This is a genomic window from Pantoea dispersa (genome assembly GCF_035783935.1).
Taxonomy (GTDB): Bacteria; Pseudomonadota; Gammaproteobacteria; order Enterobacterales; family Enterobacteriaceae; genus Pantoea; species Pantoea dispersa_C.
Genome location: NZ_JALKOV010000001.1, coordinates 741089 through 798759, shown reverse-complemented (window position 1 = coordinate 798759; position 57671 = coordinate 741089). Strand labels below are relative to the sequence as shown.

Here is a 57671-nt window from a genome sequence, read left to right as displayed (position 1 = left end):
CGCCGAGTTGATGGCATCAAATTTTTTCGCCTGCAGCGCCGGAATCAGCGCATCAAAGCTGCTCTCAACCCATTTGCAGTCAAAATGACCCACCTGACAGATAGCTTTACCCAGCTCGATGTCGAAGCCTTCCAGCTCGCCCTGCGCGTTGCGGCTTTCAAACGGCGGATATTGTGATTCCAGGCCGTAGCGCAGGCTTTCCTGTGCCAGCGCCTGCACGGAAGTGATCATGCCCAGTGCGATAAACAGTGCGTTCAGTTTTTTCATTATTGTCCCCTAAATTACCCTTTAACCCGGCACAGCGCCTGCGCGCCGGCTTCGAGCGTTGCGTCGTCTTTAGCAAAAGAAAGGCGGATTAATTTATTGTCAGTGCCATCCATATAAAACGCCGACAGCGGAATGGTGGCCACACCGTGATCGACGATGAGACGTTTTACCATTTCACTGTCGCTTTCGTCACTGAAATGTCCGTAGCTGGCCAACATAAAGAATGAACCGGCGCTCGGTAACAGTCTGAACGGCGAATCCTGCAGCAGCGTCTGCAGCCGATCGCGCTTGGCCTGATAAAACGACGACAGCTGCAGATAGTTTTGCGGGTCCTGCAAATACTGCGCGAAGCCAACCTGCATCGGCGTATCGGCGGCGTACATCATAAACTGATGCACTTTGACGATCTCCGCCATCAGCGCGGCAGGCGCCAGCGCATAGCCGACGCGCCAGCCGGTGACGTGGAAGGTTTTACCAAAGGAGGACACCACCACGCTGCGCTGCGCCAGCTCGGGGTGCGTGGCCATGCCGCAGTGCGTCTGGCCGTCAAACACGATGTGTTCGTAGACTTCATCGGACAGCACCACGATGTCGGTATTCCGCGTCAGGGCGGCCAGCCGATCGAGATCGGCAGCATTCAGCACCTGTCCGCTCGGGTTGTGTGGCGTATTGATGATGATCATGCGCGTACGCGGCGTGATCGCGGCACGCAGTTCGTCCCAGTCAATGGCAAAATCCGGCACCTGCAGCTTGAGGCCGATCGGCGTCGCGCCCTGTAACCGTACCACCGGCGCGTAGCTGTCAAAGGCCGGTTCAAAGAAGATCACTTCATCACCCGGATGCACCAGCGCCGAGATCGCCATGTAGATGCCCTGACTGGCACTGCCGGTAATCAATACTTCGCTGGCGGCATCGTAGTGCTGGCCATACAGACGGTGCACTTTTTCCGCCAGCGCTTCACGCAGCGCCGGTAAACCGGTCATCGCGGCGTACTGATTATGGCCGTCGCGCATCGCCTGGCTGACCAGCGCCACCAGCTGCGGATCGCACGGGAAATTGGGCGCACCCTGAGACAGGTTGATGGCCTGGTGCTGGGCAGACAGCTGGCCGATCACGCTAAAAATGGTGGTGCCGACGTCCGGCTGTTTGGAGGAGAGCTTCACGCTGCTGTTCAGGGTCATCATTGCTCCACAGGTTGCATAACCACGTATCGTAAATAGATTTCTATTCAACGGCTCGGCGCTTGAGTCGACAAGCGAATTGTTGTCATAATAGCCATGATAAAAAATCATAGCTCGAGGCCGTTATGTCCCGCTCTGCTCTGCCGCTCAACGCCATTCATGCCTTTCTGGTTACTGCCCGTCATCTCAACCTGACGCGCGCCGCCAGTGAACTGTGCATCACTCAGGGCGCGGTGAGCCGCAAAATCGCGGCGCTGGAGAGCTGGCTGGGATTCGCCCTGTTTGAACGCCACGCACGCGGTCTGCGCCTTACCGAACAGGGCGCGGCGCTGCTGCCAGAGCTGCAGCAGGGGTTCAATCTGCTGGTCAATGCCACTGAGAAAGCCAGCCGTAGCAACGCCTCGATTCGGCTGAAAGCCCCAACCTGCGCCATGCGCTGGCTGGTGCCGCGTCTGGTGGCGCTGGAGCAGCAGCGGCCAGACATTCACGTGGCGCTGACCACCACGCTCGATCACGCGTCGCAGCTGGAAAACTTTGATGCTGCAATCGTGTTCGGCACGCCGCCCGCCGGTGCCATTCCGTTGTTTGCCGAGCGCCTGACTCCGGTGCTGGCTAGCAGCGTGACGGCACCGCGCGATGTCAGCGAACTGGCCAAATTCACCTTTCTGCATCCGACTGGCGATACGCGCGACTGGCAGCTGTGGCTGTCCGGCCAGGCGGTGCAGCTGCCGATGGCGCGCAATCAGCACTTCGCCACCATGGATTTGGCGATCAGCGCAGCGATTCAGGGTTTTGGCGTGACGGTGGCGGATATTACGCTGGTGGAGAATGATTTGGCGAATGGGCGATTAATCGCCCCGTTTGCCGCGAGTGTGGCAACCGGGGCGAGCTACAGCCTGTTACAGCGGGCGGAAAAAGATGCGCCACCGTTTTTGCCGCAGCTGGTGGCGTGGCTGTGTCAGCCTCAGAATGAAACCCACTCTTCACTGCTGGCCGGTTTACCCTGAGCGCCTGCGGCGCCAGATAACACCGGACGACGCAGCGCCGGGGCGGCAGCGGATGCCACGGTCTGGACGCGCGGCGCGCTGTCGGACAGACGGAACTTCGCCACCGACGCCTGCAGCTCTTCAGTCTGACGCTCCAGCGCGCTGGCCGCCGCTGACACCTGTTCCACCAGCGAGGCGTTCTGCTGCGTGACGCTATCCATTTCGGTCACGGCAGTGCCGACCTGCGAAATGCCCTTACTCTGCTCTTCCGACGCGGCAGCGATGTGTTTCATGATCTCGTTCACATCCTGCACCGACTTCAGAATGTCATGCATGGTGCTGCCGGCGCTGCTGACCAGCTCCGAGCCCTTCTCAACGCGTGACACCGAATCTTCAATCAGCGTGGCGATCTCTTTCGCGGCACCGGCGCTGCGCTGTGAGAGGTTACGCACTTCACTGGCCACCACGGCAAAACCGCGTCCCTGTTCACCGGCGCGCGCCGCTTCGACCGCCGCGTTGAGCGCCAGAATGTTGGTCTGGAACGCGATGCTGTTGATCACGCTGGTGATCTCGGCGATTTTTTTCGAACTGCCGGAGATGCCCTGCATGGTGGTGACCACTTCGCCCACCAGACGGCCGCCCTGCTGTGCGGTACCGGTGGCGGTCTCCGCCAGCGCGCTGGCCTGACGTGCGTTGTCGGCGTTGAATTTCACCGTGGCGGTCAGCTGCTCCATGCTGGCCGCGGTTTGCTCCAGCGCGGCGGCCTGCTCTTCGGTGCGCGATGAAAGGTCGTTGTTGCCGGCAGAAATTTCTGCCGCGCCGCGATAGATGTTTTCGGTACCGCTGCGGATGGCGCTGACCGCTTCACGCAGGCTGTCCTGCATCGCCCGCAGCAGCGGCACCAGTTTGCCGACGCAGTTGCGGCCAAATTCTTCCACCGGCTGGCTGAGATCGCCCTGCGCAATCACGGCGAAATGGCTGCGGATACGCTCCAGCGGCCTGACCAGCATCGCCACCAGGTAACGATCGGTGAACAGCAGAATCAGTAAGCCAAACACCACTGCCGACAGAATGATCACTTTGGTCATGCTGGTGAGTGTGTCCACGGTCACTCGGGTCTCATCCAGCTTGCTGCCTGCGGCCTGATTAAACGCCTCTGCGCTGGCACCAAACGCCCGGCTCAGCGGCGGCGTGACGTTATTGGCCTGCGCGCGCCACGCATCCAGCGAGCCCTGCTGCGCCAGCGCCACCTGCGGCGCGATACCGTCATCCAGCAGTTTCTGCCAGCTGGCGATGACATTGTTCACCGTCTCGCTGTCCATCGGACCTGGCGCCATGGCTTTGAACTGGGTTAACTGCTGTTTCATGTTATCCAGCGCCTGCTGCACCGGCGCGAACGCTTCCGCCGTCGGCGCGTTGCCGGCGGTGCGCCCTTCCATCACCCGCGACAGACGCGTGACCACGCGGAAATATTGATCGTTGCCTTTGCTGAGCACCGTCATCTGGTTAACCAGCTGACGATCGATTTCGTTGCCCTCGCCGAGCGCGTTCAGCGAGTGCACGCTGAAAAGCCCTACGCCGCACCATAACAGGCAGAAAAGCCCAAGAATGGACAGCATAACGGCGCGAATCGTGAAGTTTTTAAACATACCCATACATAATCCCCTGGTGTGAACGCTGGCAGCCCCGATAAAACAGGGCTCAGGGTATATATCGGCAGCGAGCCGGGAAAAGATAAATGTTTTGTAAGCTAATTAATTGCTGGATAGGCGAGACAGTGGAGCCTCTGACCGATCGTAAAATCAGTCAGATAGCGGTGAATTTGCCTTAAAAAAGCATTGATGCTTTTACATGATTAGCAGGCTCATTAAAGTTTAACGTGGCTGCGCATCATCAGGCGGAACAGACGCAGCCGTCCGCGCATGAAGCGCGCTTTCAGCACCGATTCTGCTTTACCCTCGTGGCCGAACGACAGCGTCAAATCCTCAGCCGGCCGCCATACCGGCCAGTCGGGTTCTCCGTCGAGCCGCAGCTGGTGGCGGAACTCGCTGGCATCACGGGCAAAGGTCACCCACCAGGCGCTGACGCGACCGGCAAAAGCGATATCGCGGGCGCTGTAGTGCCAGTCGCCCGGCGGCTGCAGTGTACTCAGCGTATTGAACACGTAAGGAATTTCGTTACCGTGCCAGGTGCCGTGCGGATAGAGATGACGCGCGTTCTCTGACACGTAGTCAAACCAGTAACGCCACGCGGGCATGCCGATACTGTGCTGCGACTGTGCCACCAGCAGCGGCATCACGGTAAACGCCATGTCGCGCGCTACCGCGCGGCCCAGCAGGCTGTCATCATGGATGTCGTACAGCCACTTCAGCAGACGATAGCTGAGGCGGCTTTTGCTGCGCAGCTGCTGTAACACGCTGCGGGCATCCACGCCGAAGTAGTCCAGCACGCTGGCTTCATCGCTGTTGCTGCCGATCATCAACGGTACACGATGCTGTTTGCCTGCCAGAAAGGTATCCAGCATCGGTTTGGGCAGCACCGCGTCGCCGCTGATGGCGACCGGGCCCAGCGCCAGCGGCCGTTCCAGCGGCCAGAAGCCGTCAGCGGGCAGCGCGCGTAACTGTTCCGCACTGGCATCCGCGGCCAGATCGAAATGCGCCGCCACCTGCAGGCCAGTCTGCTGCGCCTGCTTGTGGGGGACATCCGGCAGACTGTAGGCACTTTGTACAATGCCCTTATGAAACAGCCCTTCGGCCAGCGGCGAGCAGCACAGCGACAGCACGCTGCGCGCGCCGGAGGATTCACCAAACAGCGTAACGTTGTGGCGATCGCCACCGAAGGCCGGAATGTTGCGCTGAATCCACTGCAGCGCGGCGATCTGATCCAGCAGCGCAAAATTATTGACCACTTTACCGGGCGGATACTGAGCGTCGAGCGCCGGATGGGAGAAGAAGCCGAAATGGCCGAGGCGATAGTTGAGTGTCACCACTACCACGCCCTGCGCCGCCAGCGCTTTGCCCCGATAGGGATCGAGGCTGCCAGCGCCAATGCTGAAGCCGCCGCCGTGCAGCCACACCATCACCGGCAGCGGCGTGCTGGGTTCGACATCGGGCGTCCAGACATTCAGATACAGACAATCTTCGCTGAAGCGGCCCGGATCGCCGCCACCAGCCGCCACGCAGTAGTCCCGATTTTGCCAGCTGGCATCGCCCCATGTGGTGGCGTCGCGCAGCGTTTGCCACGGCACGACCGGCTGCGGCGGACGCCAGCGCAAAGCGCCAACCGGCGGCGCTGCATAGGGTATCCCCTTAAAGGTAAACAGTTCATCATCCATCAGGCCTCTGAGTTCACCTTCTGCCGTCATGATCCTCAGACGTCGTTCATTTTTCATTGCGGGTTCCTGGTAAAGCCTGATTCCATTATTTGCAGGCCTCAGTGGAATGTCTATGTTCTGCAAGCATTTGCAGATTAAGCCGAATAAGCGACCGATTCTTTGAACAACTTCATCAAATTTTTTGGTTAACTGCAGCGGCACATTCTGTTCTATGGTTGCAAGTTAACCTGGCGTGACGGAGAGACGCGATGTTTGCTGGCATCAATCAGCTGTTCACCCGGATGAGCGATCACCCGGATTTCGGTAAGTTGCTGTTACGCTTAACCTTCGGCGGGCTGTTGCTGTTTCACGGTGAGTTTAAGGCCATTCACGGCGTCGGCTGGATCGCCCATCTGCTCAGCGTCAAAGGCATGCCAGGTTTCATCGCTTACGGTGCTTACATCGGGGAAATTGTGGCACCCATCATGGTCATCGTCGGCCTGCTTACCCGCCCGGCGGCCTTTATCATTGCCGTCAATATGGTGGTCGCAACGCTACTGGTGAAAATGGGCGCGCTGTGGCATCGCACAGATGTCGGCGCCTGGTCGCTGGAAACGGAGGCGCTTTACCTGCTGGGTGCGCTGGCCATCCTGTTTTTGGGTGCCGGAAAATATACGCTGGTGCGCGACGCCCGCCTGCAATAATCATAAAAAAGAAAAACAGCCGGCCTGTAAAAGTGATCCTGTCACTTCTCAGGCCGGTTTTTTTACCCTTTATTCCTTCACGCCGCAGCGCGCCAGACTGCGCTGTTGCGTCTGCTGATACAGCGCCATCTCATCCTGCACGGCGGCGCCGAGCGCGGCTTCAAAATCAGCACGGCTGGCGTTGCCGGCGCTGCGCGCCTGGGTTTGATTGCCGAGATTGGACTGAAAAATACCGGCGGCGCTCACCGGCAGAAAATCTTCATAGACAATCGGTTCCGCCTGTAAACGTCCGGCGGCCAGCAGCTGCGCCACCGTTTCCCCGGCGCGCGGCGGCTGATGCTCGCCCTGCGGCGTCAGACGGTAGCGGAACCACGCCAGCCCCTGCTCGCGCAGCGTTTGCTCATCATCGGGAAAATCACGAAACACCGCGCTGAGGTGCTGCTGGTGCTGCTGGTTATCACTGCCGGTGCCGGCCTGGGCCAGCAGCCGGTCGTACAGCGCGCGGCCTTTGGGCGTAAGCGCCGCGCCGCGCTGCTCGATTTCACCGAAGCGCGCAGTATGGGTGCCAGGCGTGCCGTCATTAAAATGCACCGCTTCTTCCAGCGCTTTGAAACTGGTCTGGCGCAGCAGAATCGGCACCGCGCGCGGTGGCGGCCCTTCAATCAGCGTTTTCGGTTCAATTCCGCGCGATGGCATCAGCGCCTGCACGCGGTCGATGTCCAGCGTGCGCGGCGTCAGGTGATTGATATGGCAGCCGCGGAAGCACACCACGTCGGCGATCAGGCGATGCTGCTGGCTCAGCGCGCGGTAAGTGGCGCTGTCCACCGTGGTATGTGCATGCCAGCGAAAGGTTTCCAGCGCCTCTTTAACGAAGCGCGCGGCTTCGGCGGCGTTGAGACCGCCCTGCTGCTGATGCTGCGCAATCAGTGCCCGGCAGCCTGGGGTGAAGATGTCGCGCGCGGCGAGAATAGCCGCCGCCTTGTCGCGTAGCGCGGCATCATCAATCAGTTCCAGCCGCAGCAGCGAGGTAAACACGCGGAAGGGATTGCGCCGCAGCGCGCTGTCGCTCACCGGGCGAAAGGCGGTGGAGTGCACCGGAACGCCCGCCTGCGACAGATCGTAATAGCCCACCGGCTCCATTCCCATGACGGCAAACATTTGCCGCAGTGTACTCAGCTCAGCGGCCGTGCCAACGCGGATGGCGCCGTGGCGTTCCACGCCGAGCCGGCTCAGCTCATCGGCGGCGGCCAGACGGTTTTTCAGCGCCGGCTGGGCTTCTAAAGTACGTTCATTCACGGCGGTCACCAGCTGCGTCAGAGTGCCGTACTGCGGCACTTCCTGCTGGTACATGGCCGACATGGCCTGAGAGAACAGCGTGCGGATGGCATCGCGGGTGAGAAAGTTATCCATGGTCATCACCTTGGGCTAAAGGGTTGCTGCTACTGTAGATCAACCCTTTAGCGCCGGGTAACAATTTCGCGGAACTGTGATCGCCCTGTCACTCGCTGGCGCGCGGCTGGTCACCAAAGCGGCACTTCAGTACCAGCATGAGCGTGGTCAGCACCGCCGGTAACGCCAGCAGCAGGAAGATCTGGCTAAACGACCAGCCAAGCGATAGCAGCTCAGCGCCGACAAAGGCACTGATAATCGCGCCGATGCGGCCAACGCCGTGCATCCAGCTGGAGCCGGTGGCGCGGGCATGGGTGGGATAATAACTGGCGGACAGCGCGTTCATGCCGGTGTTGGCACCGTTAAAACAGAAGCCGCTGCAGAAGGCAATGGCGCTCATCAATCCCACCTGTGCCGGAGAAAATCCGAGCGCCACGATGGCGATGCCGCCGCAAAAATAGATAATCGCCAGCGCCAGGTTGGCGTTGATGCGGTCCATCAGCCAGCCGGCAAACAGGGAGCCGACGGTGCCGCCCGCCTGATACATGGCGGTGACAATGGCTGCTTCGGTAACTGACATGCCCAGGGTGTTGATCAGCGAGGGCAGCCAGCTGCCAATCAGATACACCAGAAACAGCCCCATAAAGTAGCCGCCCCACAGCATCAGACTGCCAAACAGGTAGCGCGGTGATACCACGGTGGCCACCGCGCCGTGACGCGCGACCGGCGGTTCGCTGCTCTGATAATGGCTGTCTGGCCGCACGCTGCCCGGCAGCATACGCTCCATAATGGCGTGAATGCGCGCGGCGGGCGCGCGCCGGCTGATGAGAAAGCGCACCGACTCCGGCAAACCGCGCAGCAGAAACGGCAGCACCAGCAGCGGCAGCACGCCGCCCATCAGCATCACCGAATGCCAGTCATAGCGCGGCAGCAGCCACGAGGCAGCAAAACCGCCCGAGGCAGCGCCGAAGGTGAAGCCGCAGAACACCACGGTGATGATAAAGGAGCGACGCCGTTCGGGCGCGTATTCGGCCACCAGCGTGCCGACGTTAGGCATCGCGGCGCCCAGCCCCAGCCCGGTGAGGAAGCGGAACAGCATCATCTGTTCGATGTTTTGCGCCATGGCGGTGGCCAGCGTCCAGATACCAAAAAACAGCACGCTGAGCAGGATCATCACGCGGCGGCCGTAGCGATCGGCCAGCGGCCCTGCCACCATCGCCCCGAGCGCCAGCCCGATTAGCGCCGCGCTGATGACCATTCCCAACTGATGATTGGTCACGCCCCAGCTGGCTTTCAGCGTTGGCGCAATGAAACCCATCAGCGCGATATCCATGCCATCCAGCGCGACCACCACAAAGCACAGCGCAATTAAGCGCTTCTGCCAGCTGCTTAGCGCGCTCTGATTGATGAGCTGGCGGACGTCAATGGCTTCAGCGCTGGTCACGGTACCACTCCTGCAGGATTATCACGATGGGGTCATCAGTTTTGGTAAAAAAAGCGGCGCTTATGATAGCGCATCGTTAACATTAACGGGCAGCATTTTTAAGTGAAATTGAGAATTATTCAACATTTAACCTGCTAACTTATTGATCGTATTCGTGAGTAAAAAGTGGTCTGCCGGTTTTTTTTTTATAAAACCAGGGAATACAGCCAGTTACTTATCACTGGCAGCGCAAGCGTTTTTGTTAATATAATTTTGCAGGTAAGTTAACAGATTCTTGACTGGCTACTTGCCGCAGGTCGCTCTTCCTCATTACGCTGGCGCTTATGGACAAAAATCATCTTTTTAATCAGCGCATTCGTCTGCGCCATTTACATACCTTTGTTGCGGTCGCGCAACAGGGCACGCTGGGTCGGGCAGCAGAAACCCTGAATCTTAGTCAGCCGGCCCTGTCAAAAACGCTGAACGAGCTGGAAGAACTGGCGGGAGCAAGGCTGTTTGAGCGTGGCCGACTCGGCGCGCAACTTACTACGCTGGGTGAACAGTTTCTGACGCACGCGGTAAAGGTGCTGGATGCACTCAATCATGCCGGACAAAGCTTTAATTCGCCGGTAACCGGGCGTCCGGTGGTGATTCGCCTCGGCGCGCTGACTACGGCCGCGATGGGCATGCTGCCGCAGATTCTCGATCGCTTCCATGAACAGCAGCCCAACACCACGGTCCAGGTAGCCACGCTGCACAATAATGTGCTGCTGGCGGGATTGCGTGCCGGGGAGTTTGACATTGGCATTGGCCGCATGGCGGACAGTGAGATGATGACCGGCCTGACCTATGAATTGCTGTTTCTGGAGTCGCTCAAACTGGTGGTGCGACCGGAACACCCGCTGCTGAGTGACAACGTCACTCTGTCCCGCGCCATGCAGTGGCCGGTGGTGATTTCGCCGGAAGGCACCGCACCGCGACGTATCGCTCAGCACATGCTGGATGAGCAAGGCTGCTCGCTGCCGGGCAACTGTGTCGAAACCTCTTCCACTTCGCTGGCCCGCCAGCTGGCGCTGCGTTATGACTATGTATGGTTTGTGCCATCCGGCGCGGTCAAAGAAGATTTGAGCCACAATGCTCTGAGCGCGCTGCCGATTGCATCGCCCGGACCTGGCGAACCGGTGGGCATTATCACCCGCAGCGGCCACCCGCTTTCACTCAGCGCGGAAGTGCTGATGGCCACCATCCGCAAATTTCACAGCTAACGGCTGCGTTTGGCGTGGCGTTCACGATTGTCGAGGCGCGCGCGATCGGTTTTGCGCAGGCCGACATATAACGCGCCTGCGCCGCCGTGCTGCGGTTGCGCGCTGCAAAAGGTCTGAACGTCGTCAAACTGGCGCAGCCAGCGCGCCACGTAGCTGCGCACAATATTGGCGTGCGCTTCATCATCCCGCCCTTTGCCGTGAATGATCAGCAGATTGCGCAGCCCCTGCTTGCGCGCCTCTAACATAAAGCTGAACAGCGATTGCCGGCAGGTCTCCACCGGCTGACGTAGCAGGTTGAGGCTGGCGTCCAGCGTATATTTACCCAGGCGCAGCTTGTCCAGCACGCCCTGCTGAATGCCGTCGGCTTTATATTCCAGCGGCGTATCGCGTGGGATGATCTCCAGAAAGCCGCGCGTCAGGAAGTTTTCCGGTGCGTCGTCACGCACGGCCGGGCGCGGCGCTTTGGTCGACGGCGCGCGCAGCCACTGGGTGTTGGCGCAATCTTTTAACGGCGTGACATCACCCATGGCATCGCGGAAAAGGTCGTCATCATCAAGGTTCATGGTGTTTTCCTCACGCCTGGTGGTGAAGCGGGCGCAACATGCCACCCGCAAGCACAAGAGTAGCAAAGGTTAACGGCTATCACACCCGGCACTTTTTGCGCTGCATCAGGTTGTGTCCGGATGTAAATATGGAAAGAAAACGTTCCAGATCAAAAACCAGCAGGTAATCGGCAGACATCAAAGCCGCGAATACCCAGCATTTGTGCGGTTTTGATCATTATTACTGCTCGGATGAGTTCACATGACAAAGAAAAATGTTAAAATTGACGACAGTCAATAATCATCGAGCGTACCTATATGATCCCGGAAAAACGCAGCATTCGACGAATTCAGTCTGGCGGTTGTGCCATCCACTGTCAGGATTGCAGTATTAGCCAGTTGTGTATTCCCTTCACGCTGAACGAACACGAACTGGATCAGCTGGACAATATTATTGAACGCAAAAAGCCGATTCAGAAAGGCCAGACGCTGTTCAAAGCCGGTGATGAACTGAAATCCCTTTATGCCATTCGTTCCGGCACCATCAAAAGCTACACCATTACCGAACAGGGCGATGAACAGATTACCGGTTTCCATCTGGCCGGCGATCTGGTGGGCTTCGACGCCATCGTCAGCGCGCATCATCCCAGCTTTGCGCAGGCGCTGGAAACGGCGATGGTGTGTGAAATCCCGTTTGAGACCCTCGACGACCTGTCCGGTAAAATGCCGGCGCTGCGGCAGCAGATGATGCGTCTGATGAGCGGCGAGATCAAAGGCGATCAGGACATGATCCTGCTGCTGTCGAAGAAAAACGCGGAAGAGCGTCTGGCGGCGTTTATCTGGAACCTGTCGCGTCGCTTCGGCCAGCGCGGTTTCTCGCAGCGTGAGTTCCGCCTGACCATGACGCGCGGCGACATCGGTAACTATCTGGGACTCACCGTCGAAACCATCAGTCGTCTGCTGGGCCGTTTTCAGAAAAGCGGGATGCTGGCGGTGAAAGGCAAATATATCACCATCGAAAACCACGCGCTGCTGGCTGAACTGGCCGGCCAGACCGATCAGGCAGCGTAATCGCCTGCCGGGTCAATAAAAGTTATTTTATTGATCCGGCAACAACTTTTCCGCTTCTGCCCTGCGCCATCTTAGGCTATCTTTAATCCAACTTTGCTTTGGTTTGAGGAGAGTGCCTTATGTCCCGGTATCAGCATATTCTGGTGGCGATTGATGCTCAGCAGGACGACCAGCCCGCGCTGCGGCGTGCGGTGTATCTCAATCAACGTATCGGCGGAAAAATCAAAGCCTTCCTGCCTATCTATGACTTCTCCTATGAAATGACCACCCTGCTGTCGCCCGACGAGCGCGCCAATATGCGCAAAGGGGTGATCAGCCAGCGCACCGAATGGATCCGCCAGCAGGCCCAGGCGTATCTGGAGGCCGGTGTAGAAATCGAGATCAAAGTGGTCTGGCACAACCGGCCGTATGAAGCCATCATCCAGGAAGTGCTGGCGCATAAGCACGATTTGGTCCTGAAGATGGCGCACCAGCACGACCGTCTGGAAGCCGTGATTTTTACCCCCACCGACTGGCACCTGTTGCGCAAATGCCCGTGCCCGGTGTGGATGGTGAAAGATCAGCCGTGGCCGGAAGGCGGCAAAGCGGTGGTGGCGGTAAACCTCGCCAGCGAGGAGCCGCATCATGATGAACTCAACCAGAAGCTGATCCGCGAAACCACGCAGCTGGCCGAAATGGTGAATCACACGGAGGTGCATCTGGTGGGCGCCTATCCGGTCACGCCCATCAACATTGCTATCGAACTGCCGGATTTTGATCCCAGCGTCTACAACGATGCCATTCGCGGCCAGCACCTCGTCGCGATGAAAGCGCTGCGCCAAAAATTTTCCATCGGTGAAGAGTTCACTCACGTGGCAAAAGGCCTGCCGGAAGAAGTCATCCCGGACATTGCTGCGCACCTCGACGCCGGGGTTGTGGTGCTCGGCACCATTGGTCGCACCGGTCTGTCAGCCGCGTTCCTTGGCAATACCGCTGAACAGGTGATCGACCACCTTCGCTGTGATTTGCTGGCGATTAAGCCGGATGATTTCAAATCGCCGATTGACCTCGACGATGAGGAAGATGACGAAGATTAAATTAAACGGGGCGGCCATGATGAGCCGCCCCGGTGGTTCAGGCTTGTCAGGGCGGTGATATCACCGCCCTTTTGTTTTATGACAGCGCGCGCAGAATGCCCTCAACGCTGGCTTTGGCATCGCCAAACAGCATCTGGGTGTTCTCTTTGAAGAACAGCGGGTTCTGCACCCCGGCGTAACCGGTGTTCATTGAGCGTTTGAACACGATAACGTTTTGCGCTTTCCAAACTTCCAGCACCGGCATGCCGGCAATCGGGCTGCGCGGATCGTCCTGCGCCGCCGGGTTCACGGTGTCGTTGGCACCGATAACCAGCACGGTGTCGGTATCGCTGAAATCGTCGTTGATCTCATCCATCTCCAGCACCACATCGTACGGCACTTTGGCTTCCGCCAGCAGCACGTTCATGTGTCCCGGCAGACGACCAGCGACCGGATGGATACCGAAACGCACCTTGATGCCGCGCGCGCGCAGCTTCTCGGTGATCTCCGCCACCGGATACTGCGCCTGGGCGACCGCCATACCGTAGCCCGGCGTGATGATCACTGAGTTCGAGTTTTTCAGCAGGTCTGCCGTCTCTTCCGCGCTGATTTCACGGTGTTCGCCCGTCTCTTCGCTCTCGCCGGCGCCGCTCACGTCGGTGCCGAAACCACCGGCAATCACGCTGATAAACGAACGGTTCATCGCTTTACACATGATGTACGACAGGATGGCACCGGAAGAACCCACCAGCGCACCGGTGACAATCAGCAGGTCGTTGCTCAGCATGAAACCCGCCGCCGCCGCCGCCCAGCCCGAATAGGAGTTGAGCATGGAGACCACGACCGGCATATCCGCGCCGCCAATCGACGCCACCAGATGCCAGCCGAACACCAGCGCAATCACCGTCATTAGCAACAGCGCAACAACCTGCGCACCGGTACTGTCGGTGCGCACAAACCACAGCATCAGCAGGAACGAGACCACCAGCGCCGCCAGGTTCATTTTATGACGATGCGGCAGCATCAGCGCTTTTGAGGAAATCTTGCCGCGCAGTTTGCCAAACGCCACCACCGAACCGGTGAAGGTCACCGCACCGATAAAGATGCCGAGGAACACTTCGGTCAGATGGATATTTTCCATCACCGCCGACAGCCCCGGTGCGTGGTCAAGGTAGCTGTTGAACCCGACCAGCACCGCCGCCAGACCGACAAAGCTGTGCAAAATCGCCACCAGCTCCGGCATTTCGGTCATTTCGACTTTCTTCGCCAGGCGCACGCCGATCGCACCGCCAATCACCATCGCCAGCAGAATCCACGCCACGTTACCGCTGTGCGGACCAAAAATGGTGGCGAGCAGCGCCAGCGCCATGCCGCTGATACCAAAGATATTGCCTTGCTTTGAGGTCTCATGCTTCGAGAGCCCCGCCAGGCTGAAAATAAACAGAATTGCGGCAACAATGTATGCTGCAGTCACTAATCCGCCAGACATGTTGTTACCCCTTAATTCTTACGAAACATTTTCAGCATGCGCTGGGTGACGGTGAAACCACCGAAGATATTGATGCTGGCAATCAGGACGGCGATAAACGCCAGAAAAGTGACCCAGCCGCCGTGGCCCATCTGCAACACCGCGCCCACCACAATGATGCCGGAGATGGCATTGGTGACGGACATTAATGGCGTATGCAGCGCGTGGCTGACGTTCCACACCACGTAATAGCCGACGACGCAGGCGAGCGCGAACACGGTAAAGTGCGACAGGAATTCCGCTGGCGCGACGTTGGCCAGGCAGCCGAACAGCACTACCGCCAGCGCCAGCAACAGATATTTGCGCCACGGCGCAGCCGGTTTTTCTGCGGCTTTTACCTGCGGCTGTGCGGCCGGTTTCGCTGCCTGCGGCGCGGCAGAGACCTGAATCGGCGGCGCTGGCCAGGTGACTTCGCCATCACGGATCACTGTGACGCCGCGCACCACCACATCATCGAAGTCAACGGTGATCTCGCCGTTTTTCTCTTTGCACAGCAGTTTCAGCAGATTCACCAGGTTGGTGCCATACAGCTGCGAGGACTGCGTTGGCAGCCGGCTCGGTAAATCGGTGTAACCGATAATCTTCACGCCGTTGTCGCTCAGCGTGACGCGATCGGCCACGGTCAGATCGCAGTTACCGCCGGTGGCTGCCGCCAGATCCACAATCACACTGCCTGGCTTCATGCTGGCGACCATCTCTGCGGTGATCAGCTTCGGTGCCGGCTTGCCCGGAATCAGTGCGGTGGTGACGATGATGTCCACTTCCTGCGCCTGCGCCGCAAACAGCGCCATCTCCGCCTTGATAAAGGCTTCGGACATCACTTTGGCGTAACCGTCGCCGCTGCCCGCTTCCTCTTCAAAGTCGAGTTCAAGGAACTCGGCGCCCATGCTCTGCACCTGCTCTTTCACTTCCGGACGGGTGTCGAAGGCGCGCACGATGGCGCCGAGACTGCCCGCCGCGCCAATCGCCGCCAGCCCGGCCACGCCGGCCCCGATGACCATCACTTTTGCCGGTGGCACTTTACCGGCGGCGGTGATCTGGCCGGTGAAGAAGCGGCCAAACTCATGGGCCGCTTCGACAATCGCACGGTAACCGGCAATGTTCGCCATCGAGCTGAGCGCATCCAGCGACTGCGCACGCGAAATACGCGGTACCGAATCCATCGCCATCACGGTAATGTTGCGCGCGGCCAGTTTCTCCAGCAGCGCCGGATTCTGCGCGGGCCAGATAAAGCTCACCAGCGTGCTGCCCGCGCGCATCAGCGCGATTTCGCTGTCGTCTGGCGCATTCACCTTCAGCACGATGTCAGACTGCCAGACATCCTGTGTGTTACTGATGCTGGCACCGGCGGCGATAAAACTTTCATCATCGAAGCTGGCGCGCAACCCGGCGCCCTGCTCAACGGTGACGCTGAATCCCAGCTTAATGAGCTGCTCAACGGTCTTCGGCGTCGCTGCGACGCGGGACTCGTTAGCTAACCGCTCTTTGGGTATCCCAATTAACATACTGTTTCCTTTCCATGATTAAAGGAGGAGGTCTGTAAGTGGCACATGCGCAAAAGCCGAAACGCTGTTTCAGCTTTTTATGAGCAAAATGCACAATGTAACAAAGTCTTTATAACCTACTGAAAATGCGCAGGACGATCTAGCGCCATAACGCACACTTATGACATTCACTCAGATATTCAGCTGTCAGGGATGAATACCGTGGTATGCGACCAGGTTTGCGGCGCCAGGGAAAATAATCTGCTGTGCCTAATCGTGTCATGCCGCATTTACTGTTTTTAAAAACCTTTATTTAACAATGCTTTAACTATTATAGTACTAAGCGTTACCCGTTAAAGCGGTAAGCAGAACAAAAAAAAGCCATAGCAGCGAAAGATGACAGGCCGATGAATAAAATGCTGGGATTGTCAATCTTATGCGCATAAATTGGCTGAGACAGGCCGATTATTACATGCAATAATCAGCGGCTAATCTGTTATACATCAAGAGTCCAGCACGTTTTCGTACTCAATTTGCGTAAGGCGAAGGATCATTTTTATGAAGCTGAAGAACACCATTCTGGCATCGACCCTGTTATCACTGCTGGCAGCCAATGCGTTTGCTGCCAAAGAGTTGACGCCAGAGCAAGCGGCCGCGTTAAAACCATTCGAACGTATTAATATTAGCGGCCGTTTCAATGCAATTGGCGATGCGACCGACGCGGTGTCCAAAGCCGCTGACGCCAAAGGCGCGGACTCCTTCTATGTGCAGGGCATCAACGACAGCAACGGTAACGGTGGCAACTGGCGCGTTACCGCCGATCTGTACAAAGCCAACGCGGCTAAAGTGGAGCAAAGCACGCAATACCGGATGTTCAACGGCGTGAAAGAGCTGCCAAAAGCCGAAGCTTATCGTCTGGAACCGTTTGATACCGTGTCCGTTAGCGGCTTCTTCTCCAGCCAGCCGGACGTGAACGAAGCCATCGCTAAAGCGGCGAAAAATAAAGGCGCGGCCTCCTTCTTTATTGTGCGTCAGGTGGATGCTAACAACGGTGGCAACCAGTACGTGACCGCTTACGTGTATAAAGCCGATGCCAAAGCGCGCGTGGTGCAGGATACGTCTGACTCCATTCCGGCTGACTCAGAAGCCGGTAAAGCAGCCCTGGCTGCGGGCGGCGCAGCGGCGAAGAAAGTGGCAATCCCTGGTGTTGCTTCCTCAGATACGCCAAGCACCAGCGTGGGTCGTTTCTTTGAAACCCAAAGCTCTACCGGTCAGCGTTATACTGTGACGCAGCCGGATGGTCGCAGCGTGCAGGAAGTTAATGCGATCACGGCCGCACAGATGCAGCCGTTTGACACCATCTCCTTCTCCGATCACTTCGGTACGCCAACCGAGATCTCAGAAGCCGTGGGCAAACGCGCCATCGCCAAAGGCGCGAAGTATTATCACATTACGCGCCAGTGGCAGAACCAGAGCGGCGGCAACCTGACCGTCACCGCTGACCTGTTTAAGTAATCCGCGCGCAGGGCGGCGTCCGTCGCCCTGCCGTTTGCATAATCCGTGTGCAAATCTGCATAGTCTTGCATTGCCTTCCCCGTGCGCTCTCCGTAAAATCTGCCGCCTGTTTTCAGGGTATTCCGTTTTAAAGTTGGCTGATTGCCACGTTACACTCTGTCGGAACAACCACTACCCAGCACACTCTGCTGCTCAGGAATGGCGTTTTGGATAAAAAATTAGGTCTTAGCGCGCTCACTGCGCTGGTGCTCAGCTCGATGCTCGGCGCGGGCGTCTTTAGCCTGCCACAAAATATGGCGGCGGTTGCCGGTCCGGCCGCGTTGCTGATCGGCTGGCTGATCACCGGCGTCGGTATCCTTTTTCTGTCGCTGGCGATGTTACTGCTGACGCGCCTGCGGCCGGAACTGGATGGCGGTATCTTCACCTACGCGCGCGCCGGCTTCGGCGAGCTGACCGGCTTCTGCTCGGCATGGGGTTACTGGCTGTGCGCGGTAATTGCCAACGTCTCGTATCTGGTGATTGTGTTCTCGGCGCTGAGCTTCTTTACCGATACGCCAGATCGCATCGTGTTTGGCGATGGCAACACCTGGCAGGCGATGCTCGGCGCTTCCGTGCTGCTGTGGCTGGTGCACTGGCTGGTGCTGCGCGGCGTCCAGACGGCCGCCAGCATCAACCTGCTGGCGACGCTCGGCAAGCTGGTGCCGCTGCTGCTGTTCGTGGTGCTGGCGCTGCTGGCATTTAATTACGATCGCTTCCGTTTTGATTTTGACGGTATCGCGCTCGGCCAGCCGCTGTGGCAGCAGGTTAAACAAACCATGCTGATCACGCTGTGGGTATTTATTGGTGTGGAAGGCGCGGTGGTGGTCTCCGCCCGCGCGCGGCACAAAAAAGATGTCGGGCGCGCGACGCTGCTGGCGGTGCTGGCCGCGCTGCTGGTCTATCTGCTGGTGACGCTGCTGTCGCTTGGCGTGGTGCCGCGTGCGGAACTGGCGCAGATGCGCAATCCATCAATGGCTGGCCTGATGGAGCGACTGATCGGCCACTGGGGCGATGCGGTGATTGCGGTCGGCCTGATTATCTCGGTATGCGGTGCCTACCTCAGCTGGACCATCATGGCGGCAGAAGTCCCGTTCCTCGCCGCACAGCAGGGCGCGTTTCCGCGCAGCATCGCCCGGCAGAACCGCCATAACGCGCCGGCGGCGTCGCTGTGGCTGACCAACGGTAGCGTGCAGGTGTGCCTGATTCTGATTGCGGTTACCGGCGCGGATTACAACACGCTGCTGACCATCGCCTCAGAAATGATCCTCGTGCCCTATTTGCTGGTCGGTCTGTTTCTGGTGAAAGTGGTGCGCGGTCAGCATAAACCGCTGGCCCTGCTGACGGGCCTCGGTGCCAGCGCCTACGGGCTGTGGCTGCTGTATGCTTCGGGGCCGCTGCATCTGCTGTTATCGGTGGTGCTTTACGCGCCGGGTCTGCTGCTGTTCCTGTATGCGCGACGTGGCGGGCGCGGCGATCAGCCGTTGCGGGCGCTGGAGCGCATCGCTATCGTGCTGCTGGTCGCTGCCTCGCTGCCCGCGCTGTGGCAGCTGACGCGCTAATCAGTGCGGTTGTAACGGAATAGAGACGCACAGCAGATCGTTCTGCTGTGTCAGATTGAGCGGCTTGCGGTATTCCAGATGGATAGCGTCAAGCTGCTCAGCGGACAGCGGATAAGGCAGCTGAATATCGAAGCGGCTGATGTGCTGCTGTTCGGCCAGGGTAATCAGTCGGGCGATGTTAATTTCGTCGCTGACCTGGGTTGAAATGATTTGTAATGCTAATTCTTTCAGATGGTCGTCGCTGGCCTGTAAACTGTGCCCGGACTTGCGCGTCACCATGCCAAAAATCGGCATCACGCCGTAAATGGCGTCGACGAAGCTCCAGCGTTTTTTGCAGGAAGCGGAAAGGAAGTCACTGTAGTTGAAGCAGATGCGGTCACTGTATCCGGCTGAAGCCAGCTCTTTATCAGACACCCTCGCACTCCTCCTGTTTTTCAGTACGATTCCGAACCTTGCGCCAGAACGCGCCGGTAATAATGGCACATTTCACGGTGTACATACCAGTAAGACAAGGATAATTCGTGCGGTAGCGTAGAGCTCAGGACCAGGAAAAGCTATGCTGCTGACATTCTCAGCCATGACAGAGCATTATGAACAAAATTGTCTATGTGGAAGATGAGCCGGAAGTCGGCGAACTGATTGCGGCTTATCTTGGCCGCCACGATATTGAAGTGCTGGTTGAGACGCGCGGCGACCGCGCCGAAGCGACCATTCTCGCCGCCGATCCGGATCTGGTGTTGCTGGATATCATGCTGCCCGGCAAAGATGGGATGACGCTGTGCCGCGACTTACGCGCCCACTGGCAGGGACCGATTGTGCTGCTGACCTCGCTCGACAGCGACATGAACCACATTCTGGCGCTGGAGATGGGCGCCAATGATTACATTCTGAAAACCACGCCGCCCGCGGTATTACTGGCACGCCTGCGCCTGCATCTGCGCCAGGCGCACGTGGCCAAACCGGAAGCCGCGCCCGCCGTGCAGAGCTCGCAAAAGGTACTGCGTTTTGGTTCACTGACCATTGATGCGCTCAACCGCCAGGTGATCCTGTTCGACGAACCCATCACTCTCTCCACCGCCGATTTTGACCTGCTGTGGGAGCTGGCTAATCACGCCGGACAGATTCTCGATCGTGACGCACTGCTGAAAACCCTGCGCGGGGTAAGCTATGACGGCATGGATCGCAGCATTGACGTCGCCATCTCGCGGCTGCGCAAGAAACTCTACGACAGCGCCACCGAGCCGTTCCGCATCAAAACCATCCGCAACAAAGGCTATCTGTTTGCGCCGCAGGCCTGGGATACCCGTTCCTGATGAGAAAGCTCTTTATTCAGTTCTATCTGCTGCTGTTCGTCTGCTTTCTGGTGATGACGCTGCTGGTTGGCCTGGTGTACAAATTCACCGCCGAGCGCGCCGGCCGGCAGTCGATGAACGATCTGATGGCCAGCTCGCTGTTTCTGATGCGCAGCGAGCTGCGTGAGATCCCACCGCGCGACTGGAATAAAACCATCCGCAACCTCGATCTCGATTTGTCTTTTGAACTGCACATCGAACCGATGAGCAAATATCAGCTGGGCGAAGCCGACATGAAGCGGCTGCGCGCCGGTGAGATCGTGGCGCTTGACGATCAGTACACCTTCCTGCAGCACATTCCACGCAGTCACTATGTGCTGTCGGTCGGGCCGATCCCGTACCTGTTTTATATGCACCAGATGCGTATTCTCGACATCGCGCTGATGGCATTTATTGGCATGTCGCTGGCCTTGCCGGTGTTTATCTGGCTGCGCCCGCACTGGCAGGAAATGCAGCGACTGGAGAAAGCGGCCCAGCGCTTCGGTCGCGGCGAGCTGGACGTACGTACCCATTTTGAAAACACCTCCAGCCTGCACAGCCTCGGCGTGGCGTTTAACCAGATGGCGGACAACATCAACACGCTGGTGGCGAGTAAAAAACAGCTGATTGACGGCATTGCGCACGAGCTGCGTACGCCGCTGGTGCGGCTGCGCTACCGGCTGGAGATGAGTGAGAACCTCAGCGCGGCAGAGTCGGCGGCGCTGAACCGGGATGTCGGCCAGCTTGAGAGCCTGATTGAGGAGCTGCTGACCTATGCGCGCCTCGACCGGCCGCGCGTTGACCTCAATCTGCAATCTTTCGATCTGGCTCAGTGGCTACGCGTGCATATTGCCGATGTGCAGACCATGAATCCGCAGACGCAGATTACGCTGGATATCCCGCAGCTGGAGAACATCGGCGCGGCGGATACGCGCCTGATGGAGCGCGTGCTGGATAACCTCGTCAACAACGCCCTGCGCTATGCGCAGCAGCGGCTGCGCGTCAGCCTGTGGTTTGACGGTGCCACCGGCAATCTGCAGGTTGAAGATGACGGTCCGGGCATCCCGCCGGACGAACGTCAGCGGGTTTTTGAGCCCTTTGTGCGGCTTGATCCCAGCCGCGATCGCGCTACCGGCGGCTGCGGCCTCGGCCTGGCGATTGTGCACTCTATTGCCCTGGCGCTGCAGGGACAGGTCTCGATTGAGAGCAGTCCCCTCGGCGGTGCCTGCGTGCGCTTCTGCTGGCCGGTTGATCTCCCCCTGCGCGACGTTACGCCGCGCTTACCTTCATAAGGAGCTTGTTACATGACTGCAGCTTATCAGGAACTTAGCCGCACTTTTCAGCGCCTGGCGCGCTTTGGCCATTTGGGCGCGATTGCCGGCGTGGATATGCAAACCACCATGCCGCCAGGCGGCAGCCAGGCACGCGGTGAAGCGATGGCGGAGCTGAGCGTCTTTATGCACGAGCAGCTGACCGACAAACGCCTCGGCGCCCTGTTCGATGCCGCCCATCAGGAGTCGCTGAATGATGTCGAACAGGCCAACCTGAGTGAAATGCAGCGCGCATGGCGCCAGGCAACGCTGCTGCCGGCCTCGCTGGTGGAAGCCAAATCGCTGGCCGGTTCGCGCTGTGAACACGCGTGGCGCAGTCAGCGTCCGGCCAATGACTGGCAGGGCTTCAGCGCTAACCTGAAAGAAGTGGTGAAGCTGAGCCGCGAAGAGGCACAGCTGCGCGCCGATGCGCTTGGTGTTTCCCGTTACGATGCGCTGCTGGATGTGTTTGAGCCAGGCATGACCAGCGCACAGCTCGACAGCACTTTTGGTGAGCTGAAAAGCTGGCTGCCGGATCTGTTGCAAAAAGCCGTGGCCCGCCAGCAGGCAACGCCAATTGCCCAGCCGGTCGGCCCCTTCGCCATCGAATCGCAGAAGCAGCTCGGCCTGAGCATCATGGCGACATTAGGGTTTGACTTTAATCACGGCCGGCTGGACGTCAGCGCGCACCCGTTCTGCGGCGGCGTGCCGGAAGATGTGCGCATCACCACGCGTTACAACGAAAACGATTTTCTCAGCGCGCTGATGGGCGTGATCCACGAAACCGGCCATGCGCGCTATGAGCAAAACCTGCCGCAGCAGTGGCGCGGACAGCCGGTGGCGCTGGCGCGCTCGACCGCGATGCATGAATCGCAGAGCCTGTTTATGGAGATGCAGCTGGGGCGCAGCCACGCGTTCCTGCAGCATATTCATCCCCAGGTAGTGGCGCTGATGGGCGACCAGCCGGCGCTGGAGCGCAACAATTTTATTCGTCTGACCCAGCGCGTGAAGCCGGGCTTCATTCGCGTCGATGCCGACGAGCTGAGCTATCCGGCCCACGTGATTTTACGCTACGAAATCGAGCGGGCGCTGATTGAAGGCGAGATTGAAGTCGAGGATATTCCGGCGCTGTGGGATGAAAAAATGCAGCAGTCGCTGGGTATCGATACGCGCGGTAATTACCGCGACGGCTGTATGCAGGATATTCACTGGACCGACGGTGCTTTCGGCTACTTCCCGACCTACACGCTGGGTGCGATGTACGCCGCTCAGCTGTTCCAGGCGGTAAAACGCGCCATTCCGCAGGTGGACCAACTGATACAGCAGGGTGAACTGCAACCGGTGTTTGACTGGCTGCAGCAGAACATCTGGCAGCACGGCAGCCGCTTCCCGACGCAACAGCTGTTAGTCAACGCCACTGGCGAAGCGCTCAACCCACACTATTTCCGTCAGCATCTGGAACAGCGTTATCTCTCTGCATAACCGTGCGGCGGCCGGGCTGGCCGCCGTTTTTTACCTGTACAGCCGCCCGCGATTGCAGCGCCCTCGCCCGGTTTTCCTGCTTTGTACAATCCGTTACACGCCGATACCATTCCCTCACTGAAGGCGCGAATTGTTTTTCATATAGTGCATTCACCGGCCCCGCAGTGGGCTACACATGAAAAAATAGTTCGAGGGTTTTGCAATGAAAAAATTATTTGCGCTGGTGATCGCCGCTGCTATGGGTCTGTCTTCTGTAGCCTTCGCTGCTGAGACAACAACTGCTGCTCCTGCTCCTGCTGCTGCTGCGACTACCGCTGCACCGGCTAAGCACAAAGCTGTTCACCACAAGAAAGCCGCTGCTCAGAAAGCGCAGGCTGCTAAAAAGCACAAGAAAGTAGAGAAGAAAGCACCAGCGGCTCAGAAAGCGCAGGCGGCTAAAAAGCACCACAAGAAAGCCACCAAGCCAGCAGCACAGAAAGCCCAGGCCGCTAAAAAGCACCACAAGAAAGCCACCAAGCCAGCGGCTCAGAAAGCCCAGGCTGCTAAAAAACACCACAAAGCCACCAAGCCAGCTGCACAGAAAGCTCAGGCGGCTAAAAAGCACCACAAAAAAGTAACCAAACCAGCTGCTCAGAAAGCTCAGGCTGCTAAAAAGCACCACAAAGCGAAAAAAGCTGCTAAATAAGGTTGCCTTGCGCGCCAACACCGCATTAATGATTGAAAACACCCGGTTCTGCCGGGTGTTTATTTACTGGAGTAGCGAAAAATGGTGCGTCGCTATCGCTTCGAAATTATCCTGATTGTCATGATTCTGTGCGGCATTATTGCGGCCAGCTTTTTTATCTAGTCGTTGTAGCGTGCTGATTACTCCAATATTTCTCCCTTTTTTACCGCTCACCGACTATAGTTATCGCTCAAGCGTGATGACCATAACCTCTATTTATTCTCGCCATTGAGAGAACTATGCGCCTGGCTATCCTGTTATTTGTAGGTCTTTTTAGCATTAACCTCACAGCACATGCCGATGATGAAGACGGCCCAAGCCCGGAAGAGATCAAAACGCTGTTCTTCGGCAAAGATCATCGTAAAGCCATTACCGACGTCAGTGCGGCGCCGTGGGATGCCATCGGTCAGTTAGAGACAGAAAGCGGCAATCTGTGCAGTGCCACGTTGATTTCGGCCCATCTGGCGCTGACGGCCGGACACTGCTTACTGACGCCACCGGGCAAATTTGATAAGCCGGTCGCGCTGCGCTTTATGGCGGGTGCCAAAGGCTGGCGTTACGAAATTCATGATATTGACGCGCGCGTAGAGCCTTCGCTGGCGCGGCGTCTGCAGGCAGATGGTGAGGGCTGGATCGTGCCGCCGGACGCCGCCCCTTACGATTACGGCCTGGTGATTCTGCACAATCCGCCGTCCGGCATCGTGCCGATTCCGCTGTTTGACGGTTCGCGCAGCGATTTAACCGCCGCGCTGAAAACCACCGACCGCAAAGTGACGCAGGCCGGTTATCCCGCTGATCATCTGGATACGCTTTACTCGCACAGTGATTGCCAGATCACCGGCTGGGCGCAGCGCGCCGTGCTGTCGCACCAGTGCGATACCCTGCCGGGCGACAGCGGTTCACCGCTGCTGCTGAAGCGTGACGGCGAGTGGCAGCTGATTGCGGTGCAGAGCTCGGCGCCGGCACCGGCCGATCGCTATCGTGCCGATAACCGCGCCATTGCCGTGACATCCTTCAAAGACAAGCTGGAAGCGCTGGCGCAATAACTCAGCCCAGCTGCTCCATCGCCTGCAGGATACGTTTGTCAGAGATCGGATACGGCGTGCCTAACTGCTGCGCAAAATAACTGATGCGCAGCTCTTCCAGCATCCAGCGGATCGCCTGTACCTCTTCATCGTCCTGACGCTGCGGCGGCAGTTTGTTACGCCAGCTTTGCCACGCCTGCTCCACCGCCTGCACTTTTAGCATCCGCGCCCGATCGCTGTGCGGATCAACCGGCAGCTTCTCCAGCCGGCGCTCAATACCGTGCAGATAGCGCAGCGTATCGCCCAGTCGCTGATAACCGTTGCCGGTGACAAAACCGCGATACACCAGCCCGCTCAGCTGCGCTTTGATATCCGCCAGCGCCAGTGCCAGCGTCATGTCCACCCGCCCCTTGAGGAACTTGTTGATGTTGAACACGCTGGTGAGAATCTGCTCGACCTGGCGGGCGATGGTTACCACCGTGTCGTTCAGTTCGGCACGCACTTTGTCGCGCAGCTGCTCAAAGTTTTCCTGCTGCCACGCCGGTCCGCCAGCGTCCGCCATCAGCTTATCCACGCCGCAGGCGATGCAGTCGTCAATCAGCTCCAGCACTTTACCGTACGGATTGAAATAGAGCCCGAGCTTGGCCTTGTTCGGCAGCTTCTCGTGCAGATACTTGATTGGCGAAGGAATGTTCAGCAGCAGTAACCGCCGCTGGCCGCGCCACATCATCTTCTGCTGCTCGCGTTCACTGTCAAACAGACGAATCGCGACGCTGTCTTTTTCATCCACCAGCGCCGGCCAGGCTTTGACCTGATAGTTGCCGCGCTTCTGCTCATAGCTTTGCGGCAGATCGCCGAAGCTCCACAGGTGTAATCCGCTCTGCTCCAGTCCGTCATCCGCCACCCTGGACAGCGTCTCCTGCACCTTGCCTTTCAGCATCTGCTTCAGCTGATGCAGGTCTTTACCTTCCTGCAGCTTGCGGTTGTGCTCATCCACCACGCGGAAGGTCATTTTCAGGTGATCGGGCACCTGATCCCACTGCCAGGCGTCGCGCTCAATGGTGACGCCGGACATGCGCCGGAATTCACGCTCCAGCGCATCCAGCAGCGGCTGTTCCAGCGCCGTCACGCGGCCGAGAAAGGCTTCGGCGTAGTTAGGTGCCGGCACAAAGTTGCGCCGCACCGGTTTCGGCAGCGATTTAATCAGCGCGATAATCAGCTCGCGGCGCACGCCGGGGATTTGCCACTCGAAACCGGCCTCGTCGACCTGGTTGAGCAGCGGCAGCGGGATATGCACCGTGACGCCATCCGCATCCGCGCCCGGTTCGAACTGGTAGCTTAGCTTCAGTTTCAGGTTGCCCTGATACCAGAAATTCGGGTAGTCCAGCTGGCTGACCTTCTCCGCGCCATCTTTGATCAGCATCTGCTTATCAAAACTCAGCAGATCCGGATTGTCCTTGCTGGCCTGTTTCCACCAGCTGTCAAAGTGGCGCGCCGACACTACCTCACTGCCAATACGGCGATCGTAAAACGCAAACAGCGTCTCGTCATCGACTAAAATGTCGCGCCGGCGCGATTTGTGCTCCAGATCCTCGATTTCACTGCGCAGTTTCAGGTTGTTGCGGAAGAAGGCGTGACGCGTCTGCCAGTCGCCCTCCACCAGCGCATGACGGATAAACAGTTCCCGGCTGAGCTGCGGATCGATGCGGCTGTAATTGACCTTACGCGCCTGCACAATCGGCAGACCGTACAGCGTGACCTTTTCCGTCGCCATCACCGCGCCCTGCGCTTTCTCCCAGTGCGGTTCACTGTAGCTGCGCTTCAGCAGATGCTGAGCCAGCGGTTCGATCCATTCCGGATCGATACGCGCCGCCACGCGGCCCCACAGGCGACTGGTCTCCACCAGTTCCGCCACTACGGTCCATTTTGGCGGCTTCTTAAACAGGCCGGAACCGGGGAAAATCGCGAATCGCGCGTTGCGTGCACCGGTAAACTCCTGCTTTTCCGCATCTTTCTGACCGATGTGCGACAGTAAACCGGTGAGCAGCGCGCAGTGCACTTCGCGGTACGGCGCCGGTTCGCTGTTGAGCGGCATGCCCAGCTCCCGCACCACCTGGCGCAGCTGGGTATAGATATCCTGCCATTCGCGCACGCGCAGGTAGTTGAGATAATCGCTTTTACACTGGCGGCGGAACTGGTTGCCGGATAGCGCTTTCTGCTGTTCCTGCAGGTAGTTCCACAGATTAACAAAGGCGAGGAAGTCTGACTCTTTGTCGGCAAAACGCCGGTGTTTCTCGTCCGATGCCTGCTGTTTCTCCACCGGACGCTCGCGCGGGTCCTGAATCGACAGCGCAGCGGCGATAATCATCACTTCGCGCACGCAGCCATATTTCTGCGCTTCCAGCACCATGCGCGCCAGACGCGGATCGACCGGCAGTTGCGCCAGGCTGCGGCCGGACGGCGTCAGTTTGTACGCCCCTTCCTCGCTCAGGGTAATCGCGCCGAGCTCCTCCAGCAGGCGCACGCCGTCCTGAATGTTGCGCTTATCCGGCGCTTCGACAAACGGGAATGCGGCGATGTCGCCCAGTCCAAGCGCGGTCATCTGCAGAATCACCGACGCTAAATTGGTGCGCAGAATTTCCGGATCGGTAAACGCCGGACGGCTGAGGAAATCATCTTCCGAATAGAGGCGGATACAGATCCCTTCCGACACGCGGCCGCAGCGCCCTTTGCGCTGATTCGCCGACGCCTGCGAGATGGGCTCGATTGGCAGACGCTGCACTTTGGTGCGGTAGCTGTAACGGCTGATGCGCGCGGTGCCGGGATCGATAACATATTTAATGCCCGGCACGGTGAGCGAGGTTTCTGCCACGTTGGTCGCCAGTACAATGCGGCGGCCGCTGTGCGCCTGGAACACCCGGTTCTGTTCGGCGTTGGACAGGCGCGCATAGAGCGGCAGAATCTCGGTGTGCGGTAAATCGCGCTTCATCAGCGCATCGGCGGTATCGCGAATTTCGCGCTCGCCGCTCATAAAGATCAGGATGTCGCCGCGCCCTTCGCTGCTCAGTTCGTCAACCGCATCGAAAATTGCCTGCAGCTGATCGCGCTCGGTGTCCTCGGCATCCTCCACCACCGGACGATAGCGCACATCGACCGGATACGTGCGGCCCGAAACCTCGATTACCGGGGCATTATTGAAGTGGCGCGAGAAACGCTGCGGATCGATGGTCGCGGAGGTGATGATCACTTTCAGATCGGGACGACGCGGCAGCAGTTCACGCAGGTAACCCAGCAGGAAATCGATGTTCAGACTGCGTTCGTGCGCTTCATCGATGATGATGGTGTCATACTGCAGCAGCAGACGATCCTGCTGGATTTCCGCCAGCAGAATACCGTCGGTCATCAGTTTGACCTGCGTGGTTTCGCTCACCCGATCGTTAAACCGCACCTTGTAACCGACGGTGCCGCCGGGCGTGGTCTCCAGCTCTTCGGCAATGCGGTTCGCCACAGTGCGCGCCGCCAGACGGCGCGGCTGAGTGTGTCCAATCAGCCCTTTCACGCCGCGCCCGAGCGCCAGACAAATCTTCGGCAGCTGGGTGGTTTTACCCGAGCCGGTCTCACCGGCGACAATCACCACCTGATGATCGCGAATCGCGGCAGCGATGTCCTGCTGCTTCTGGCTGACCGGCAGATTGTCCGGAAACGTAATGCGCGGCGTCGCGGCGGCGCGCTGCGCCACGCGCTGTTCTGCCGCGGCGAACACCGGCTCCAGCTCGGCCAGAATCGCCTGCTGCGCAGCCGGATTTTTCACCTTTTCCGCACCGTGCAGACGACGCTGCAGCGCTTTGCGGTCGCGCAGCATCAGGTTATCGAGCCGCGACCAGAGTGGGGCCAGAGGTGACGTAACGGATGATGACATAGTGATGAATTACCTGTTGTTGCAGTGAGCCGGCACTTGCGGCTCGGCGCCGGGCAGAATTTTCCGGCGGATTCAATCGATTAATGCCCGCCATCTTAGCACAGATTGGAACATCTCACCTGACCGGACGTGCCACCTTATTCAATAATTTCGAACATAGGCCTCGAAATATTGCGCTTTTACCTGCCGGGCGAACTCCGTAGAGTGTAACGCATTGAGCGGTAAGCCAACCGCGTAACGTACAGGAAAATACCATGAGCAAAGTTTTAGTTCTGAAATCAAGCATCCTTGCCGGTTACTCACAGTCTAACCAGCTGGCAGACTTCTACGCTGATGAAGCCCGCGCCAAAGGCGACGAAGTTACGGTACGCGATCTGGCTGCCCAGCCGATTCCGGTACTGGATGGTGAACTGGTTGGCGCCCTGCGTCCTTCCGACGCGCCGCTGTCGCCACGTCAGCAGGACGCGCTGGCCCTGTCCGATGAACTGATTGCTGAACTGCAGGCGCACGATACCGTGGTGATCGCTGCACCAATGTACAACTTCAACATTCCTACTCAGCTGAAAAACTATTTTGACCTGATTGCCCGTGCTGGCGTGACCTTCCGCTACACCGAAGCAGGCCCGGAAGGTCTGGTGAAAGGTAAGCGCGCGGTGATTCTGTCCAGCCGTGGCGGTATTCACAAAGACACCCCGACTGATCTGCTGACCCCATACGTGAAACTGTTCCTCGGCTTCATCGGTATTACCGACGTGGACTTCGTATTCGCCGAAGGCATTGCCTACGGTCCGGAAGTGGCGACCAAAGCCGCCAGCGATGCTAAAGACGCGATCAAACAGATTGTTGCTGCGTAATCATCATTAAAAAAATGCTATCTATCTTGCCGGGCCTGAGTGCCCGGCTTTTTTATGCCTGCGTCGTGGTAAAACCGCTTATTTCTGCAGCCACTGGCCGTTAATCCCGCGCACATATTCGCCGCTGCCGGCACGGTTAACCAGCTTCTCACCGGCGATGCGTGCCACCTCAGCGGTGGTAAGATTGTTTTGCTGCGCCACGCGCTGATACTGCTGGCTGCGGCCGTCATTGATGCGCTTAACCAGCGCCAGCGTCTCGTCATCCTGCTGGCGGGCGGCAATGTAACCGCTCAGCGTTTCACCCACGCGCCCCTGCTGACGCGCCTGATCCAGCGTCAGTGCCCAGGCCGACGGCACCAGCAAAAGCGCGACTAACAGCGCTATCCCCTTGCGTTTCATCGTGCCTCTCCTCAAAACAGTCCGCTCTGATTCTTCAGCAGCGCTTCGACGTCTTTATCCACTTTGATATGGATTTCATGTTCGATTTTTACGTTCATGTTGATGGTGATTGGCTCTTTGGGTGCGGCGACTTCGATGCGCGGCACACAGCCCAGCAGCGGCAGTCCCGCTGTCAGCACCAGTAATGCCCTCAGGCTCATGGTTTAGGATCCTTGTTAGATGGCAGGGTGGCGTTCTGCTCCACCCAGGATTGCAAATTATCGCCAAAGCGCAGGCTGCGCCACAGCTGGAACAGGTTTTCCTGGTGACGGTAGTTGAGATTGACGGACTGGCGGCGGTTACTGAACTGGCTGGTGCCTTTCACCTCGCTTTGCAGAATCAGGTTGCCGACGTTATCCAGATCCAGCGTCGCCCACGAACGGGCAATCTCCATGTAGCGCAGCCAGTCCATCGCCGCCCCGGCGGCCACGTTATTGCTGACAATCGCATCCGCCATGTCTTTGTCCATGCGGAACGTCAGCGGACCGCTATTGGCGATCCAGCCTTTTTCAATCAGCCAGTGCGGATTGTTCACCCACAGCGGCAATTCGCCATTCACTTTACCGGACATGGCAAACTGCTTCGGCTTGAGCGCCGTTACCAGTCGGCTGAGATCTATGTCACGCAGCGAAATCCGCGCTGGCTGATGCTGCGGCAACCGCAATGCTGGCATGCTGACGTGACCGCCGAGCAGATCGAGATTGACGTTGCTGAGCGTCAGCGGCTGGCGCTCCTGCCACGGATAGTGGCCCTGCAAATCCGCGGTGATGTTCTGCAGCGCAAACTGGTTCTTCACTTCGGCGATGCGCAGCGACACCGGCCCGCGGCGCCCCAGCTGCCACTGATGGTCTTTCAGGCGGAACGGCAGGGTAAAATCGATGCCGTTGATTTCGCTGTCCGGCATCCACACGCTGCCCTGTTTCACCGCCCAGAAACCGCCCGCCTCAAATCCCTGGCCGCTGGCGGCGGAAAAGGCCATCTGCGCGCGCAGTTCGCCAGACTGAATACGCATCTTCAAATCGCTGCTCAGCAGCGGCTGAAAGACGCTGAGCGACTGCGCCGGCCACCAGGCTTCACCGCGCAGTCGTTCGCCGTCCCAGCGGCCATGCACGCGCAGCGGTCCGATGTCTTCGGCAGTGAGCTGACCGCGCCACAGAAAATGCCCCGGATCGCGCCCTTTCGCCTCAAAACGCAGATCGGACGGCGGCAGCCAGCCACCGTAACTGAAGCGGGTCTGGCCGGAACGCAGCGCAAACCCGCCATTAAACGTCGGCTGTGACACATCGCGCTGCCAGCGCACCGGCGCGGTCAGCGTCAGGCGCGGCTTATCCACCTGCACCATGCCGTACGCCAGCTGATCAAATCCGGTGTTCAGCGTATCGAGGCTGATCAGCGTATCCTGCCAGCTGCCGGTGCCCTTCACGTCCCATTTAGCGCTGAGCGGCGCCATCACGCCCTCGCCCCAGTAGCGCCAGTTCCAGTGTCCGCTGTCTGGCCAGAAGTCGCTGGCGCGCCCGTCGAGATGCAGCCGGAAGCGGCCGAAACTGGGATCGTGTGCATTAAGGATTGCCTGTAACCGGCCATTGATGCCGCGCGAGGCCACGCTGACGCCCGCCAGCGGCCAGCGTGCTTCATCCACTTCCAGTGTCGACAGCAGGCGTCCACGCAGGCGCAGCAGCGCGCCCGGCTGCAGGCTGAGCTGCGGATCGCTCAGCATGCCATGTAATTGCCCGGGAATGGTGCCGTACAGCTGCAGGTCGGCAAACTTGCTTTCACCGGTCAGCTGGAACGGCAGTGCGCTGTCGGTCAGGCTTAGCTTGCCCGGCCCGATGCTCAGCACCAGATTGCCTTTTCCGCCGCGCCCGGCGGTCAGCAAATTAAAGCGGCCGCTAATCTGCGTATCCGCCAGCCCCTGCTGCCAGTTATCCAGCGTCAGCGCCACGCCGCCCGACAGCGGCTGCTGATCGAACGGCCAGCGCCAGTGACCGCCGGTGATGCGAATTTGCTGCGCATCGACCTGCCACGGCAGCTGCAACAGCGGCTGGGGATCCTGTTGCTGGCGCACCACCAGTTCGCCCTGCTGCTGCTGCCAGTTAAGCGTCAGCGCCAGCGGCTGCGGCCACTGCATCAGGTTCAGCGCACCGCTGAGCTCACCCGCCACCGGCAGGCCGTCGGCAAAAGTTGGCAGCGTCAGATCACCGTGCAGTTCCACCGGTTGCGGCAGTAAAGGATGGCTGAGCTGCAGCTGGTCAATGTGCAGCTGCTGCCCCTGCAGGCGCGCGGCGACGCGCAGGTTGTCGCCCTGATAGCGCAGCTGCTGGCGGTCTTGGTCTAAGGTCAGATCGAAGCGGCCGGCGTATTGCTGCCACGGCAAAATGGTGAGCTGTTGCAGATGGATATCGGCACCAGGCAGCATCTGCTGCCATTCGGCCAGGCTGCGCGGCGCATCACGGGTGGCACTGTGCGGCAGCGCCTGCAGACAATCGCTGTTGAGCGCCACCTCGCGCGCGTCGAGCTGCCAGCGCTGTTGCGTCCGGCCGAGCGCCACGTCGCTAACCTGCGCCAGCAGGCAGTCACCAGCGAGATAGCGCACGTCAGGAAACACCAGCCGGCCCTGCCGCCAGTGCGGCGCGCCGTGCAGCTCCACGCGGGTGTTTTCCGGCAGCCAGATACCTGCCAGCCGGGGCAGCCAGTGCGTCAGCGTCAGCAGCATTCCCAGCAGCAGCAGTATCAGCGCCAGAAGCGCAGCAAGTAGTCGACGGAGGCCCCGCGTCATGGCTGTTAACTTTCCTGTTCTTAACCGAATCCTGACAGAGATGATGGCATGTTACGCCCGGCAAATGAAGGCGTTACCGCTTTAGTCTGGCTGAAGAACAGCAAAGTGACGCGGAAAACGTTATCCTGATGTGATACCGACGTAACATTTTTCAGGAGCGAAACAATGAAAGTTGCGGTTTACAGCACCAAGCATTATGACCAGAAATACCTTGAGCACGTTAATGAAGGCTACGGATTTGAGCTGCAGTTTTTTGACTTTCTGCTGAGCGAAGCCACGGCGAAAAACGCCGCCGGCTGCGACGCGGTGTGCATCTTCGTTAACGATGACGCGAGCAAGGCGGTGCTGGCAGAGCTGGCGGCGATCGGCGTGAAATATATCGCGCTGCGCTGTGCCGGTTTTAACAACGTTGATCTCGACGCCGCAGCCGCGCTCGGGCTGCAGGTAGTTCGCGTGCCCGCCTATTCGCCGGAAGCGGTGGCGGAACACGCGGTAGGTCTGATGATGACGCTCAACCGTCGCATTCACCGCGCTTACCAGCGCACGCGCGATGCCAACTTCTCGCTGGACGGCCTGACCGGTTTCAACATGCACAATAAAACCGCTGGCGTGGTCGGCACCGGCAAGATTGGTGTGGCGACGATGCGCATCCTGAAAGGTTTTGGCATGCGTCTGCTGGCGTACGATCCTTACCCAAGTGACGCCGCGCTGGCGCTCGGGGCGGAATATGTTGATTTGAAAACGCTGCTGGCGGAGTCCGATGTCATCACCCTGCACTGTCCGCTGACGCCGGAAAACCACCATCTGCTCAACGCGCAGGCGTTCAGCCAGATGAAAGATGGCGTGATGATTATCAATACCAGCCGCGGTGGGCTGATTGATTCACAGGCGGCGATTGAAGCGCTGAAACAGCAGAAAATCGGCTCGCTCGGCATGGACGTGTATGAGAACGAACGCGACCTGTTTTTTGAAGACAAGTCGAATGACGTGATTCAGGACGACGTGTTCCGCCGCCTGTCGGCCTGTCACAACGTGTTGTTTACCGGCCATCAGGCCTTTCTCACCGCCGAAGCGCTGACGGCGATTTCAGAAACCACGCTCAGCAATTTACAGCAGCTGGCGCGCGGGGAAACCTGTTCGAATCAGGTGAAGGCGTAAGGTTCTGCGCCTGCGTTAGCGGGCGCAGGCACCGCCAATCAGCGCCTGTTCGTCGCAGCGACGACCGTTGGCCAGCTGACACATCCCGATGCGTGAACCGTCTAACTGACGCGAAAACGCCAGCGTGCCGCCTGCGCTGTTGCAGCTGGCTTCTGCCATAGATGACATCACGACGTGCGGCTGCACGTGGGCAGCGGTAGCTTGCTGCGGCGGTTCATTATCGCTGTTGCTGCTGCAGGCAGAGAGTAACAGCGCTGCGCCGGCCAGCAGTAAAGTTGCGGCTTTCATCGGTTGGGCTCCGGGAGTGTGAGCGGAAAAGTCGCACCAGCATATGTCAGCAATGGTGCGCGATCGATAGGCGACACAGCTTTTTACAAAATTTAATATCGCCGTTGGCAAGCAGAATTATCCTGATTGCAGCGTTTCCGCTTTTCTCTGCCTCTGTTCATCAAACATCTTAATAAGGAGCAATGATGTTAGCCGACATGCTTATCCGCATCGCGTTAGCCGGAATACTGGGCGGACTGATCGGTCTGGAGCGCCAGATGCGCGCCAAGGAAGCGGGCCTGCGCACCCATATCCTGGTCGGCATCGGCAGCGCCATGTTCATGCTGGTGTCAAAATATGGCTTCGCCGATATGCTGACTAACGATCATGTGGCGCTGGATCCCAGCCGTATTGCGGCGCAGGTGGTGAGCGGCATGGGCTTCCTTGGTGCCGGCACCATCATCATTCAAAAGCAGATCGTCAAAGGCCTGACCACCGCCGCCGGGTTATGGGTTACCGCCGCGATTGGTCTGGTGATTGGTAGCGGCATGTATGAAATCGGCATTTACGGCACGGTACTGGCGCTGGTGGTGCTGGAAACGTTCCGCCGTATCAGCCACTGGCTGATTGGCCGCCATCACACCCTCATCGTTCATCTCAAAGCCAAAAGCGTACCGCTGGTGCTGCTGGTACTGCAGCGCGAGAATCTTCGCTATGGCCACATCGCCGTGGTAAACCGTAACGAGGAGAGCGGCCTGTGCGAGCTGAGCGTTGAAGTGACGTTGTCACGCAGATTCCCAATGCACACTGTTTATGACAAGGTGATGGAAATCAAAGGGGTGCAGTCGCTGGAGATGGTCTGATGGCACCGCACGCAGGGATGGTGAATAAAAAGCCCGGCGCTGCAGGCCGGGCGGCTGGGTTAGCAGGGTTTGAGTTGTCCGATCGCCATCTCAACCGCGCGGTTGGGCGCGCCGGTTAATTCCCGATAGCGCAGTTGCAGATTACGCAACTCGCCGGCCAGCACTTCTTTCTCGGTAGCGGCACCGCGCTGCGCCAGTTCCAGATAGCATTGCCCGACCAGCCGGCACGCCTCCTCAAACACCATATCGTACGTTTGCATGTTTTCTCTCCTCACCTTTAAAAACTAAAAAAAGCGCTGAATCCATCCTGTCAGCGCGGCGAGAAGAAATCTTTACCCAGATCAATAAATGTGCGGTTATCGCTGGCAAATTGTGCGCAATGGTAGCCGACAACGTGATTACCACACACGACGTTATTGCGGCTTGTCTGTGCCCTCGTCGTCGCTGGTGCTGCTGACACCGGTAATCCCTTCCAGCGCCTGCTGATTGATAACATCATCGGCGCTGTCAACCGCACGTGAAATGGTCAGTAAATCCTGAAACTCACTCAGCAGAATGGCGGCATCCGATTTAAGCATCTCGTCAGCCTCTGCGGATTCAATCACCATGTTGATGGCTTTGTTGGCGCTTTCAATAACTTCAGTGACGCCGCCTTTCTTACTGACGGCCAGTACCAGCGCACCGATCAGCAACGACTGCGCCTCGACGCGCGCGGTCAACTGCTTGGTTGTGGCATCAATTTGTGAAATCTTCGCCAGCATGCTTAACACAACATTTTTCATCGCTTATTCCTCCCTGGGGAAGCTGGCAGTGTACCGCTTGCAAAATGCCCGACAAACTAAAAATTGTGAATAGCGAAACAGTTATCTGAAGGTAATAGCGCGGCGTACAGAGCGCATCGCCGGTAAAGCGATAAATCTTGCTGGAATTTGGCGCTGTAATCCGTACCATACGCGACAGACTTTTCCTGCTGACTGCGGTCAGCCGGCACCCGTTAAGGCCAGCGCAGCGACCCGTGCGTGAACATGGTTCATGCACGCCAGGCCAGAGCCTCATTAACGCGACATCCGCGGCTGCCCAGTGATCACCGAGACCGAAATTCATGTCTGAACATCAAGAAGTTAATAAAAAAGAGCAATACAACCTGAACAAACTGCAGAAGCGCCTGCGCCGTAACGTCGGCGAAGCGATTGCGGATTTCAACATGATTGAGGAAGGCGATCGCATCATGGTGTGCCTGTCTGGCGGCAAAGACAGTTACACCATGCTGGAAATTCTGCGTAACCTGCAGCAGAGCGCGCCGGTCAACTTTTCACTGGTGGCGGTGAATCTCGACCAGAAACAGCCGGGCTTCCCGGCACACGTGCTGCCGGCCTACCTCGACACGCTCGGCGTCGAGTACCAGATCGTTAACGAAGATACCTATTCCATCGTTAAAGAGAAGATTCCGGAAGGCAAAACCACCTGCTCGCTCTGTTCGCGCCTGCGCCGCGGCATTCTTTACCGCACCGCCACTGAGCTGGGCTGTACCAAAATCGCCCTGGGCCATCACCGCGATGACATCCTGCAGACGCTGTTCCTCAACATGTTCTACGGCGGCAAGATGAAAGGCATGCCGCCAAAACTGATGAGCGACGACGGCAAACACATCGTGATTCGTCCGCTGGCCTACTGCCGCGAAAAAGATATTGTGCGCTTTGCCGAAGCGCGTCAGTACCCGATCATCCCGTGCAACCTGTGTGGTTCACAGCCCAACCTGCAGCGCCAGGTGGTTGCTGACATGCTGCGTGACTGGGATAAGCGCTATCCGGGCCGCATTGAAACCATGTTCAGCGCCATGCAGAACATCGTCCCATCGCATATGGCCGATGTTAATCTGTTTGATTTTAAAGGTATCAAGCACGGTGATGCCGTGGTCGACGGCGGGGATATTGGTTTCGATCGCGAATCGCTGCCTGCGCAGCCGGTGGGCTGGCAGGCCGACGAGGACGATCAGCCGGACCTGAGCACTCGCCTCGACGTGCTGGAAATTAAATAACAGGCTTGCGGCACAACAAAGGCGCGTCGCTTCGGCAACGCGCCTTTTTTATTAGCGGTGTGGCGGGGGATCGCTTATCGGCGGAAATTCAGGGTCGTGCGGCGGTTCGGGCTCGGGAATCGGCTGCGGTTGCGGCACGGGTTCGGGAATCGGTGGCGGATCGGTCGGGATAGGTTCGCTGGCGTGAATCATGCGCATGCCGTTCTCCTGTTCGCTGAATGTCTGTAAAGCATAGGAAAGGATGTGACGGCAAGCCAAACGGCAAAAAAAAAGCCGGCGGATAAGCCGGCGTCGTACGAATCAAATGTGCTATGCAGTAATTCAAAAAAAGGAAGTAAGACAATATGGAGCGCAACGCCCATCGCTTGACGTTGCATTCACCTGCGGGACAGAGTTTGCCCCGGTTGGGCTGTGCGCTTATTGATGTCGATCAGGTTTTTTCCGCTTTTCTCCCCTGCGCCGCCATAATTACCCGTCAATTACCCGCGGATAACCCGCTGATAACATCACAGCCATTTACGCCGTTTCAGCCACAGCGCCACGCCCAGCACCATCACCAGCAGTAACCCGCAGAACATGGTAAAACCCAGCGGCCAGCTGCCGCCGGGAATGCCGCCAAGGTTGACGCCAAACAGCCCGGTGAGAAAGGTGGCAGGCAGAAAAATCATCGCCATCAGCGACATGGTATAGGTGCGGCGGTTCATGGATTCCGCCAGCAGCGATGCCACTTCATCCGCCAGGATGCCGGTACGCGCCACGCCTGCATTGAGGTCATCCAGACCGCGTCCCAGCCGGTCCGCGACATCCTGCATGCGGCGGCGATCGTCATCGCTCATCCACGGCAGTTTCTCGCTTGCCAGCCGCGCATAGACATCACGCTGCGGCGCCATGTAGCGGCGCATGACGATCAGCTGTTTGCGCAGCAGCGCCAGCTCACCGCGCGCCGGCACCTGCTGATCCATCAGCGCATCTTCCAGCGCAATTATTTTGTCGTGCATCTCTTCAATGAATTCGCTGGCGTGATCGGTGAGCGCATCGCAGACATCCACCAGCCAGCTGCCGCCGTCGACCGGGCCGTTGCCGTTTTGCAGATCGGTCAGCACTTCATCGATGGCATACACTTTACGCCGCCGGGTAGAGACAATCAGCTTGTCATTGATAAACACGCGCATCGCCACCAGCTGGTCCGGCCGCGAATCGGCGTTATGATTCACGCTGCGCAGCACGATCATAAAGCCGTCACCCAGCCGCGTTACGCGCGGCCGCATGCTGTCACCGGCCAGCGCATCACGCACCGCGTCGGGGATCAGCGGCGTGTGCTGCAGCCAGTCGGCGCTTTGTCGCTGGGTATAATTCAGGTGCAGCCAGCAGTGGCGCTCACAGTTGATGACATCTTTATCTTCAATGGCGATAACGCCACCCTTGCCGTCGAACTGGCAGGCGACAATCGCATCCGATACCTGCAGCGCTTTTCCTTCAATGACGTTCACGTACTCGCCTCACTAGCAAAAACAATACGATACAGTCTAGCGCGACGCGGGACAGTTGCAATTGCCAGGGTGTGAGTAAAGATGACAGCGTTCGTCAGGCCAGCAAACCGCCTTCCGTGGCGGCGCAGCGTCAGTGCTTCTCAATCCACAATTCGCGGCTGTAGGCGACGTCTTCCGGATTGGTGATCGGATAGCCCTTCACCCACGGCTTGATCAGCCGCCCGTTGGTGTACTGGTAGATTGGCGCAATCGGGGCCTGATCGGCGATGATTTGCTCGGCTTTGTTGTAGTCGGTATTGCGCTCGGCCACGCTGGTTTCATTGCTGGCTTTCGCCAGCACCGCATCGTATTCGGCGTTACTGAAGCGGGAAATATTGCCGCTGTGGCTGGCCGTCAGCAGGCTGAGGAAGGTCGACGGCTCGTTGTAATCGCCCACCCAGGAAGCGCGAATCACGTCGAAGTTACCGCTGTTGCGGCTGTCGATATAGGTTTTCCACTCCTGATTCTGCAGCGTGACGTCGACGCCAAGATTCTTCTTCCACATCGATGCTACCGCAATCGCAATTTTCTGGTGGCTTTCAGAGGTGTTATACAGCAGCGTCAGGTGCAGCGGTTTGGCCGGGCCATAACCGGCGGCGGTCAGCAGTGCTTTGGCCTGGGCGTTCAGCTCCTGCTGGCTGTGCTGCTGCAGATAGCTCTGCTGCGGCGTGAACCCGGCGGTGACGTCAGGTGTGAAGTGCCATGCCGGTTTCTCACCGGTGCCCAGCACTTTTTCGGCGATGATGCGGCGATCGATGCTCCACGACAGCGCCTTACGCACGCGCACATCCGCCGTCGGCCCTTTTTGCGTGTTAAAGGCATAATAGTAAGTGCCCAGCTGATCCGGCGTGTACACCTGCCCCGGCAGCTCTTTTTTCAGCAGGCCATACATATTTTTCGGGAAGGATTCGGTGATATCGATATCCCCGGCGCGGTAACGCTTGGTGGCGCTGGATTCTTCATTGATCGGAATAAAGGTCACTTTGGTCAGCACCGAATGCGCGTCATCCCAGTAGTGCGGGTTACGCACCAGCACAATCTTCTCGTTAACCACCCGCTCCTGCAGCTGGTAGGCGCCGTTGCCCACCAGTTTACCTGGTGCAGTCCAGCCATCGCCGTTTTGCGCAATCACCTGCTGCGGCACCGGGAACATCGCGACGTTGGCGACCATGCTGGGAAACCACGGCAGCGGTCGTGACAACGTCACTTTCAGGTGCGTACCATCGGTGGCGACCACGCCCAGTTTGTCCGGGCTCATCTGCCCTTTGGTGATGGCGTCGGCATTCTCAATGCCGCTTAGCGCGGCAAACCAGGCAAAAGGCGAACTGTTTTTAGGATCCACCAGCCGTTGCCAGCTGTAGACAAAATCCTGCGCGGTCACCGGCTGGCCATTGGACCAGCGCGCGTCTTTGCGCAGCGTAAACAGCCAGGTTTTGTTGTCGTTGCTGCTCCAGCTTTCAGCCACGCCCGGCACGATTTTGCCGTGCGCATCCTGGCTGGTCAGCCCTTCAAACAGATCGCGCAGCACCTGGATTTCCGGCAGCCCGACGGCCTTGAGCGGATCAAGTGAGGCCGGTTCATCTTTGATGTGGCGCACGATTTCCTGCGTGCTGGCCAGCTGCGCCCCGGCAGGCACACTGGCGGCATAGGCGGGTGAAATGGCGCTGGTGATGATCAGAGCAGCCAGCGTGGTGCGGAAAGTTGGTTTCATCACGACTCCTTAACCCAAAAAAGGGCGACGGCCAAACTCATGCGTCGCCAGCAACTTTCCGCACTTTATCGCAAATCGCTGATTGATAAATAGCTATTTCCCCGCCTGCTGTTTACCGTTATGTTGAGGCTGGATTACAGCTCACAATTTTGGCCGCTGAACCGGCGCATTACTGAGAGGAAGGATATGTCGACACACCACCCGCGCCCGCTGCGCGGCAAGCTGGACGCCGTCTGGCAACAATATGGACAGTCGGTGCTGGGTGCGCCGCTGCTGTGGTTTCCGGCACCGGCTGCCGATGCTGACAGCGGGCTGATTATTGCCGGCACGCACGGCGATGAAAATGCAGCGGTGGCTACGCTCTCTGCCGCCATGCGTACGCTACCGGATACGCTGCGCCGTCATCATGTAATTCTGGCGGTTAATCCGGACGGCTGTCAGCTCGGGCTGCGCGCCAATGTCAACGGCGTCGATCTCAATCGCAACTTTCCTGCCGCCAACTGGCAAGCGGGCGATACCGTCTATCGCTGGAACAGCGTGGCCGACGCGCGCGATGTGGTGCTGTCGACCGGTACGGCACCGGCGTCGGAGCCGGAAACTGCCGCGTTGTGTCAGCTGATTCATCGTATTCAGCCGCGCTGGGTGGTGTCGTGGCACGAGCCGCTGGCCTGTATTGACGATCCGCACCATAGCCCGCTCGCCAGCTGGCTGGCGGAGCAAACCGGTCTGCCGGTGGTGAGCAGCGTGGGTTATGCCACGCCGGGGTCGTTTGGCAGCTGGTGCGACGATCTCAGCCTGCCCTGCATTACCGCCGAGATGCCGGCCATTTCGGTGGACGACGCCACCGAAGTGTATCTGGACGCGATGATTAACCTGCTGCGCTGGCAGCCGTTGTCTTAAGCACGCCGTGTGAGAAGTGCAGCGACGGTTCCACGTCGGCCGCCAGCCACGTCGGACCGTCGAGATCGGCATACCGGGCCTGCGGCGTTAACGGCAGCGCAGCGCGAATAGCGCGCGAGGTACACAGCATACAGCCCAGCATGATGGCAAACCCCTGTGCGCGCGCTGCCGTGGCCAGCGCCAGTGCTTCCGTCAGCCCACCGGTTTTATCCAGTTTGATGTTGACCATGTCATAGCGTCCCTGCAGCGCTGCCAGACTGTCGCGCGTGTGGCAGCTTTCATCCGCACAGATCGGCAGCGGATGGATAAAATGGGCCAGTGCCGCATCCTGCGCGGCAGGCAGCGGCTGCTCCAGCATCGCCACCTGTAAATCGGCCAGCAGCTGGCAGCGTGCCGCCAGCCCTTCTGCCTGCCAGGACTCATTAGCATCGACGATCAGCGTGGCGTCCGGCACCGCACTGCGGATCGCCACCAGCCGCTCGCTGATCAGATGGTTATCCAGCTTAATTTTCAGCAGGCGCGCACCGTGCTGCCACAGCGCCAGCGCGCTGCTGGCCATCGCTTCCGGCGTATCAATGCTGACGGTATGGGCCGTGACGATCTCCGGTGCCGGCACCGCCTCACATAGCGCCGCCAGGCTGGTGCGCTGCTGCTGGCGCTCCAGATCCCACAGGGCACAATCAATCGCATTACGCGCGGCGCCAGCGGGCAACGCCTGTTGCAGCGCCGCCCGCGTCATGCCGTTTTGTAACGCAGCGAGCTGTGACGCAATTTGCTCCAGCACCGAGGCTTCACTTTCGCCATAGCGGGCGTACGGCGTGGCTTCGCCAATGCCTTTGATGCCATCCTGTTCGATCTCCACCACCACCACGTGCGCCTCGGTGCGGCTGCCGCGCGAAATCACAAACGGCGAGTGCAGCGGCCAGGCTTCCGGATAACTTTTCACTGTTCTCATGCTTTCTCCTCAGATCCATGACGTCATAACGTGCTGGTGCGGTTCCACGTTGAATTAGGCTCGTAAACCCTTAAAATTTATGTCATAAACAAACGCTATACCTGTTCTGGTGGGGTTAACGCCAGATATTTCATCGTTAAAAGGAAATTGTATGTCGCAGAATGTTCACTTTCAGGGCAATCCGGTGCCGGTTGCCGGCCACTTCCCGCAGGCTGGCGAGCAGGCAAAACCGTTCAACCTGGTGGCGAAAGATCTCAGTGATGTGTCCCTTTCTCAGTATGCAGGCAAACGCAAAGTTCTGAACATTTTCCCGAGCATTGATACCGGCGTGTGCGCCGCATCGGTGCGCAAATTCAACGAGCGTTCCGGCGAAGCTGATAACACCGTGGTGCTGTGCATCTCTGCCGATCTGCCGTTTGCGCAGTCGCGCTTCTGCGGTGCCGAGAACGTCAACAATGTGGTCACGCTGTCCACGCTGCGCGGTGCAGAATTCATTGAAGCTTACGGCGTTGCAATTGCCGATGGCCCGCTGAAAGGCCTGACCGCTCGCGCCGTGGTGGTGCTGGATGAAAACGACAAAGTGCTGTACAGCGAGCTGGTGAATGAAATCACCGAAGAGCCAAACTATGAAGCGGCACTGGCCGCGCTGAAGTAAGGCTACTGCTGATAAAAAAAAGCCGTCTGGAACAGACGGCTTTTTCATGCATAACGCGGATTATTCGTTTTCGCTGCGTTTCTGGCCGAGACCATATTCGCGCAGCTTGTTGGCTATCGCGGTGTGTGACACCCCAAGGCGTTTCGCCAGCTTGCGCGTGCTGGGATACGACAGATAAAGCCGCGTCAGCACAGAACGTTCAAAACGGCTGGTGATTTCATCCAGTGACCCTTCCATCGCCTCTTCGCCCAGCGACACATCCAGCGCCTGCTCCGGCAGCACGATATCCTGTGGACGCAACTCATGGCCCTCCAGCTGCGTCAGCGCGCGGTACAGCGCATTTTTCAGCTGGCGCACGTTGCCCGGCCAGTTATAGCGCGTCAGGAACGGCGTCAGCTGCGGTGACAGACGCGGGCGCGGCAGCCCCTGCTCATCCGCGAAGCGCGCCACAAACATTTCGGTGAGCGGCAGAATATCCAGCGGACGTTCGCGCAGCGGCGGCAGATTCAGCGTCAGCACGTTCAGGCGATAGAACAGGTCTTCACGGAACTCGCCGCGCTGCACCAGCTCAATCAGGTTCTTTTGCGTGGCGCAGATCACGCGCACATCCACATGCACTTCATGATCCTCGCCGACGCGGCGGAAGGTGCCATCGTTCAGGAAGCGCAGCAGTTTGGTCTGCATGCGCGGCGACATCTCGCCGATTTCATCCAGCAGCACCGAGCCGCCGTTCGCCTGCTCAAAGAAGCCCTTCTTGCCTTCCAGCGCGTTGGGATACGCACCCGCCGCGTGACCAAACAGTTCGCTCTCAGCGACATCATCCGGGATCGATCCGCAGTTCAGCGCCAGGAATGGCTTTTTGCCGCGCGCGCTGCGCAGATGGCAGGCGCGCGCCAGCATGTCTTTGCCGGTGCCGGTGTCGCCGACAATCAGCAGCGGCGCATCGTGCATCGCCAGCTTGCGCGCCTGCTCGATCACCTGACGCATTTTCGGCGTCACCGCCACGATGTGATCGAATTCGGAATCATCGGTGACGCTGAGATTCTGCAGCTGGCGGCCCATGCGCGCGGTGGATTTCAGGGTGATCATCGCCCCCACCGGCTGGTCGTTCTGCTCATCTTCCTGCGCCAGGTAGATCGGCCGCGCTTCCATAAGAAAATCACGCCCGTGGATCACCACATGCTGCGCCTGGGCGTCTACGCGTTCATTCTCCAGCCAGCGCTGGAAATTGAATCCGGCAATCAGTGTGCCGGCGTTCTGGTTACGAATCTTCTGTTCGTCGAGGTTAAACAGGTTTTGCGCCGCCGGATTCGCCAGTTCGACTTTGCCTTTCAGGTCGATGGAGAACACCGGCTCGGGCATCGCCACCAGCAGCGCACTCAGCGCGCGGTGTTCACGCTCCGACGGCATGAATGACACGGTGCGAACGTCTGTCACGCCCGGTGTACGGCGAATCTCCGCCATCAGGTTGCTGAACGCGTCAAATTCCAGCGCAGAAAAGTTAAGGTAGATGCGGCCCAGCGAGGCAATTTCGATGCCGCGCAGGTCAATATTACGGGCAACCAGCAGGTCGAGTAGCTCGCGCGCCAGACCGATGCGGTCCTGGCAGAAAACTTCCAAACGCATTGCGATGAGCCTTAGTCAGGTTTTGATTTTAGAGATAATACGCTAACTTGCAGCGCCTCAGAAGGGTTCTGTCATGAAAAGTTGACACTCTGAGGCAGGTGACGGAAAGAAGTGTAGCGGAACAACCAACAATAATCCCGTCAGAAGTCACCGCTGACACAGATAATTTTACCTTTCACGCCGTCGGCAGCGTGAAAGGCAGACAAGGTGAGATTATTTAGCAGCCTGACCTGCTTTATCACCGCTATTGGCCAGCGATTCTTTAAGCTGGCCAATTAACTCGCGACGGAAATCACCCAGCCGCGGTTTGTCCTCCGCCAGCCACGGCAGCGGGCGACACAATTCCATGGCTTTGATCCCCAGCCGGGCGGTGAGCAGCCCGGCACCGATGCCCTGCGCCGCACGCGCCGAGAGACGCGCGGCGATATCCTGCGACATCCAGTCCATACCGACTTCGCGCACCAGCTCTGACGCTCCGGCAAACGCCATATTCAGCAGCACCAGCCGGAACAGCCGGATGCGGCTGAAGTAGCCGAGTTCAATGCCGTAGATGGCCGCAATGCGGTTCACCAACCGCAGGTTGCGCCAGGCGATAAACGCCATGTCGACCAGCGCCAGCGGGCTGACGGCAATCATCAGCGTCGATTCTGCCGCGTGACGGCTAATTTCGCGCCGTGCCTGGCTATCCAGCACCGGCTGCACCAGTTGCGCATACAGGGTGACAATTTCGCGATCGTTGTGGGTTTCATGCAGCGCCGCGTGCCAGCGCTGCAGTGCCGGATGCGCCTGATCCAGCTGCGCCTGACGCGCCAGCTTTTCACAGAACGCCCGGCCTTTGCCGATGTCGTGACTGGTCAGCAGTTCACGGCCCACGTCACGCTCTTCCGCCCGCTGACGCAGACGATACAGCCGACGCCATTCGCCGATCAGCGCGCCCGCGCCGGCGGCGACAATCAGCCCACCGGCCACGCCGCTACCCAGCGCAAACCAGTCGCGCGTCAGCCAGGCATCGTGCAGCCACTGGGCGCCCTGCGCCACCACGCTGATGCCAAAAATGCCCAGCCCGACGCCCACCATTTTGCGCCACAGGCTACGCTTCGGCCGCAGCGCGGCTTCCACCACTTTCTCGCCGGCACCCTCTTCCAGCGGCTCCGCGTCGGGCGTCACCAGAAAACCCTGTTGCGCATCAGCGCTAAAGGTGTGTGCTGCGCGCAGTATTGGCTCCGCCGGCTCCTGCAACGGGCGGGCAAAATCTATCCGTGGTTTGAGTGGCGTTTCGTCGCTCATCGCAATTTATCTCCCAGTAAAAATTCCAGCGCAGCATCCATGCGGATATGCGGCAACGGCCGATCGACGTCAAGCTGCTGCGGCCGGAACTGTTCAAACTGAAACCCCTGCTGCTGCCAGAAGCTGTTGCCCGGCAGGCGCGGCGGCACTTCGCCCGGGTAAAAGGTCAGCGGTTCGCCGTCAGCGAGGCGATGACCGCGCAGCGCCGGCAGTTTTTCCCCGCGATGATCCACCAGCCCGCTCTCGGTGGCCTGCACCGACGCCAGCCCCAGACAATCCATGCTGATGCCTTCGAACGCGGCATTCTGCCACGCGTCCTGCACCAGCTGCTGCAGCAGCGACACCATATTGGCGTGCTGATCGGCAGTAATGTGATCGGCCTTGGTGGCGGCAAACAGCAGCTTATCGATCACCGGTGAAAACAGCCGGCGGAACAGCGTGCGCTGGCCATAGTGAAAACTTTGCATCAGCTGGGTCAGCGCCAGCCGCATATCATTGAACGCCTGCGGTCCGCTGTTGAGCGGCTGCAGGCAATCGACCAGCACAATCTGGCGATCGAAGCGCAGGAAGTGATTTTTATAGAAACCTTTCACCACATGCTGACAGTAATAGTGAAAACGCTGCTGCAGCATGGCGAAATTGCTGCCGGCCGGCGCCTGCAGCAGCTTACCGGCCTGCTGTTCATCTCCATTGGGCCACGGGAAAAACTGCAGGGCGGGCGCGCCAGCCATGTCGCCGGGCAACACGAAACGGCCCGGCTGGATGAAGTGCAATCCTTCGGTTTTGCACTGATGCAGGTAGTCGGTCCAGGCCGCGGCGATCTCCGCCAGGCGGTTTTCATCGGCGGGCGCGAACGGATCGAGATCGGCGCACAGGCTGTGCCAGCGCGCCGCCCACTGCTGACGATCGCCCTGCAGCAGGCCGACCATCTGGCGTGACCAGCTGAGATAATCCTGCGCCAGCATCGGCAGATCCAGCAGCCACTCGCCGGGATAATCGACAATTTCGAGGTACAGCGTGGCGGTGTCTTTGAAGTGGCGCAGCAGGGATTGATCCGGGCGGTAGCGCAGCGCCAGACGCATCTCGCTGACGCCGCGCGTTGGCGTTGGCCACACCGGCGGCGTGCCGTACAGCTGGGCCAGGCCTTCGTCATAGGTAAAGCGCGGCGTGCCCAGTTCACGTTGCGGCACGCGTTTGACGCCCAGCAGCCGCTCTTCGCGTACCACGGAAAACAGCGGCAAACGCGCGCCGCTGTGGACATTGAGCAGCTGGTTAACCAGCGAGGTGATAAACGCGGTTTTGCCGCTGCGGCTCAGGCCGGTGACAGCGAGGCGCAGATGGCGATCCACGCCGCGGTTCATCAGCCCCATCAATTCATTTTGCAGTCTTTTCATCGCTCTCCCTGATGAAACGTGCTGACAGGCGGTTAAATGCCTTGCTCAGCAACGGTTCCAGGGCGGCCGCCAGCAACAGGCGCAGCGGACGGCGCGCCACCGATTTCACTGCCCAGCCGGCCAGGCCGCCGGGCGCATAGGTTACTGCACTGATGATGATGAATTTTCCCGCCGACTTCAACGCAGGCGTTGCGCGGCGGCGCAGAGCAGTAAAACGTTGCGTATGCATAGCGCCTCTCCAGTAGAGACGCGGACCCGCTGGCGGGCCCGCGACAGCAATTAAATCTGACGAAAACGGCTGCGTACGCTGAAGGTTTCTGAGGTCACGTAACGCTCGATATCGCGTACGTTACGCTCATCGGCGGTGAGCGTGTTTTCCAGCTCATCCAGCAGTTCGCGTGCCGTTGGCGTGCGTTCTGACGGCGCGTCCAGCGGCTTTTCGTCCAGCACGTAGCCGAGGATAAAATAGGCGGTCACGGTGATCATAAACAGACCGAAAAACAGTGACAGCACCACAATGACACGCAGCAGGCGCACCGGAATATCGAGGTATTCGGCCAGCCCGGCACACACGCCGCGCACTTTGCCCTGCTGCGGAATACGCCACAGTTTGCGTCCGTTCATCATGGCTGCCTCCAGTTCGGGTGTTCGGCATCGAGGATCGCTTCCAGCGCCTCGACCCGGTCACGCATGCGGCGCGCTTCCTGCGTCAGCTGCTGCAGGCGCTGCAGGTCACCGGACGAAAGCTCCCCGCCGTTGCGTTTGTTGCTGTAGTGCAGCCATAACCAGATCGGTGCCACAAAAAGCACGAAGATCGTTAATGGTATGGCCAGAAATAGTGCGCTCATTGACTCTCCTTTTTCAGTACACCCGGCAATCCGGGCCCGTTAGCGGGCCCGGGGCGATCACTCGCTGCGGTTCATTTTGGCTTTCAGCGCGGCCAGCTGCTGGCTGATTTCGTCATCGGCTTTCAGATCGGCAAACTGCTGGTCCAGCGTTTTGCTTTTACCGAAGCGCTGGCTTTCCGCTTCCGCTTCCATGTGATCGATGCGACGTTCAAACGATTCGAAGCGTGCCATCGCCTCATCCAGCTTGCCGCTGTCGAGCTGACGACGCACATCGCGTGACGATGAAGCCGCCTGGTGACGCAGCGTCAGCGCCTGCTGGCGGGCGCGGGTTTCGCTGAGTTTTTTCTCCAGCTCGCCAATCTCGCCTTTCATGCGCTCCAGCGTCTCTTCAACGTGGCTGGCTTCCTGCTGCAACGCAGCGATCAGGTCGGTCAGCTTCTGTTTCTCAATCAGCGCCGAACGGGCTAAATCTTCTTTCTCTTTACTCAGCGCCAGCTCGGCTTTTTCCTGCCATTCAGCCTGCTGAACTTCGGCCTGTTCAATACGGCGCAGCAGCTGTTTCTTTTCCGCCAGCGCGCGGGCCGAGGTGGAACGCACTTCCACCAGCGTGTCTTCCATTTCCTGAATCATCAGGCGTACCAGTTTCTGCGGATCTTCGGCGCGCTCCAGCAGCGAGTTGATGTTAGCGTTCACGATATCGGCGAAACGAGAAAAAATACCCATAATGATGTTCCTCTGGTTGTCATGTCTTTACGCTCATAGCTAATACAAGATGCGTGCCAGTTTTTAATTTACTGATTTTATTGGCTTTGACTGTTTTACACCCGCTACGTAATCCGTTAAGGTAGTGAAATTGATTAATCGGTGGCGAATTTCATCATGGCTAACGGCAAAGATAATCTGCTGGGCGAATCGAATAATTTTTTAGAGGTGCTGGAGCAGGTGTCAAAACTGGCACCGCTGGAGAAACCGGTGCTGGTGATTGGCGAACGCGGTACCGGTAAAGAGCTGATCGCCAGCCGCCTGCATTATCTTTCCGACCGCTGGCAGGGGCCGTTTATTTCACTCAACTGCGCCGCGCTCAATGAAAACCTGCTGGATTCCGAGCTGTTCGGCCATGAAGCCGGGGCCTTTACCGGCGCCCAGAAGCGCCATCTCGGCCGCTTTGAGCGCGCCGATGGCGGCACGCTGTTTCTGGATGAGCTGGCCACCGCGCCGATGCTGGTGCAGGAAAAGCTGCTGCGCGTGATTGAGTATGGTCAGCTGGAACGCGTTGGCGGCAATCAGTCGCTGCAGGTTAACGTGCGGCTGGTGTGCGCCACCAACGAGGATCTGCCCGCGCTGGCCGCCGCCGGTCGTTTCCGTGCCGACCTGCTCGATCGCCTCGCGTTCGATGTCGTCCAGCTGCCGCCATTGCGCGAGCGCCGCAGCGATATCCTGGTGATGGCCGAGCATTTCGCCATTCAGATGTGTCGCGAGCTTGGCCTGGCGCTGTTTCCCGGCTTTAGCGAGCGCGCTCAGCTCACCCTGTTGCAGCACAGCTGGCCGGGTAACGTGCGTGAACTGAAAAACGTGGTGGAGCGCTCGGTATACCGTCATCACAGCACCGAACAGCCGCTCGACAACATCATCATCAATCCGTTTGCGCCGCGCAGCGCCCCTGCGATAACGGAAGCGGAAGCAGAACAGCGTGCAAGCGCCCTGCCGGCGCTGCCGCTGGATTTACGCCAGTGGCAGAACCAGCAGGAGCGCGAACTGGTCGAAGCCAGCCTGCAGCAGGCCAGATACAACCAGCGCCGCGCCGCCGAACTGTTGCGCGTCACTTATCACCAGCTGCGGGCGATGATGAAAAAGCACGGCATCGAATCACAGTAGGGATTATCTGACGGGAATCTTTGAATGTCCCGCGCGCGGGCAGCTGTCAGTTTTGCACGCCGGATTGTCAGCTATGCGTGAGCCGCATCCGGCAGGTTACTGCAGACTACAGGCAGACCTCAAGGAGACCCCCATGCTGACTCAACCTGCTGAAAAATATCGCCCGTGGCCCGTGATTAACCTGCCGGATCGCCAGTGGCCGTCACGCCAGCTCACGCACACGCCGCGCTGGCTCTCAACCGATTTGCGCGATGGCAATCAGGCGCTGGCTACGCCAATGGACAGTGCGCGCAAATTAGCATTCTGGCTGCTGCTGCTGCGCTGCGGCTTTAAAGAGATTGAAGTGGCGTTTCCCGCCGCTTCGCAAACCGATTTTGATTTTGTGCGCCTGCTGATTGAACAGCAGCATATTCCCCACGACGTCACTATTCAGGTGTTAACGCAGGCGCGCAGCGATTTAATCGATCGCACCTTTGCAGCGCTGCGTGACGTGCCGCAGGCGATTATCCATCTGTATAACGCCACCGCGCCGCTGTTCCGTGAGCGCGTGTTTCGTCAGAGCAAAGCTGAAATCATCGAACTGGCCTGCGCCGCCGCACGGCAAATCCGCGCGCGCTGTGCGGCCCAACCCGCCACGCGCTGGACCTTTCAGTACTCGCCGGAAACCTTCTGCTTTACCGAGCCGGAATTCGCGCTGGAAATCTGTGAAGCGGTCGCCGCCATCTGGCAGCCGGGACCGCAGCGGCCAATGATCATCAACCTGCCCGCCACGGTGGAAGTCAACACGCCCAACGTCTATGCCGACCAGATTGAGTATTTCTGTCGCCACTTCAGCCAGCGCTCGCAGGTGACCATCAGCGTGCATCCGCATAACGATCGCGGTACCGGCATCGCCTGCGCCGAGCTGGCGCTGCTGGCCGGGGCCGATCGCGTTGAGGGCTGCCTGTTTGGTAACGGCGAGCGCACCGGCAATGTCGATCTGGTGACGCTGGCGCTGAACCTGTATACCCAGGGCGTGTCGCCTGAGCTGGACTTTAGCGACATGCAAGCGGTGCTGGAAGTGGTGACGCGCTGTAACCAGCTGCCGGTGCATCCGCGCCATCCTTACGCCGGGGAACTGGTGTTTACCGCCTTCTCCGGCTCGCATCAGGATGCGATTCGCAAAGGCTTTGCCGAACGCAGTGCGCGTCACGAAGCGATCTGGCAGATGCCTTATCTGCCGCTCGATCCGTTGGACATCGGCTGCAGCTATGAAGCGGTGATCCGCGTGAATAGCCAGTCCGGCAAAGGCGGTGCCGCCTGGCTGCTGGAGCAAAATCACGGGTTGCAACTGCCGCGCGGCCTGCAGCAGGATTTCAGCTGCTGCGTGCAGCAGCAGACCGATGCTCACGGCCAGGAGATGACGCACCACGCGCTGTGGCAGCTGTTCTGTCAGCAGTACGGCCTGCAGCAGCCGCTGTGCCGCCTGCTGCAGGCGGAGAGCCATAGCGATGATCAGGGCGAGACGCGGATCAAAGCGCACCTGCAGCACGGCGCGCGGCAACTGACGCTGGAAGGTCGCGGCAACGGGCTGCTGTCAGCGGCGGTGGCCGCGCTGCGCCAGCGCTACGATCTGGCGGTGACCATTGAGGATTACCATGAACACACGCTGGGCAAACGCAGCGACAGCCGTTCGGTGTGCTATATCAGCTGCATCACGCCGCGTGGCGAGCGTGCGTGGGGCGTGGGTATTGATAATGACGTGACGCGCGCCTCGCTGCAGGCATTGCTTAACGCGGCGGGCGCTTTTCTGCCGCCGGAAAGTAGTTCGCCGGCGTAACGCCCAGCACGCGGCGGAACATGGCGCTGAAGGCGCTCGGGCTGTCATAGCCGAGATCGAGCGCCACGGCCAACACCGTATCGCCCTGTGCCAGCCGGGTCAGCGCCACGCTCAGCCGGGCGCGCCGCAGCCAGTCGCTGAACTGCAGACCGGTTTCACGACTGAAATGGCGCGCCAGCGTCCGCTCCGCCACGCACAGCTGTGCCGCCGCACGCGCCAGCGTCCAGCTCTCGCCCGGGGCCTGCTGAATCTGCTGGCACAGCGCCAGCAGCCGTTCACTGTGCGGCAGCGGCAGGCCAAACGGCAGCACGTCCATCACGCGAATTTCATCGAGAATCAGCTCGTAAATTCGCTCGGCGCGACTGCCAGACGCGTAATGCTCCGGCAGCGTGAGCGCGCTGACAATCAGCTCCCGCAGCAGCGGCGATATCTGCACCACCTGACAGCTGGCAGGCAGATCGGCGCGCGCCAGCGGGTCGACAAACAACGTGCGCGCCGCCACGCTGCCAACGATGTGCAGCGCATGACGCGTGCCGGCCGGCAGCCACACGCCGCGGCTCGGCGGCACAATCCAGCTGCCGTGTTGCGTTTCCACTTTCACCACGCCGCTCAAAGTATGTATCAGCTGCGCGCAGTGGTGATAGTGCCACGGCTCCGCGTCGCCGTGCGCGTAATCATGCGCATACGGCACCAGCGGACGCTGCGAGAAGTCAAAGTCGAGCCGCTGACTCATTTAGCGTTTCAGGTACTGATAAACCGCCGCCAGATCCTGCTCGCCATAACCGGCATCGACCGCCTGCTGCCAGACATCGACGATGTTTTCCAGTGCCGGCAGAGAAGCGTCGCCAGCTGCGTCCAGCGCCAGCCGGGCATCTTTCAGCGCCCAGACCAGATGCATCTGCGGCGTGAAGTCACCACTGGCAATCATGCCGAGTTTCATTTTGGCGTAAGGCGCGGCCAGCGGACCGCCTTCCAGCACCTGCCAGAAATCGTCGGTGGTGAAACCGAACTGCTCTGCCAGCCGGGTGCTTTCGGCGAGGCTCTGCATCAGGCCAATCAGCCAGCTATTCACCACCAGCTTCATGCGCGAGCTGGCGCCGGCGGCCCCCAGCCACTGTGTTCCTTTACCAATCGCGGCAAACACCTGCTCCGCCGCCTGGGCGCGCTGCCGATCGCCGCTGGCCATCACCAGAATCTGCGCGTTCTCCGCCGGTGCTTTGGTACCGGAGACCGGCGCATCAATAAACACCACGTCCGGGCGTGCAGCGGCCAGTTCTGCGATCAGCGCGTCGGTTGCTTCCACGCCGATGGTGCCCATCTGCGCCACGGTTGCGCCCTGCTGCAGCGCACCCTGCACCGCTTTAAGCGTCGCGCGTGTGGTGTCACCGTCCGCCAGCATGGCGATCACCACGTCTGCACCTTCCACGGCCTGCGCGGCGCTGTCGCTCAGCATCAGGCCTGCGGCCTCCAGATCTTCCCCTTTGGCACGCGTGCGGTTCCAGCCGCGCACGCTAAAACCCTTCTTCAACAGATTGGCGGCAAATGCGTGCCCCATCGCGCCTAATCCCAGTACCGCTACAACAGGTTGCTGACTCATGGTTTTTCCTTCTTCTGACCGCAGGCAAAACGATCACACTGACAGAATTTCTCGCGGACAGCCAGGCCAGAGGTGCGGTGAAAGGACATTTTTCACGCCACAATTAACAGGGTTCAGCCATACTATTAACGCTTTTCAAACCCGCGCTAAAACGATTAACATACGCGCGCTAAATGTCCGGATTGGTTCATTTCACGTCTTTTTTACGGTTTATTAAAATGAAAATTGCTCTTTTGCGACAGGTACCGTTGCTGATGCTGCCTGCACTCCTGCCGCTGCCGCTGCTGGCGGCGGACAATGCCAGCAATACCCTGGTGGTCAGCGCCGCGCCCGCGGCCAGTGGACTCTCCGAACTGGATACCCCGGCGGCGGTCAGCGTCGTCAGCGGTGACGATATGCGCCACGCCGCACCGCGCGTTAACCTGTCAGAAAACCTCACCAGCGTGCCCGGTCTGCAAATTCAAAACAGACAAAATTATGCACAGGACCTGCAGATTTCGGTGCGCGGCTTTGGCTCGCGTTCCACCTTCGGCGTGCGTGGCATCAGAATGTACGTCGACGGCATTCCGGCCAGCATGCCAGATGGCCAGGGGCAAACCTCAAATATTGATATTGGTTCCATCGATCGCGTGGAAGTGCTGCGCGGCCCGTTCTCCGCGCTGTACGGCAATGCATCGGGCGGCGTGATCAACGTGGAAACCCAGCGCGGCCAGCAGCCGACCACGCTGGAAGCGAGCAGCTGGTACGGCAGTTACGGCAGCTGGCGCAACAGTGTGAAAGCGAGCGGTGCCACCGGTGATGGCAGCCACGCCGGCGACGTTGACTATACGCTTTCCGCCTCGCGCTTCACCACGCACGGCTATCGCGACCACAGCGCCGCGCAGAAGAACCTCGGCAATGCCAGACTGGGCGTGCGCATTGACGATGTCAGTACCCTGACGCTGCTGTTCAACAGCGTACACGTTGAAGCGCAGGATCCGGGCGGCCTGACGCCGGATCAGTGGCGTGCGAATCCGCGCCAGGTGGCCAGCAACGTCACGCTGTACAACGCGCGCAAAACCGTTGATCAGACCCAGGCCGGTCTGCATTACCAGCGCCAGATGAGCGATAACGACGATCTCAGCGTGATGCTCTATGCCGGCGAGCGTGAAACCACTCAGTATCAGTCCATCCCGCTGGCGACCCAGCTGAAACCCGGCTATCCCGGCGGTGTCATATCGCTGTCGCGCCACTATCAGGGCATTGATACCCGCTGGACGCACCGCGCGACGCTGTTGACGCTGCCGGTGACCCTGACCGGCGGCCTCGACTATGAGACCATGAGCGAGAAGCGCAAAGGCTATCAGAACTTCACGCGCAGTGACGGCGCGACCGATTACGGTGTGCAGGGTGAACTGCGCCGCAACGAGCGCAACCTGATGTGGAACCTCGATCCCTATCTGCAGACCGCGTGGCAGCTGAGCGATCGCTGGTCGCTGGACGCCGGCGTGCGTTTCAGTACGGTCAATTTCGATGCTAACGACAATTACGTGACTGCCAGCGATCCGGATGACAGCGGCAATCGCCGCTACCACCGCTGGCTGCCTGCGGCCTCGCTCAAATACGCGATTGACGAGGGCTGGAATGCCTATGTTTCCGCCGGTCGCGGCTTTGAAACGCCGACGCTCAATGAACTCTCCTACCGCGCGGCGGATCAGGCCGGGCTCAATCTCAACCTGCAGCCGGCCACCAGCAATACCGTTGAGCTGGGCAGCAAAAAACGCCTCGGCAACGGCCTGCTGACCGCCGCGCTGTTTCAGACCGATACTAAAAACGAGATCGTGTCAGACAGCAGTTACGAAGGCCGCACCAGTTACAAAAACGCCGGTGAGACGCGCCGTCGTGGCCTGGAGCTCGGGCTCGATCAGCAGTTTGGCTATGACTGGCACCTGAAAGCGGCGTGGACGCTGCTCGACGCGCGCTACCGTAGCAACGCCTGCGGCAGCGACAGCTGTGACGGCAAACGCATTCCCGGTATTGCGCGCAACATGGCGTATGCCGGGCTGGGCTATGCGCCGGAGCAAGGCTGGTATGCTGGCGGCGACCTGCGCTACCTGAGCGACATTGCGGCCAACGACCAGAATGATGTCAAAGCGCCCGCCTATACGGTGGTGGGACTGAACAGCGGCTATAAATGGCTGGTGCAGAACTGGACGCTGGATCTGTTTGGTCGCGTCGATAACCTGCTGGATCGTCACTATATCGGCTCGGTCATCGTGAATGAAAGCAATGGTCGTTACTACGAACCGGCACCGGGGCGCAATTACAGCGTTGGCCTGACGCTGAGCTATGCCTTCCAGTAATTAAATACGGGCGCCGACGCAGGTCGGTGCCTGATTCAGGTGCGGTAACGCGCCGAGCCGACAAATTTAGAAAATTGCTCACTCCAGATTTGTACCGCGCAATATTCCTGCGGATCGACGCCTTCCGGCAGCGATTTAATAAAGTCACCAAAGTTATTTAAATCGCCAATTAACGCCGACTGATGCTTTATTTTAAGAAATGAATGCTGATCGAACGCCTGAGTTTTCGTCAGATAGATTTTATAGTGTGGCCCGGGGGCAATTTTCCCCTCAAAGGCAATAATGTTGTCAGTCAGATAGACCTTACCGCTGGCCCAGTAGAGCGCATCGCTGCCCGGCTGATGGCGATCGAACTCGCCGCTATACAGCGCCTGCTGTTTCGCCACATCAACCTCTTTTTGCGTGGCGTTAACTTCTGCGGTAATTAACGGTGACAGCACCAGACCTAAGGTAATACCGGTGCCCAGAAAAAACAGGCTGGCGATGAAATAAAGCAGGTTTAATTTTTTTAGCATCCCTACCTCCCGGCAGCAGAAGAGCGCGCTACGGCTAACGCTGTTGCTGCTGCACGCTGGTGTTTATAAATCGTAAAGGCCAGGCTAAATATCGGTTACCGTGTTGCTGTGTATACGGTGACAGTAACCAGCACTGATGAAACCAATTCTCAACGGTGTCGATGTAACTGGCGCGCACAAGGGTGCGCTGCAGCAGGATGTTGCGCAGAACAGGGCCGGCAGCACCAGCCCTGGAGGGGAAAGATCAGTTCAGCAGAGCGAGAATTTCGTCGGTGGTGCCGGTTTCGCCGAGGCGCGGGAAGATGCGCTCAATGCTGTTGCGGTGGGTTTCATCGTTCAGGCAGCTCATCGCATCGGTGGCCAGCGTGACGTTATAACCCAGCTCGTACGCCTGACGCGCCGTGGATTCCACGCCAATACTGGTGGCAATGCCGCACACCACCACCTGCGTTACCCCACGCTGCTGCAGCTGCTGATGCAGGTCGGTATTGTGAAAGGCACCCCAGGTCTTTTTCGTCACGCTGAGATCACCCGGCTGCGGTGCCATTTCCGGCACCAGCACCGCCCAGTCTGCCGGCAGCGCGGCATCGTGGCGCGGCAGCTGATTGCGGCCCGGCGCGCCGCCCGCCACGTTGACCAGCGTAACCGGCAGCTGTTTCGCGCGAAACGCCTGCGCCAGCTGCGCGGCGCGCGCAATCACGTCTTCCGGCGGTAACGGCGTAACCGGCAGGCGAACGATGCCGTGCTGCAGGTCGATGATGATCAGGGCGGTATTGGCATCTAACGTGGTGACAGCCATGGTGAGTCCTCTCAAATTAATGGTCAGCGAGTCGTTGCAGTAAGGGAATGGCGGCCAGCAGCGTTTGCTGCTCCTGCGGGTTGAGCTGGCTGCTGATGCTGTGCAGCAGCCAGTCGTCACGCTGCGCGCGATTGCTGGCAATAAGCTGCAGGCAGGCGTCGGTGGGCTGATAGCGGGTTTTGCGGCCATCCTGCGCATCGGCTACGCCCTGTACCAGCCCCAGCGTCTGCAGGCTGGCGACCGTGGCGCTCATCGACTGGCTGCGCACACCTTCGCGCGCGGCCAGCTCGGTCACCGTCATCGCGCCGTCGCG

General features: G+C 59.1%; 53 protein-coding genes (2 of these 53 running past the window's edge). 21 read left to right on the top strand and 32 right to left on the bottom strand.

Annotation, left to right across the window (positions count from 1 at the left end; all coding sequences use genetic code 11):
* Positions 1–267 carry the beginning of a transporter substrate-binding domain-containing protein gene (locus MXF20_RS03915; protein WP_021506096.1) on the bottom strand. The gene continues 513 nt to the left of window position 1, outside the view, so the window shows 267 of its 780 coding nt (coding positions 1–267); it begins with the start codon at positions 265–267; its stop codon lies off the left edge, out of view.
* Positions 268–281: 14 nt separating this feature from the next.
* Positions 282–1448, bottom strand: a complete 1167-nt coding sequence (locus tag MXF20_RS03910; protein ID WP_325967954.1) for a methionine aminotransferase — start codon at positions 1446–1448, stop codon at positions 282–284.
* 125 nt (positions 1449–1573) lie between these two features.
* Here MXF20_RS03910 and MXF20_RS03905 point away from each other — a divergent pair, with 125 nt between their 5' ends.
* Complete coding sequence (locus MXF20_RS03905; protein ID WP_325967740.1) at positions 1574–2455, top strand: LysR substrate-binding domain-containing protein; 882 nt, start codon at positions 1574–1576, stop codon at positions 2453–2455.
* On the opposite strand, the gene MXF20_RS03900 is transcribed toward MXF20_RS03905, so the two are convergent.
* A complete protein-coding gene (locus tag MXF20_RS03900; RefSeq protein ID WP_325967739.1) occupies positions 2413–4089 on the bottom strand; it encodes a methyl-accepting chemotaxis protein in 1677 nt (558 codons plus the stop codon). The two genes, MXF20_RS03905 and MXF20_RS03900, sit on opposite strands and share 43 nt — an antisense overlap.
* Before the next feature lie 212 nt (positions 4090–4301).
* Positions 4302–5825, bottom strand: a complete 1524-nt coding sequence (locus MXF20_RS03895; protein WP_325967738.1) for a carboxylesterase/lipase family protein — start codon at positions 5823–5825, stop codon at positions 4302–4304.
* A 191-nt stretch (positions 5826–6016) separates the two neighbouring features.
* Between MXF20_RS03895 and MXF20_RS03890 the strand changes: the two genes are divergently transcribed.
* Positions 6017–6451 carry a DoxX family protein gene (locus MXF20_RS03890; RefSeq protein ID WP_058769762.1) on the top strand — a complete coding sequence of 145 codons (435 nt, stop codon included), beginning with the start codon at positions 6017–6019 and terminating at the stop codon, positions 6449–6451.
* Between the two features lie 69 nt (positions 6452–6520).
* Here the strand turns inward: MXF20_RS03890 and MXF20_RS03885 are convergent, their stop codons facing one another.
* Positions 6521–7861, bottom strand: coding sequence for a VOC family protein (locus MXF20_RS03885; protein WP_325967737.1), 1341 nt, complete (start codon positions 7859–7861; stop codon positions 6521–6523).
* A gap of 88 nt (positions 7862–7949) precedes the next feature.
* Complete coding sequence (locus tag MXF20_RS03880; RefSeq protein ID WP_325967736.1) at positions 7950–9284, bottom strand: aromatic acid/H+ symport family MFS transporter; 1335 nt, start codon at positions 9282–9284, stop codon at positions 7950–7952.
* A 323-nt stretch (positions 9285–9607) separates the two neighbouring features.
* On the opposite strand from MXF20_RS03880, the gene MXF20_RS03875 reads away from it, so the two are divergent.
* The gene (locus tag MXF20_RS03875) at positions 9608–10528 is read left to right on the top strand and encodes a LysR substrate-binding domain-containing protein (RefSeq protein WP_325967735.1); all 921 of its coding nucleotides are present in this window, start codon (positions 9608–9610) and stop codon (positions 10526–10528) included.
* Here MXF20_RS03875 and smrA read toward each other — a convergent pair.
* Entirely contained in the window at positions 10525–11091 is a 567-nt protein-coding gene (gene smrA / locus MXF20_RS03870; protein WP_325967734.1) for a DNA endonuclease SmrA, read from the bottom strand. The genes MXF20_RS03875 and smrA overlap by 4 nt on opposite strands.
* 297 nt (positions 11092–11388) lie before the next feature.
* Between smrA and MXF20_RS03865 the strand changes: the two genes are divergently transcribed.
* Together MXF20_RS03865 and uspE are read left to right on the top strand one after the other, a co-directional pair.
* On the top strand, positions 11389–12141 hold the full coding sequence (locus tag MXF20_RS03865; RefSeq protein WP_031279133.1) for an FNR family transcription factor: 753 nt from the start codon (positions 11389–11391) through the stop codon (positions 12139–12141).
* Positions 12142–12260: 119 nt separating this feature from the next.
* Entirely contained in the window at positions 12261–13217 is a 957-nt protein-coding gene (gene uspE / locus MXF20_RS03860) for a universal stress protein UspE (protein ID WP_262263839.1), read from the top strand.
* A 76-nt stretch (positions 13218–13293) separates the two neighbouring features.
* Here the strand turns inward: uspE and pntB are convergent, their stop codons facing one another.
* Both pntB and pntA read right to left on the bottom strand, forming a co-directional pair.
* Positions 13294–14685, bottom strand: a complete 1392-nt coding sequence (pntB, locus tag MXF20_RS03855) for a Re/Si-specific NAD(P)(+) transhydrogenase subunit beta (protein ID WP_325967733.1) — start codon at positions 14683–14685, stop codon at positions 13294–13296.
* Positions 14686–14696: 11 nt separating this feature from the next.
* On the bottom strand, positions 14697–16229 hold the full coding sequence (gene pntA / locus MXF20_RS03850; RefSeq protein ID WP_325967732.1) for a Re/Si-specific NAD(P)(+) transhydrogenase subunit alpha: 1533 nt from the start codon (positions 16227–16229) through the stop codon (positions 14697–14699).
* Positions 16230–16766: 537 nt separating this feature from the next.
* Between pntA and ydgH the strand changes: the two genes are divergently transcribed.
* Positions 16767–17723: a DUF1471 family protein YdgH gene (ydgH, locus tag MXF20_RS03845; RefSeq protein WP_021506110.1), complete on the top strand. Its 957-nt coding sequence runs from the start codon at positions 16767–16769 to the stop codon at positions 17721–17723.
* A 206-nt stretch (positions 17724–17929) separates the two neighbouring features.
* Positions 17930–19321, top strand: a complete 1392-nt coding sequence (locus MXF20_RS03840) for a basic amino acid/polyamine antiporter (RefSeq protein ID WP_325967731.1) — start codon at positions 17930–17932, stop codon at positions 19319–19321.
* Here the strand turns inward: MXF20_RS03840 and MXF20_RS03835 are convergent, their stop codons facing one another.
* On the bottom strand, positions 19322–19735 hold the full coding sequence (locus MXF20_RS03835) for a hypothetical protein (protein ID WP_021506112.1): 414 nt from the start codon (positions 19733–19735) through the stop codon (positions 19322–19324). It lies immediately after the preceding gene.
* A gap of 176 nt (positions 19736–19911) precedes the next feature.
* Here MXF20_RS03835 and rstA point away from each other — a divergent pair, with 176 nt between their 5' ends.
* The 5 genes from rstA to MXF20_RS03810 all read left to right on the top strand — a co-directional run bounded on the left by rstA (position 19912) and on the right by MXF20_RS03810 (position 25214).
* Positions 19912–20634 carry a two-component system response regulator RstA gene (gene rstA, locus MXF20_RS03830; RefSeq protein WP_325967730.1) on the top strand — a complete coding sequence of 241 codons (723 nt, stop codon included), beginning with the start codon at positions 19912–19914 and terminating at the stop codon, positions 20632–20634.
* On the top strand, positions 20634–21944 hold the full coding sequence (rstB, locus tag MXF20_RS03825) for a two-component system sensor histidine kinase RstB (protein ID WP_325967729.1): 1311 nt from the start codon (positions 20634–20636) through the stop codon (positions 21942–21944). Before rstA ends, rstB begins: the two co-directional genes overlap by 1 nt.
* 12 nt (positions 21945–21956) lie before the next feature.
* Entirely contained in the window at positions 21957–23444 is a 1488-nt protein-coding gene (locus tag MXF20_RS03820; protein ID WP_325967728.1) for a carboxypeptidase M32, read from the top strand.
* Positions 23445–23646: 202 nt separating this feature from the next.
* On the top strand, positions 23647–24129 hold the full coding sequence (gene asr, locus MXF20_RS03815; protein WP_325967727.1) for an acid resistance repetitive basic protein Asr: 483 nt from the start codon (positions 23647–23649) through the stop codon (positions 24127–24129).
* Between the two features lie 278 nt (positions 24130–24407).
* Complete coding sequence (locus tag MXF20_RS03810) at positions 24408–25214, top strand: serine protease (protein WP_325967726.1); 807 nt, start codon at positions 24408–24410, stop codon at positions 25212–25214.
* Between the two features lies 1 nt (position 25215).
* On the opposite strand, the gene hrpA is transcribed toward MXF20_RS03810, so the two are convergent.
* A complete protein-coding gene (gene hrpA, locus MXF20_RS03805; protein WP_325967725.1) occupies positions 25216–29112 on the bottom strand; it encodes an ATP-dependent RNA helicase HrpA in 3897 nt (1298 codons plus the stop codon).
* Between the two features lie 254 nt (positions 29113–29366).
* On the opposite strand from hrpA, the gene azoR reads away from it, so the two are divergent.
* Entirely contained in the window at positions 29367–29966 is a 600-nt protein-coding gene (gene azoR, locus MXF20_RS03800; protein ID WP_021506120.1) for an FMN-dependent NADH-azoreductase, read from the top strand.
* 78 nt (positions 29967–30044) lie between these two features.
* Here the strand turns inward: azoR and MXF20_RS03795 are convergent, their stop codons facing one another.
* From MXF20_RS03795 to MXF20_RS03785, 3 genes are read right to left on the bottom strand one after another with little or no spacing between them, the layout of a single operon-like run.
* Positions 30045–30365, bottom strand: a complete 321-nt coding sequence (locus tag MXF20_RS03795) for a YdbL family protein (RefSeq protein WP_275024932.1) — start codon at positions 30363–30365, stop codon at positions 30045–30047.
* An 11-nt stretch (positions 30366–30376) separates the two neighbouring features.
* Entirely contained in the window at positions 30377–30565 is a 189-nt protein-coding gene (locus MXF20_RS03790; protein ID WP_010618431.1) for a YnbE family lipoprotein, read from the bottom strand.
* Positions 30562–33180, bottom strand: a complete 2619-nt coding sequence (locus MXF20_RS03785) for a YdbH family protein (RefSeq protein WP_325967724.1) — start codon at positions 33178–33180, stop codon at positions 30562–30564. Before MXF20_RS03785 ends, MXF20_RS03790 begins: the two co-directional genes overlap by 4 nt.
* A gap of 165 nt (positions 33181–33345) precedes the next feature.
* Between MXF20_RS03785 and MXF20_RS03780 the strand changes: the two genes are divergently transcribed.
* Positions 33346–34338: a 2-hydroxyacid dehydrogenase gene (locus MXF20_RS03780; RefSeq protein WP_325967723.1), complete on the top strand. Its 993-nt coding sequence runs from the start codon at positions 33346–33348 to the stop codon at positions 34336–34338.
* A 15-nt stretch (positions 34339–34353) separates the two neighbouring features.
* Here the strand turns inward: MXF20_RS03780 and MXF20_RS03775 are convergent, their stop codons facing one another.
* Complete coding sequence (locus MXF20_RS03775) at positions 34354–34626, bottom strand: DUF333 domain-containing protein (protein ID WP_275024937.1); 273 nt, start codon at positions 34624–34626, stop codon at positions 34354–34356.
* Between the two features lie 185 nt (positions 34627–34811).
* Between MXF20_RS03775 and MXF20_RS03770 the strand changes: the two genes are divergently transcribed.
* Complete coding sequence (locus MXF20_RS03770) at positions 34812–35468, top strand: MgtC/SapB family protein (protein WP_275029075.1); 657 nt, start codon at positions 34812–34814, stop codon at positions 35466–35468.
* 59 nt (positions 35469–35527) lie between these two features.
* Here MXF20_RS03770 and MXF20_RS03765 read toward each other — a convergent pair whose 3' ends face one another.
* Together MXF20_RS03765 and iraP are read right to left on the bottom strand one after the other, a co-directional pair.
* Complete coding sequence (locus tag MXF20_RS03765) at positions 35528–35728, bottom strand: DUF2767 family protein (protein WP_275024939.1); 201 nt, start codon at positions 35726–35728, stop codon at positions 35528–35530.
* 153 nt (positions 35729–35881) lie between these two features.
* Complete coding sequence (gene iraP / locus MXF20_RS03760; RefSeq protein ID WP_325967722.1) at positions 35882–36250, bottom strand: anti-adapter protein IraP; 369 nt, start codon at positions 36248–36250, stop codon at positions 35882–35884.
* A 320-nt stretch (positions 36251–36570) separates the two neighbouring features.
* Between iraP and ttcA the strand changes: the two genes are divergently transcribed.
* Positions 36571–37506: a tRNA 2-thiocytidine(32) synthetase TtcA gene (gene ttcA / locus MXF20_RS03755; protein WP_325967721.1), complete on the top strand. Its 936-nt coding sequence runs from the start codon at positions 36571–36573 to the stop codon at positions 37504–37506.
* 506 nt (positions 37507–38012) lie between these two features.
* Here the strand turns inward: ttcA and zntB are convergent.
* On the bottom strand, positions 38013–38996 hold the full coding sequence (gene zntB / locus MXF20_RS03750; protein ID WP_325967720.1) for a zinc transporter ZntB: 984 nt from the start codon (positions 38994–38996) through the stop codon (positions 38013–38015).
* Between the two features lie 130 nt (positions 38997–39126).
* A complete protein-coding gene (locus MXF20_RS03745; protein ID WP_325967719.1) occupies positions 39127–40746 on the bottom strand; it encodes a peptide ABC transporter substrate-binding protein in 1620 nt (539 codons plus the stop codon).
* 186 nt (positions 40747–40932) lie between these two features.
* On the opposite strand from MXF20_RS03745, the gene mpaA reads away from it, so the two are divergent.
* On the top strand, positions 40933–41646 hold the full coding sequence (gene mpaA / locus MXF20_RS03740) for a murein tripeptide amidase MpaA (protein ID WP_325967718.1): 714 nt from the start codon (positions 40933–40935) through the stop codon (positions 41644–41646).
* On the opposite strand, the gene ycjG is transcribed toward mpaA, so the two are convergent.
* Entirely contained in the window at positions 41615–42601 is a 987-nt protein-coding gene (gene ycjG, locus MXF20_RS03735; protein ID WP_325967717.1) for an L-Ala-D/L-Glu epimerase, read from the bottom strand. The two genes, mpaA and ycjG, sit on opposite strands and share 32 nt — an antisense overlap.
* Positions 42602–42752: 151 nt before the next feature.
* Here ycjG and tpx point away from each other — a divergent pair, with 151 nt between their 5' ends.
* Positions 42753–43256, top strand: coding sequence for a thiol peroxidase (gene tpx / locus MXF20_RS03730; protein ID WP_325967716.1), 504 nt, complete (start codon positions 42753–42755; stop codon positions 43254–43256).
* 60 nt (positions 43257–43316) lie between these two features.
* Here the strand turns inward: tpx and tyrR are convergent, their stop codons facing one another.
* From tyrR to pspA, 7 genes are all read right to left on the bottom strand, one after another.
* Entirely contained in the window at positions 43317–44882 is a 1566-nt protein-coding gene (gene tyrR / locus MXF20_RS03725) for a transcriptional regulator TyrR (protein ID WP_325967715.1), read from the bottom strand.
* Positions 44883–45095: 213 nt separating this feature from the next.
* Positions 45096–46169 carry a YcjF family protein gene (locus tag MXF20_RS03720; RefSeq protein ID WP_325967714.1) on the bottom strand — a complete coding sequence of 358 codons (1074 nt, stop codon included), beginning with the start codon at positions 46167–46169 and terminating at the stop codon, positions 45096–45098.
* A complete protein-coding gene (locus tag MXF20_RS03715; protein WP_325967713.1) occupies positions 46166–47563 on the bottom strand; it encodes a YcjX family protein in 1398 nt (465 codons plus the stop codon). Before MXF20_RS03715 ends, MXF20_RS03720 begins: the two co-directional genes overlap by 4 nt.
* Positions 47544–47792 (bottom strand): phage shock protein PspD, encoded by a 249-nt coding sequence (pspD, locus tag MXF20_RS03710; protein ID WP_058769747.1) that lies wholly within the window; start codon positions 47790–47792, stop codon positions 47544–47546. Before pspD ends, MXF20_RS03715 begins: the two co-directional genes overlap by 20 nt.
* 50 nt (positions 47793–47842) lie before the next feature.
* The gene (gene pspC / locus MXF20_RS03705; RefSeq protein ID WP_058758492.1) at positions 47843–48190 is read right to left on the bottom strand and encodes an envelope stress response membrane protein PspC; all 348 of its coding nucleotides are present in this window, start codon (positions 48188–48190) and stop codon (positions 47843–47845) included.
* The gene (gene pspB / locus MXF20_RS03700; protein WP_325967712.1) at positions 48187–48411 is read right to left on the bottom strand and encodes an envelope stress response membrane protein PspB; all 225 of its coding nucleotides are present in this window, start codon (positions 48409–48411) and stop codon (positions 48187–48189) included. Before pspB ends, pspC begins: the two co-directional genes overlap by 4 nt.
* A 57-nt stretch (positions 48412–48468) precedes the next feature.
* The gene (pspA, locus tag MXF20_RS03695) at positions 48469–49134 is read right to left on the bottom strand and encodes a phage shock protein PspA (RefSeq protein ID WP_325967711.1); all 666 of its coding nucleotides are present in this window, start codon (positions 49132–49134) and stop codon (positions 48469–48471) included.
* A 156-nt stretch (positions 49135–49290) separates the two neighbouring features.
* On the opposite strand from pspA, the gene pspF reads away from it, so the two are divergent.
* The gene (gene pspF, locus MXF20_RS03690; RefSeq protein ID WP_325967710.1) at positions 49291–50286 is read left to right on the top strand and encodes a phage shock protein operon transcriptional activator; all 996 of its coding nucleotides are present in this window, start codon (positions 49291–49293) and stop codon (positions 50284–50286) included.
* Positions 50287–50419: 133 nt separating this feature from the next.
* Positions 50420–52105 carry a 2-isopropylmalate synthase gene (gene leuA, locus MXF20_RS03685; RefSeq protein ID WP_325967709.1) on the top strand — a complete coding sequence of 562 codons (1686 nt, stop codon included), beginning with the start codon at positions 50420–50422 and terminating at the stop codon, positions 52103–52105.
* On the opposite strand, the gene MXF20_RS03680 is transcribed toward leuA, so the two are convergent.
* Positions 52056–52838 carry a helix-turn-helix transcriptional regulator gene (locus MXF20_RS03680; protein WP_325967708.1) on the bottom strand — a complete coding sequence of 261 codons (783 nt, stop codon included), beginning with the start codon at positions 52836–52838 and terminating at the stop codon, positions 52056–52058. The two genes, leuA and MXF20_RS03680, sit on opposite strands and share 50 nt — an antisense overlap.
* On the bottom strand, positions 52839–53702 hold the full coding sequence (locus MXF20_RS03675) for an NAD(P)-dependent oxidoreductase (RefSeq protein WP_325967707.1): 864 nt from the start codon (positions 53700–53702) through the stop codon (positions 52839–52841).
* Between the two features lie 218 nt (positions 53703–53920).
* On the opposite strand from MXF20_RS03675, the gene pqqU reads away from it, so the two are divergent.
* Positions 53921–56044: a TonB-dependent receptor PqqU gene (pqqU, locus tag MXF20_RS03670; RefSeq protein ID WP_325967706.1), complete on the top strand. Its 2124-nt coding sequence runs from the start codon at positions 53921–53923 to the stop codon at positions 56042–56044.
* Positions 56045–56079: 35 nt separating this feature from the next.
* On the opposite strand, the gene MXF20_RS03665 is transcribed toward pqqU, so the two are convergent.
* The 3 genes from MXF20_RS03665 to MXF20_RS03655 all read right to left on the bottom strand — a co-directional run.
* Positions 56080–56559 carry a DM13 domain-containing protein gene (locus tag MXF20_RS03665; RefSeq protein WP_325967705.1) on the bottom strand — a complete coding sequence of 160 codons (480 nt, stop codon included), beginning with the start codon at positions 56557–56559 and terminating at the stop codon, positions 56080–56082.
* A gap of 244 nt (positions 56560–56803) precedes the next feature.
* A complete protein-coding gene (locus tag MXF20_RS03660; RefSeq protein WP_325967704.1) occupies positions 56804–57358 on the bottom strand; it encodes an isochorismatase family protein in 555 nt (184 codons plus the stop codon).
* Positions 57359–57374: 16 nt separating this feature from the next.
* On the bottom strand, positions 57375–57671 hold the 3' portion of the coding sequence (locus tag MXF20_RS03655; protein WP_325967703.1) for a MarR family winged helix-turn-helix transcriptional regulator. It continues 129 nt past the right edge of the window; only the last 297 of its 426 coding nucleotides appear in the window; its start codon lies beyond the right edge, outside the window; the stop codon is at positions 57375–57377.

Coding starts and splice junctions, on each gene's coding strand:
- mpaA (WP_325967718.1), top strand. CDS start 40,933: ATGTCGACACACCACCCGCGCCCGCTGCGCGGCAAGCTGGACGCCGTC.
- MXF20_RS03770 (WP_275029075.1), top strand. CDS start 34,812: ATGTTAGCCGACATGCTTATCCGCATCGCGTTAGCCGGAATACTGGGC.
- azoR (WP_021506120.1), top strand. CDS start 29,367: ATGAGCAAAGTTTTAGTTCTGAAATCAAGCATCCTTGCCGGTTACTCA.
- MXF20_RS03675 (WP_325967707.1), bottom strand. CDS start 53,702: ATGAGTCAGCAACCTGTTGTAGCGGTACTGGGATTAGGCGCGATGGGG.
- MXF20_RS03810 (WP_325967726.1), top strand. CDS start 24,408: ATGCGCCTGGCTATCCTGTTATTTGTAGGTCTTTTTAGCATTAACCTC.
- ttcA (WP_325967721.1), top strand. CDS start 36,571: ATGTCTGAACATCAAGAAGTTAATAAAAAAGAGCAATACAACCTGAAC.
- ydgH (WP_021506110.1), top strand. CDS start 16,767: ATGAAGCTGAAGAACACCATTCTGGCATCGACCCTGTTATCACTGCTG.
- pspB (WP_325967712.1), bottom strand. CDS start 48,411: ATGAGCGCACTATTTCTGGCCATACCATTAACGATCTTCGTGCTTTTT.
- rstB (WP_325967729.1), top strand. CDS start 20,634: ATGAGAAAGCTCTTTATTCAGTTCTATCTGCTGCTGTTCGTCTGCTTT.
- pntA (WP_325967732.1), bottom strand. CDS start 16,229: ATGTTAATTGGGATACCCAAAGAGCGGTTAGCTAACGAGTCCCGCGTC.
- tpx (WP_325967716.1), top strand. CDS start 42,753: ATGTCGCAGAATGTTCACTTTCAGGGCAATCCGGTGCCGGTTGCCGGC.
- asr (WP_325967727.1), top strand. CDS start 23,647: ATGAAAAAATTATTTGCGCTGGTGATCGCCGCTGCTATGGGTCTGTCT.
- MXF20_RS03775 (WP_275024937.1), bottom strand. CDS start 34,626: ATGAAAGCCGCAACTTTACTGCTGGCCGGCGCAGCGCTGTTACTCTCT.
- pspA (WP_325967711.1), bottom strand. CDS start 49,134: ATGGGTATTTTTTCTCGTTTCGCCGATATCGTGAACGCTAACATCAAC.
- MXF20_RS03715 (WP_325967713.1), bottom strand. CDS start 47,563: ATGAAAAGACTGCAAAATGAATTGATGGGGCTGATGAACCGCGGCGTG.
- MXF20_RS03765 (WP_275024939.1), bottom strand. CDS start 35,728: ATGCAAACGTACGATATGGTGTTTGAGGAGGCGTGCCGGCTGGTCGGG.
- MXF20_RS03785 (WP_325967724.1), bottom strand. CDS start 33,180: ATGACGCGGGGCCTCCGTCGACTACTTGCTGCGCTTCTGGCGCTGATA.
- MXF20_RS03665 (WP_325967705.1), bottom strand. CDS start 56,559: ATGCTAAAAAAATTAAACCTGCTTTATTTCATCGCCAGCCTGTTTTTT.
- MXF20_RS03905 (WP_325967740.1), top strand. CDS start 1,574: ATGTCCCGCTCTGCTCTGCCGCTCAACGCCATTCATGCCTTTCTGGTT.
- ycjG (WP_325967717.1), bottom strand. CDS start 42,601: ATGAGAACAGTGAAAAGTTATCCGGAAGCCTGGCCGCTGCACTCGCCG.
- MXF20_RS03795 (WP_275024932.1), bottom strand. CDS start 30,365: ATGAAACGCAAGGGGATAGCGCTGTTAGTCGCGCTTTTGCTGGTGCCG.
- MXF20_RS03890 (WP_058769762.1), top strand. CDS start 6,017: ATGTTTGCTGGCATCAATCAGCTGTTCACCCGGATGAGCGATCACCCG.
- MXF20_RS03900 (WP_325967739.1), bottom strand. CDS start 4,089: ATGGGTATGTTTAAAAACTTCACGATTCGCGCCGTTATGCTGTCCATT.
- pntB (WP_325967733.1), bottom strand. CDS start 14,685: ATGTCTGGCGGATTAGTGACTGCAGCATACATTGTTGCCGCAATTCTG.
- MXF20_RS03885 (WP_325967737.1), bottom strand. CDS start 7,861: ATGGATAACTTTCTCACCCGCGATGCCATCCGCACGCTGTTCTCTCAG.
- MXF20_RS03680 (WP_325967708.1), bottom strand. CDS start 52,838: ATGAGTCAGCGGCTCGACTTTGACTTCTCGCAGCGTCCGCTGGTGCCG.
- pspC (WP_058758492.1), bottom strand. CDS start 48,190: ATGATGAACGGACGCAAACTGTGGCGTATTCCGCAGCAGGGCAAAGTG.
- MXF20_RS03910 (WP_325967954.1), bottom strand. CDS start 1,448: ATGACCCTGAACAGCAGCGTGAAGCTCTCCTCCAAACAGCCGGACGTC.
- pspF (WP_325967710.1), top strand. CDS start 49,291: ATGGCTAACGGCAAAGATAATCTGCTGGGCGAATCGAATAATTTTTTA.
- pqqU (WP_325967706.1), top strand. CDS start 53,921: ATGAAAATTGCTCTTTTGCGACAGGTACCGTTGCTGATGCTGCCTGCA.
- MXF20_RS03660 (WP_325967704.1), bottom strand. CDS start 57,358: ATGGCTGTCACCACGTTAGATGCCAATACCGCCCTGATCATCATCGAC.
- MXF20_RS03820 (WP_325967728.1), top strand. CDS start 21,957: ATGACTGCAGCTTATCAGGAACTTAGCCGCACTTTTCAGCGCCTGGCG.
- hrpA (WP_325967725.1), bottom strand. CDS start 29,112: ATGTCATCATCCGTTACGTCACCTCTGGCCCCACTCTGGTCGCGGCTC.
- MXF20_RS03895 (WP_325967738.1), bottom strand. CDS start 5,825: ATGAAAAATGAACGACGTCTGAGGATCATGACGGCAGAAGGTGAACTC.
- MXF20_RS03790 (WP_010618431.1), bottom strand. CDS start 30,565: ATGAGCCTGAGGGCATTACTGGTGCTGACAGCGGGACTGCCGCTGCTG.
- MXF20_RS03720 (WP_325967714.1), bottom strand. CDS start 46,169: ATGAGCGACGAAACGCCACTCAAACCACGGATAGATTTTGCCCGCCCG.
- MXF20_RS03745 (WP_325967719.1), bottom strand. CDS start 40,746: ATGAAACCAACTTTCCGCACCACGCTGGCTGCTCTGATCATCACCAGC.
- uspE (WP_262263839.1), top strand. CDS start 12,261: ATGTCCCGGTATCAGCATATTCTGGTGGCGATTGATGCTCAGCAGGAC.
- pspD (WP_058769747.1), bottom strand. CDS start 47,792: ATGCATACGCAACGTTTTACTGCTCTGCGCCGCCGCGCAACGCCTGCG.
- MXF20_RS03780 (WP_325967723.1), top strand. CDS start 33,346: ATGAAAGTTGCGGTTTACAGCACCAAGCATTATGACCAGAAATACCTT.
- rstA (WP_325967730.1), top strand. CDS start 19,912: ATGAACAAAATTGTCTATGTGGAAGATGAGCCGGAAGTCGGCGAACTG.
- tyrR (WP_325967715.1), bottom strand. CDS start 44,882: ATGCGTTTGGAAGTTTTCTGCCAGGACCGCATCGGTCTGGCGCGCGAG.
- leuA (WP_325967709.1), top strand. CDS start 50,420: ATGCTGACTCAACCTGCTGAAAAATATCGCCCGTGGCCCGTGATTAAC.
- MXF20_RS03875 (WP_325967735.1), top strand. CDS start 9,608: ATGGACAAAAATCATCTTTTTAATCAGCGCATTCGTCTGCGCCATTTA.
- MXF20_RS03865 (WP_031279133.1), top strand. CDS start 11,389: ATGATCCCGGAAAAACGCAGCATTCGACGAATTCAGTCTGGCGGTTGT.
- smrA (WP_325967734.1), bottom strand. CDS start 11,091: ATGAACCTTGATGATGACGACCTTTTCCGCGATGCCATGGGTGATGTC.
- iraP (WP_325967722.1), bottom strand. CDS start 36,250: ATGAAAAATGTTGTGTTAAGCATGCTGGCGAAGATTTCACAAATTGAT.